The 56,313-nt window shown below is 69.3% G+C and carries 57 protein-coding genes (2 of these 57 running past the window's edge); 19 read left to right on the plus strand and 38 right to left on the minus strand.

Features of this window, described 5'->3' with window-relative positions:
• A protein-coding gene (locus DEU38_RS16645; protein WP_114722516.1) for a DoxX family protein crosses the window boundary here: on the minus strand, positions 1–186 show its 5' end (the start). 726 nt of this gene lie to the left of the window's left edge; the window shows 186 of its 912 coding nt (coding positions 1–186); its start codon is at positions 184–186; the stop codon falls past the left edge of the window.
• A 111-nt stretch (positions 187–297) separates the two neighbouring features.
• On the opposite strand from DEU38_RS16645, the gene DEU38_RS16650 reads away from it, so the two are divergent.
• Positions 298–1,443 carry a sorbosone dehydrogenase family protein gene (locus tag DEU38_RS16650; protein WP_114722517.1) on the plus strand — a complete coding sequence of 382 codons (1,146 nt, stop codon included), beginning with the start codon at positions 298–300 and terminating at the stop codon, positions 1,441–1,443.
• 3 nt (positions 1,444–1,446) lie between these two features.
• On the opposite strand, the gene DEU38_RS16655 is transcribed toward DEU38_RS16650, so the two are convergent.
• From DEU38_RS16655 to DEU38_RS16675, 5 genes are all read right to left on the minus strand, one after another.
• Positions 1,447–2,679, minus strand: a complete 1,233-nt coding sequence (locus tag DEU38_RS16655; protein WP_114722518.1) for a cation:proton antiporter — start codon at positions 2,677–2,679, stop codon at positions 1,447–1,449.
• A 22-nt stretch (positions 2,680–2,701) separates the two neighbouring features.
• The gene (gatB, locus tag DEU38_RS16660; protein ID WP_114722604.1) at positions 2,702–4,213 is read right to left on the minus strand and encodes an Asp-tRNA(Asn)/Glu-tRNA(Gln) amidotransferase subunit GatB; all 1,512 of its coding nucleotides are present in this window, start codon (positions 4,211–4,213) and stop codon (positions 2,702–2,704) included.
• Positions 4,214–4,235: 22 nt separating this feature from the next.
• Positions 4,236–5,267: an ATP-dependent 6-phosphofructokinase gene (locus DEU38_RS16665; protein ID WP_114722519.1), complete on the minus strand. Its 1,032-nt coding sequence runs from the start codon at positions 5,265–5,267 to the stop codon at positions 4,236–4,238.
• Positions 5,268–5,349: 82 nt separating this feature from the next.
• Positions 5,350–6,012 (minus strand): response regulator transcription factor, encoded by a 663-nt coding sequence (locus DEU38_RS16670; RefSeq protein ID WP_114722520.1) that lies wholly within the window; start codon positions 6,010–6,012, stop codon positions 5,350–5,352.
• A 9-nt stretch (positions 6,013–6,021) separates the two neighbouring features.
• The gene (locus tag DEU38_RS16675; protein WP_114722605.1) at positions 6,022–7,185 is read right to left on the minus strand and encodes a sensor histidine kinase; all 1,164 of its coding nucleotides are present in this window, start codon (positions 7,183–7,185) and stop codon (positions 6,022–6,024) included.
• Positions 7,186–7,427: 242 nt separating this feature from the next.
• Between DEU38_RS16675 and DEU38_RS16680 the strand changes: the two genes are divergently transcribed.
• From DEU38_RS16680 to DEU38_RS16690, 3 genes are read left to right on the plus strand one after another with little or no spacing between them, the layout of a single operon-like run.
• Positions 7,428–8,081, plus strand: a complete 654-nt coding sequence (locus tag DEU38_RS16680; protein WP_114722521.1) for a hypothetical protein — start codon at positions 7,428–7,430, stop codon at positions 8,079–8,081.
• The gene (locus tag DEU38_RS16685) at positions 8,078–9,439 is read left to right on the plus strand and encodes an alpha/beta-hydrolase family protein (RefSeq protein ID WP_114722522.1); all 1,362 of its coding nucleotides are present in this window, start codon (positions 8,078–8,080) and stop codon (positions 9,437–9,439) included. Before DEU38_RS16680 ends, DEU38_RS16685 begins: the two co-directional genes overlap by 4 nt.
• 44 nt (positions 9,440–9,483) lie before the next feature.
• On the plus strand, positions 9,484–10,011 hold the full coding sequence (locus DEU38_RS16690; protein WP_114722523.1) for a mycothiol transferase: 528 nt from the start codon (positions 9,484–9,486) through the stop codon (positions 10,009–10,011).
• Here the strand turns inward: DEU38_RS16690 and DEU38_RS16695 are convergent.
• The 3 genes from DEU38_RS16695 to gatC form a co-directional block, all read right to left on the minus strand.
• A complete protein-coding gene (locus DEU38_RS16695) occupies positions 9,938–11,452 on the minus strand; it encodes an NAD(P)/FAD-dependent oxidoreductase (RefSeq protein WP_114722524.1) in 1,515 nt (504 codons plus the stop codon). The genes DEU38_RS16690 and DEU38_RS16695 overlap by 74 nt on opposite strands.
• Before the next feature lie 128 nt (positions 11,453–11,580).
• Positions 11,581–13,065: an Asp-tRNA(Asn)/Glu-tRNA(Gln) amidotransferase subunit GatA gene (gene gatA / locus DEU38_RS16700; protein ID WP_114722525.1), complete on the minus strand. Its 1,485-nt coding sequence runs from the start codon at positions 13,063–13,065 to the stop codon at positions 11,581–11,583.
• Positions 13,062–13,361, minus strand: a complete 300-nt coding sequence (gene gatC, locus DEU38_RS16705) for an Asp-tRNA(Asn)/Glu-tRNA(Gln) amidotransferase subunit GatC (RefSeq protein WP_031938977.1) — start codon at positions 13,359–13,361, stop codon at positions 13,062–13,064. Before gatC ends, gatA begins: the two co-directional genes overlap by 4 nt.
• A 186-nt stretch (positions 13,362–13,547) precedes the next feature.
• Here gatC and DEU38_RS16710 point away from each other — a divergent pair, with 186 nt between their 5' ends.
• A complete protein-coding gene (locus DEU38_RS16710; RefSeq protein ID WP_114722526.1) occupies positions 13,548–14,198 on the plus strand; it encodes an ACT domain-containing protein in 651 nt (216 codons plus the stop codon).
• A 2-nt stretch (positions 14,199–14,200) separates the two neighbouring features.
• On the opposite strand, the gene DEU38_RS16715 is transcribed toward DEU38_RS16710, so the two are convergent.
• From DEU38_RS16715 to DEU38_RS16745, 7 genes are all read right to left on the minus strand, one after another.
• Positions 14,201–14,689 (minus strand): GNAT family N-acetyltransferase, encoded by a 489-nt coding sequence (locus tag DEU38_RS16715; protein ID WP_114722527.1) that lies wholly within the window; start codon positions 14,687–14,689, stop codon positions 14,201–14,203.
• Between the two features lie 340 nt (positions 14,690–15,029).
• Positions 15,030–17,108 carry an NAD-dependent DNA ligase LigA gene (ligA, locus tag DEU38_RS16720; RefSeq protein WP_114722528.1) on the minus strand — a complete coding sequence of 693 codons (2,079 nt, stop codon included), beginning with the start codon at positions 17,106–17,108 and terminating at the stop codon, positions 15,030–15,032.
• Positions 17,109–17,242: 134 nt separating this feature from the next.
• A complete protein-coding gene (locus DEU38_RS16725; RefSeq protein WP_114722529.1) occupies positions 17,243–18,274 on the minus strand; it encodes a methionine synthase in 1,032 nt (343 codons plus the stop codon).
• The gene (gene mnmA / locus DEU38_RS16730; protein WP_114722530.1) at positions 18,271–19,359 is read right to left on the minus strand and encodes a tRNA 2-thiouridine(34) synthase MnmA; all 1,089 of its coding nucleotides are present in this window, start codon (positions 19,357–19,359) and stop codon (positions 18,271–18,273) included. The genes DEU38_RS16725 and mnmA overlap by 4 nt, the downstream gene beginning before the upstream one ends.
• Positions 19,360–20,586: a cysteine desulfurase family protein gene (locus tag DEU38_RS16735; RefSeq protein ID WP_114722531.1), complete on the minus strand. Its 1,227-nt coding sequence runs from the start codon at positions 20,584–20,586 to the stop codon at positions 19,360–19,362.
• Positions 20,587–20,639: 53 nt separating this feature from the next.
• The gene (locus DEU38_RS16740) at positions 20,640–21,488 is read right to left on the minus strand and encodes a 1-acyl-sn-glycerol-3-phosphate acyltransferase (protein ID WP_114722532.1); all 849 of its coding nucleotides are present in this window, start codon (positions 21,486–21,488) and stop codon (positions 20,640–20,642) included.
• Positions 21,485–22,315 (minus strand): GNAT family N-acetyltransferase, encoded by an 831-nt coding sequence (locus tag DEU38_RS16745; RefSeq protein WP_114722533.1) that lies wholly within the window; start codon positions 22,313–22,315, stop codon positions 21,485–21,487. The genes DEU38_RS16740 and DEU38_RS16745 overlap by 4 nt, the downstream gene beginning before the upstream one ends.
• 225 nt (positions 22,316–22,540) lie before the next feature.
• Here DEU38_RS16745 and DEU38_RS16750 point away from each other — a divergent pair, with 225 nt between their 5' ends.
• Positions 22,541–23,503 (plus strand): hypothetical protein, encoded by a 963-nt coding sequence (locus tag DEU38_RS16750; RefSeq protein WP_114722534.1) that lies wholly within the window; start codon positions 22,541–22,543, stop codon positions 23,501–23,503.
• 123 nt (positions 23,504–23,626) lie between these two features.
• On the opposite strand, the gene DEU38_RS16755 is transcribed toward DEU38_RS16750, so the two are convergent.
• Both DEU38_RS16755 and DEU38_RS16760 read right to left on the minus strand, forming a co-directional pair.
• A complete protein-coding gene (locus tag DEU38_RS16755; protein ID WP_114722535.1) occupies positions 23,627–24,583 on the minus strand; it encodes an electron transfer flavoprotein subunit alpha/FixB family protein in 957 nt (318 codons plus the stop codon).
• 45 nt (positions 24,584–24,628) lie between these two features.
• The gene (locus DEU38_RS16760) at positions 24,629–25,429 is read right to left on the minus strand and encodes an electron transfer flavoprotein subunit beta/FixA family protein (RefSeq protein WP_114722536.1); all 801 of its coding nucleotides are present in this window, start codon (positions 25,427–25,429) and stop codon (positions 24,629–24,631) included.
• Positions 25,430–25,669: 240 nt separating this feature from the next.
• Between DEU38_RS16760 and DEU38_RS16765 the strand changes: the two genes are divergently transcribed.
• From DEU38_RS16765 to DEU38_RS16775, 3 genes are read left to right on the plus strand one after another with little or no spacing between them, the layout of a single operon-like run.
• A complete protein-coding gene (locus tag DEU38_RS16765) occupies positions 25,670–26,485 on the plus strand; it encodes a class I SAM-dependent methyltransferase (RefSeq protein ID WP_114722606.1) in 816 nt (271 codons plus the stop codon).
• Positions 26,482–28,068, plus strand: a complete 1,587-nt coding sequence (locus DEU38_RS16770) for a glycoside hydrolase family 57 protein (protein ID WP_181818820.1) — start codon at positions 26,482–26,484, stop codon at positions 28,066–28,068. The genes DEU38_RS16765 and DEU38_RS16770 overlap by 4 nt, the downstream gene beginning before the upstream one ends.
• Positions 28,068–29,312 (plus strand): glycosyltransferase family 4 protein, encoded by a 1,245-nt coding sequence (locus tag DEU38_RS16775; RefSeq protein WP_114722537.1) that lies wholly within the window; start codon positions 28,068–28,070, stop codon positions 29,310–29,312. The genes DEU38_RS16770 and DEU38_RS16775 overlap by 1 nt, the downstream gene beginning before the upstream one ends.
• Before the next feature lie 29 nt (positions 29,313–29,341).
• Here the strand turns inward: DEU38_RS16775 and DEU38_RS16780 are convergent, their stop codons facing one another.
• The 3 genes from DEU38_RS16780 to ald all read right to left on the minus strand — a co-directional run bounded on the left by DEU38_RS16780 (position 29,342) and on the right by ald (position 31,770).
• Positions 29,342–30,121: an acyltransferase gene (locus DEU38_RS16780; protein WP_114722538.1), complete on the minus strand. Its 780-nt coding sequence runs from the start codon at positions 30,119–30,121 to the stop codon at positions 29,342–29,344.
• 53 nt (positions 30,122–30,174) lie between these two features.
• Positions 30,175–30,522 carry a hypothetical protein gene (locus DEU38_RS16785; RefSeq protein WP_254622589.1) on the minus strand — a complete coding sequence of 116 codons (348 nt, stop codon included), beginning with the start codon at positions 30,520–30,522 and terminating at the stop codon, positions 30,175–30,177.
• Between the two features lie 123 nt (positions 30,523–30,645).
• Positions 30,646–31,770, minus strand: coding sequence for an alanine dehydrogenase (ald, locus tag DEU38_RS16790; protein ID WP_114722539.1), 1,125 nt, complete (start codon positions 31,768–31,770; stop codon positions 30,646–30,648).
• A 193-nt stretch (positions 31,771–31,963) separates the two neighbouring features.
• Here ald and DEU38_RS16795 point away from each other — a divergent pair, with 193 nt between their 5' ends.
• Positions 31,964–33,271, plus strand: coding sequence for a PQQ-binding-like beta-propeller repeat protein (locus DEU38_RS16795; RefSeq protein ID WP_114722540.1), 1,308 nt, complete (start codon positions 31,964–31,966; stop codon positions 33,269–33,271).
• A 3-nt stretch (positions 33,272–33,274) separates the two neighbouring features.
• On the opposite strand, the gene DEU38_RS16800 is transcribed toward DEU38_RS16795, so the two are convergent.
• From DEU38_RS16800 to ctaD, 8 genes are all read right to left on the minus strand, one after another.
• Positions 33,275–34,432, minus strand: coding sequence for a THUMP-like domain-containing protein (locus DEU38_RS16800; protein WP_114722541.1), 1,158 nt, complete (start codon positions 34,430–34,432; stop codon positions 33,275–33,277).
• A gap of 17 nt (positions 34,433–34,449) precedes the next feature.
• Positions 34,450–35,433: a class I SAM-dependent methyltransferase gene (locus DEU38_RS16805; protein ID WP_114722542.1), complete on the minus strand. Its 984-nt coding sequence runs from the start codon at positions 35,431–35,433 to the stop codon at positions 34,450–34,452.
• Between the two features lie 129 nt (positions 35,434–35,562).
• Positions 35,563–36,342 (minus strand): enoyl-CoA hydratase/isomerase family protein, encoded by a 780-nt coding sequence (locus DEU38_RS16810; protein ID WP_114722543.1) that lies wholly within the window; start codon positions 36,340–36,342, stop codon positions 35,563–35,565.
• Between the two features lie 10 nt (positions 36,343–36,352).
• Complete coding sequence (locus DEU38_RS16815; protein WP_114722544.1) at positions 36,353–37,216, minus strand: NUDIX domain-containing protein; 864 nt, start codon at positions 37,214–37,216, stop codon at positions 36,353–36,355.
• 55 nt (positions 37,217–37,271) lie between these two features.
• Positions 37,272–38,102: an ABC transporter ATP-binding protein gene (locus tag DEU38_RS16820; protein ID WP_114722545.1), complete on the minus strand. Its 831-nt coding sequence runs from the start codon at positions 38,100–38,102 to the stop codon at positions 37,272–37,274.
• A gap of 60 nt (positions 38,103–38,162) precedes the next feature.
• Positions 38,163–38,912, minus strand: coding sequence for a peptidyl-tRNA hydrolase (locus tag DEU38_RS16825; protein ID WP_114722546.1), 750 nt, complete (start codon positions 38,910–38,912; stop codon positions 38,163–38,165).
• Entirely contained in the window at positions 38,909–40,132 is a 1,224-nt protein-coding gene (gene serB, locus DEU38_RS16830; protein WP_114722547.1) for a phosphoserine phosphatase SerB, read from the minus strand. Before serB ends, DEU38_RS16825 begins: the two co-directional genes overlap by 4 nt.
• A gap of 154 nt (positions 40,133–40,286) precedes the next feature.
• A complete protein-coding gene (gene ctaD, locus DEU38_RS16835) occupies positions 40,287–42,023 on the minus strand; it encodes a cytochrome c oxidase subunit I (protein WP_114722548.1) in 1,737 nt (578 codons plus the stop codon).
• A gap of 391 nt (positions 42,024–42,414) precedes the next feature.
• Between ctaD and DEU38_RS16840 the strand changes: the two genes are divergently transcribed.
• The 3 genes from DEU38_RS16840 to DEU38_RS16850 all read left to right on the plus strand — a co-directional run bounded on the left by DEU38_RS16840 (position 42,415) and on the right by DEU38_RS16850 (position 44,923).
• Positions 42,415–43,380, plus strand: coding sequence for an ABC transporter substrate-binding protein (locus tag DEU38_RS16840; RefSeq protein WP_397484727.1), 966 nt, complete (start codon positions 42,415–42,417; stop codon positions 43,378–43,380).
• A gap of 99 nt (positions 43,381–43,479) precedes the next feature.
• A complete protein-coding gene (locus DEU38_RS16845; RefSeq protein ID WP_181818824.1) occupies positions 43,480–44,439 on the plus strand; it encodes an ABC transporter substrate-binding protein in 960 nt (319 codons plus the stop codon).
• Positions 44,440–44,446: 7 nt separating this feature from the next.
• Complete coding sequence (locus DEU38_RS16850) at positions 44,447–44,923, plus strand: NUDIX domain-containing protein (protein WP_114722551.1); 477 nt, start codon at positions 44,447–44,449, stop codon at positions 44,921–44,923.
• A 15-nt stretch (positions 44,924–44,938) separates the two neighbouring features.
• Here DEU38_RS16850 and DEU38_RS16855 read toward each other — a convergent pair whose 3' ends face one another.
• Positions 44,939–45,325, minus strand: a complete 387-nt coding sequence (locus tag DEU38_RS16855; RefSeq protein WP_114722552.1) for a VOC family protein — start codon at positions 45,323–45,325, stop codon at positions 44,939–44,941.
• Between the two features lie 144 nt (positions 45,326–45,469).
• On the opposite strand from DEU38_RS16855, the gene DEU38_RS16860 reads away from it, so the two are divergent.
• A complete protein-coding gene (locus DEU38_RS16860; protein WP_114722553.1) occupies positions 45,470–45,958 on the plus strand; it encodes an RDD family protein in 489 nt (162 codons plus the stop codon).
• A gap of 78 nt (positions 45,959–46,036) precedes the next feature.
• Here the strand turns inward: DEU38_RS16860 and nrdF are convergent, their stop codons facing one another.
• The 4 genes from nrdF to DEU38_RS16880 are packed head-to-tail and all read right to left on the minus strand — an operon-like array spanning position 46,037 to position 49,932.
• Positions 46,037–47,011: a class 1b ribonucleoside-diphosphate reductase subunit beta gene (gene nrdF, locus DEU38_RS16865; protein WP_114722554.1), complete on the minus strand. Its 975-nt coding sequence runs from the start codon at positions 47,009–47,011 to the stop codon at positions 46,037–46,039.
• A gap of 34 nt (positions 47,012–47,045) precedes the next feature.
• On the minus strand, positions 47,046–49,232 hold the full coding sequence (gene nrdE / locus DEU38_RS16870; protein ID WP_114722555.1) for a class 1b ribonucleoside-diphosphate reductase subunit alpha: 2,187 nt from the start codon (positions 49,230–49,232) through the stop codon (positions 47,046–47,048).
• On the minus strand, positions 49,190–49,648 hold the full coding sequence (gene nrdI, locus DEU38_RS16875) for a class Ib ribonucleoside-diphosphate reductase assembly flavoprotein NrdI (RefSeq protein ID WP_114722556.1): 459 nt from the start codon (positions 49,646–49,648) through the stop codon (positions 49,190–49,192). Before nrdI ends, nrdE begins: the two co-directional genes overlap by 43 nt.
• Positions 49,649–49,698: 50 nt before the next feature.
• The gene (locus DEU38_RS16880) at positions 49,699–49,932 is read right to left on the minus strand and encodes a redoxin NrdH (protein ID WP_114722557.1); all 234 of its coding nucleotides are present in this window, start codon (positions 49,930–49,932) and stop codon (positions 49,699–49,701) included.
• Positions 49,933–50,435: 503 nt separating this feature from the next.
• Here DEU38_RS16880 and DEU38_RS16885 point away from each other — a divergent pair.
• Positions 50,436–50,864 (plus strand): siderophore-interacting protein, encoded by a 429-nt coding sequence (locus DEU38_RS16885; RefSeq protein WP_258557964.1) that lies wholly within the window; start codon positions 50,436–50,438, stop codon positions 50,862–50,864.
• Between the two features lie 73 nt (positions 50,865–50,937).
• Here DEU38_RS16885 and DEU38_RS16890 read toward each other — a convergent pair whose 3' ends face one another.
• Complete coding sequence (locus tag DEU38_RS16890; protein WP_114722558.1) at positions 50,938–51,510, minus strand: NADPH-dependent FMN reductase; 573 nt, start codon at positions 51,508–51,510, stop codon at positions 50,938–50,940.
• A 102-nt stretch (positions 51,511–51,612) separates the two neighbouring features.
• On the opposite strand from DEU38_RS16890, the gene DEU38_RS16895 reads away from it, so the two are divergent.
• Together DEU38_RS16895 and DEU38_RS16900 are read left to right on the plus strand one after the other, a co-directional pair.
• Entirely contained in the window at positions 51,613–52,227 is a 615-nt protein-coding gene (locus DEU38_RS16895; RefSeq protein ID WP_114722559.1) for a TetR/AcrR family transcriptional regulator, read from the plus strand.
• Between the two features lie 9 nt (positions 52,228–52,236).
• The gene (locus tag DEU38_RS16900; protein ID WP_114722609.1) at positions 52,237–53,058 is read left to right on the plus strand and encodes an META domain-containing protein; all 822 of its coding nucleotides are present in this window, start codon (positions 52,237–52,239) and stop codon (positions 53,056–53,058) included.
• 15 nt (positions 53,059–53,073) lie between these two features.
• Here DEU38_RS16900 and DEU38_RS16905 read toward each other — a convergent pair whose 3' ends face one another.
• Positions 53,074–53,637: a nucleosidase gene (locus DEU38_RS16905; protein WP_114722560.1), complete on the minus strand. Its 564-nt coding sequence runs from the start codon at positions 53,635–53,637 to the stop codon at positions 53,074–53,076.
• 108 nt (positions 53,638–53,745) lie between these two features.
• Here DEU38_RS16905 and nadE point away from each other — a divergent pair, with 108 nt between their 5' ends.
• Positions 53,746–54,591 carry an ammonia-dependent NAD(+) synthetase gene (nadE, locus tag DEU38_RS16910; RefSeq protein ID WP_114722561.1) on the plus strand — a complete coding sequence of 282 codons (846 nt, stop codon included), beginning with the start codon at positions 53,746–53,748 and terminating at the stop codon, positions 54,589–54,591.
• Positions 54,592–54,616: 25 nt separating this feature from the next.
• On the plus strand, positions 54,617–55,384 hold the full coding sequence (locus tag DEU38_RS16915; protein WP_114722562.1) for an SDR family oxidoreductase: 768 nt from the start codon (positions 54,617–54,619) through the stop codon (positions 55,382–55,384).
• A gap of 9 nt (positions 55,385–55,393) precedes the next feature.
• On the opposite strand, the gene DEU38_RS16920 is transcribed toward DEU38_RS16915, so the two are convergent.
• A complete protein-coding gene (locus DEU38_RS16920) occupies positions 55,394–55,663 on the minus strand; it encodes a MoaD/ThiS family protein (protein WP_258557957.1) in 270 nt (89 codons plus the stop codon).
• Positions 55,656–56,313: the 3' portion of a GTP 3',8-cyclase MoaA gene (gene moaA / locus DEU38_RS16925; RefSeq protein ID WP_114722563.1), read on the minus strand. The gene runs 416 nt beyond the window's last position; only the last 658 of its 1,074 coding nucleotides appear in the window; the start codon falls outside the window, past its right edge; its stop codon occupies positions 55,656–55,658. The genes DEU38_RS16920 and moaA overlap by 8 nt, the downstream gene beginning before the upstream one ends.

The raw sequence follows: 56,313 nt of genomic DNA on the forward strand, positions 1-56,313 counted from the left end.
AATCTGCTCCGTCGGCAGACTCGAGGCGCCCCTGTCGTCGAAGTCGAGGTCGTCGTCGGTGTGCGCCAACGGTCGGCTCCCCCGGTCGACGGACTGCGCGGCGAACCTCTCGGTCGGCTGATCGAACGGGCTCGGCGCGGACCCCGCGCCGGTGGACTCGGTGTGATCTTTCGACTTGTCAGTCACGCATGGCAGCCTAGGACGGTTCGTGGAGCTTGACCGGGTAGCGAGGCCCGGCGCGCCGGTCACACCGCGCCGCGTGGCGCACCCCGCCCGGCCTTCCGTAACGTCTGCACCATGACGAAGGGTGTACCGGGCCGGAAGGTGCGAGGGGCGGCCACGGCAGCCATCTGTTCGATCGCTGTGGTGGCGGCCGCCGGATGCGCGCGGTTCGACGACTCCACATCGTCGCCGTTCACCCCCGAGCCGACGTTCGGTTCCGGTGCGGAGGTGCAGCCTCGCGAACCGTCCGCACCCTCGTCGGTGCTGCCCGAGCCGTCGACGCCGAACGACCCCTGCTTCGACCGCGACCCCAATGTCATTGCCACGTGCCTGGATGCGACCGGCGGGCTGGTGATGCTGCCCGACGGCGGCTCCGCATTGGTGGCGGAGCGTCGCACCGGGCGCATCGTGCGGGTGGCGCCGGGTGAGAAGCCGACCGAGTTCGCCAGGATCCCCGTCGATTCCGGATCCGACGGCGGCCTGCTCGACATCGCGCTGTCCCCCACGTACACCGAGGACAACCTCCTCTACGCCTACATCACGACGGGCAGTGACAACCGGGTGGTCCGCATCGCGCCCGGGGACACGCCCAAGGACGTCCTCACCGGAATTCCGCGCGGCGACGTCGGAAACACCGGCGCACTGACGTTCTCGACGCCCGGCGAATTGATGGTCCTGACGGGCGACACCGGCAATCCCGCGGCTGCGGCCGATCCCGCGTCGCTCGCCGGGAAGCTGCTCGGTGTGACCGCGCTGTCCTCGACCCCGAATCCGCCACGGCCCGCCGTCGTACTGTCCGGGCTGGGTCGGGCGGGCGACGTGTGCGCGGATCCCGGTGGTGGCGTGTGGGTCACGGACCGTACGGCACTCGAGGATCGGATCCAGCGCGTCCGACCGGACGGAACCGTCGGGGCGCCCGCGTGGACGTGGCCGGACAAGCCCGGGGTCGCCGGATGCGCCGCCGCACGGGGCGCGGTCGCGGTCGCCCTGACCGACGCGCAGGCGATGGCGGTCCTGGCTACCGAGCACGACACCGGTGCCGTCACCTCGGCGCCGGCCCTGCTGGCGCAGAAGCTCTACGGCCGTCTCGGTGGGACGGTGATCAGCGGTGCCGGCGAGATCTGGGCGGCCACGGTGAACAAGTCCGGCGGGGAGCCCGGTCCCACCGACGATCGTGTCGTGAAGCTTCCGCTGCCGAGCGGTGGCGGCGGGACCGACTGACGCTCAGGCGCTCGCGGGTCTGGCCGTCTGCGGGTCTCGCCGATCTCCGTGCTCGCCCCGGTCGCCGTGTGCCAGCGCGCTCGCGAGCATCGGCAGCACCAGCACCGTGATGGCTCCGGCCGCGACGAGGATCGACGCCGTCGCATTGGACATCTCACCCGCCGACACCGCGACGCCGGTGACCGCGACGATGAGCGGAAGACCCGTGGTCGAGTACAGCGCGATCTGGAGTTGCTCGCGGGTGTCGAAATTCGCGCCGGCCGGTCCCCGGTCGTAGCGCGACGCGACGAACACCGGGAGACCGCGGGCCACCAGCAGCAGGCCGAGGAAGGCGAGCAGGACCACCGGCTCGCCCGCCACCGCGGACACGTCGATCGCCATCCCGGACGTGACGAAGAAGATCGGGATCAGGAGCCCGAACGCCAGGCCCTCGAGTTTCGCCTCGAGCTGCTCGTTGCCGTCGGGCACCGCGCGTCGCAGGATGAATCCGGCCGCGAAGGCGCCGAGGATGACGTCGAGGTCGAACACCGCCGCGACGGCGATCAGCGCCACCAGCAGGAGCATCACCAGGCGAACCGTCGTCTGGGCCGTGGTGTCCGCGCCGCGGCGGATCACCGCGAGCAGGTCCGAGCCCTCGCGCAGGATCCTGGTCGGCAGCATCGCGACGACGACCGCCACCACCGCGAACGCCGCGAGCACGACGAGGGACATGATCGCGCCGCGGGCGCCGAGCAGCACGGCCATCGCGATCACCGGGCCGATCTCGCCGACAGCGCCGTGGTTGAGCACCGCCTTGCCGATCGGCGTCTCGACGAGCCCGCGATCCTTGAGGATCGGCAGCAGCGTGCCGAGTGCCGTCGACGTCAGCGCGATCGCCACGGCGATCTCCGAGTGCACCAGACCCGCCGCCCCCAACGCGGCGACGATCCCGAACGCGACGGCCAGGCACACCAGCCACGTGACGAGGGCGCGCCGACCGCCGCGGCCGGTCAGCTCCTCACGGTCCACCTCGTATCCGGCGAGGAGGAACAGCATGCCCAGTCCGAGTTCCCGCAGCATCTCGATCTCGCTGCCGGCGTCGGCAAGTTCGAGCACGTAGGGACCGATCACGATCCCGGCCACGAGCAGCAGCACGACCTCGGGCACGAGCTTGCGGGGCAGTGATCCGGCGACCAACGGCGCGACCACGGCCGCGACGGCGATCCAGAACAGTGAGGTGGCGACGGCGGCGTCCATGCGCCGCTACATTACTGCCCGATCAGCTGCACGCCGCGATGACGAGCTCCTTGACACGCGCCGGGTCGGCCTGCCCGCGAGTTGCCTTCATCACGTCGCCGACAATCTTGCCGGCCGCCGCGACCTTGCCGCTGCGGATCTTGTCGGCGATGTCGGGGTTCGCGGCCAGGGCCTCGTCGACCGCGGCCTGCAGCTTGCTGTCGTCACGCACGACCACGAGCTCCGGGTGCGCGGCGAGGATCTGTGCGGGATCGCCCTCACCGTCGAGCACGTAGTCGACGACCTTGCGGGCGAGCTTGTTGGTGAGCTTGCCCTCGGCGACGAACCCGATGACCTCGGCGACCTGCGCGGGCGTGATGGGCAGCGCGGTGAGCTCGACGCTCCGGGTGTTCGCCTGCTGGCTCAGGTAGGCGACCCACCACGAGCGGGCCTCGGACGCGGGCGCGCCGGACTCGGTCGTCGCGATCACCAGGTCGAGTGCGCCGGCGTTGACGAGGTCGCGCATCTCCTCGTCCGAGACACCCCACTCCTGCTGGATGCGCGCGCGGCGCAGCCACGGCAGCTCGGGCAGCGTGCCGCGGAGTTCCTCGACCCAATCGGCGTCAGGCGCGACGGGCTCGAGGTCGGGCTCGGGGAAGTAGCGGTAGTCCTCGGCGGTCTCCTTGCGGCGACCGGCGGACGTGGTGCCGTCGGCCTCCTGGAAGTGCCGGGTCTCCTGGATGATCTCGCCACCGGAGACGAGGACGGCGGCCTGACGGCGCATCTCGTAGCGGACGGCGACCTCGACGCTCTTGAGCGAGTTGACGTTCTTGGTCTCGGTGCGGGTGCCGAACACCTCGGCGCCGATCGGCATCAGCGAGACGTTCGCGTCGCAGCGCAGCGAGCCCTGGTCCATGCGGACGTCGGAGACGTCGAGGGCCTTGAGCAGATCACGCAGGGCGGCGACGTACGCGCGGGCCACCTCGGGCGCGCGCTCACCTGCACCGGTGATGGGCTTGGTCACGATCTCCACGAGCGGGACGCCGGCGCGGTTGTAGTCCAGCAGCGAGTGGCTCGCACCGTGGATTCGGCCGGTGGCGCCACCGACGTGCAGCGACTTACCAGTGTCCTCCTCCATGTGCGCGCGCTCGATGTCGACACGCCACGTGCTGCCGTCGTCGAGCACCACGTCGAGGTAGCCCTCGGTCGCGATGGGCTCGTCGTACTGCGAGATCTGGTAGTTCTTCGGCTGGTCCGGGTAGAAGTAGTTCTTCCGCGCGAACCGGCCCCACGGGGTGATCGAGCAGTTCAGCGCCAGGCCGATACGGATCGCGGACTCGACGGCGGCCTGATTGACCACCGGCAACGCTCCGGGCATGCCGAGGCACACGGGGCACACCTGGGTGTTGGGCTCGGCACCGAACTCGGTGGGGCACGGGCAGAACATCTTGGTCTTGGTGTGCAGCTCGACGTGCACTTCCATGCCCAATACGGGCTCGAACTTCGCGAGGACGGCGTCATAGTCGAGAAGGTCAGCGGACACGGCGGCAGTCATGGCCATGAGTTTATGCGCCCCGTCACCCGAAGAACGCGGCCGCCTCCCGGTAGCGCTCGACGGGCACGGTCTTGAGCTGTTTGGTCGCCTCCGACAGCGGCACCAACTCGATGTTCGTGCCGTGCAGCGCCACCATCTGACCGAACTGGTTGCTGTGCGCGGCGTCGGTCGCGTGGACGCCGAATCGGGTCGCGAGGACCCGGTCGTACGGGGTCGGCGTCCCGCCGCGCTGCACGTGCCCGAGCACCGTCGTGCGCACCTCCTTGCCGATGCGGTGTTCGATCTCGACGGCCAACTGCTGCGCGACACCGGTGAAGATCTTGTGTCCGAACTCGTCGATGCCGCCCTCGCGGAGCGTCATCGACGCCGGGTCGGGCGAGGCCCCCTCCGCGACCACGCAGATGAAGTGCGAGTCGCCGCGCTGGAAGCGCTTCTTGACCAGCGCGCACACCTCGTCGACGTCGAACGGCTCCTCGGGCACCAGCGTCAGATGCGCGCCCGACGCCATGCCGGACTGCAACGCGATCCAGCCCGCGTGCCGGCCCATCACCTCGACGAGCATCACCCGCTGGTGTGATTCGGCGGTGGTGTGCAGCCGGTCGATCGCGTCGGTGGCGATGGTCAAGGCGGTGTCGAAGCCGAACGTGACGTCGGTGCAGTCGATGTCGTTGTCGATCGTCTTGGGCACCCCGACGACGGGGACACCGCTGTCGGCGAGCCAGCTCGCGGCGGTGAGCGTGCCCTCGCCGCCGATCGGGATCAGCACGTCGATGCCGTTGTCGTCGAGGGTCTGTTTGATCCGGTCGAGGCCGTCGTGCAGTTTCTGCGGGTTCACCCGCGCGGTGCCGAGGATGGTGCCGCCGCGCGCGAGGATCCGGTCAATGCGGTCCTCGTTGCGCATCTGCATCTTGCGGTCCTCGAGCAGACCCCGCCAGCCGTCCTGGAACCCGACGACGGTACTGCCGTAGCGCGCGTCCGCAGTGCGCACGACAGCGCGGATGACGGCGTTCAATCCGGGGCAGTCGCCGCCCCCGGTCAGGATTCCGATGCGCATCACGGCCCCTCTCGGCCATCGCGGAGCAGAGCGGTCCCTTCTCATCTTGCCGCGCCCGCGCCGATCAGGCACGCCGAGTCGATCAACCGGGCGTGACCAGTCCCGTTTCGTAGGCGAGGACGACGGCCTGCGCACGATCCCGCAGCGACAGCTTCGCCAGCACCTTCCCGACGTGCGTCTTGACGGTCTGCTCCGCAACGAACAGGCGTTCGGCGATCTCGGTGTTCGACAGCCCGGCCGCGATGAGTTCGAGGACCTCACGCTCGCGCGGCGTGAGCGACTCCAACCGAGTGTTCCGCGGGCGCGGCGCCGAACGCCGACGGGTGACGTCCGCGATGAGACGACGCGTGACGCTCGGCGCGAGCAGCGCCTCACCGGCCGCGACCACCCGCACCGCCCGGATCAGCTCCTCGGCCGGCGCATCCTTGAGCATGAACCCGCTCGCCCCCAGCCCGAGGGCCTCATAGACGTACTCGTCGATGTCGAACGTTGTGAGCATCAACACCCGAACCGGATGTTCCGTTGTGGCGGAAAGGATTTCACGTGCCGCGTCGAGACCGTTCATCTCCGGCATCCGCACGTCCATCAGCACCACATCGGGGCGCAGGCGCTTGACCTCGCTGACGGCGACCCGCCCGTCCGGCGCGTCACCGATGACACTGATGTCCGGCTGTGCACCGAGCAGCGCGCCGAAACCCTGCCTCACCATCGCCTGGTCGTCCGCAATGAATACCGTGATCGCCACCGTGACAGACTAGGCGGCCGGCCCGGCCGGGGTGCCGGCCACAACCGGGACACTCCCCGGAATATGGGCCCGGACCTCGAATCCCCCGCCGTCGAGTGCGCGGGTGTCGAGTGTGCCGCCGACGGCGCGGGCACGATCCCGCATGCCGGCGATCCCGCTGCCACCCGACGACTCGGGACGCGGTTCGGCTCCCACCGCGGGACCGTTCGTCACGACGAGCGACGTAACGGCGGGCGAGAAGTCGACGACGACCTCCACGTGCGCGCCCGGACAGTGCCGGCTGGCATTGGCCAGCGACTCCTGCAGGATCCGGTACACCGTCAGCCCCGTCGTCTCGGAGATCGCAGACGGCTCCCCGGAGATGCTGCGCGACAGCGACATACCGGCACGGACGCTGCCGTCGAGCAGTTCCTCGATCTGCGCGACGCCGGGCTGCGGGGCCCGCTCGGTGGTGTCCCCGTCGCTGCGCAGCACGCCGAGCAGGCCTCGGATCTCGTTGAGCGCCTCCCGCGCGGTGGCACCGATGGATTCGAACTCCGCCCTCGCCTCGTCGGACACCGAGTCCAGCCGATACGGCGCGCTCTGCGCCTGCACCACGACCATCGACATGTGGTGGGCGACGACGTCGTGCAGGTCACGGGCGATCCGCGCCTTCTCCTCGAGGATCGCGCGGCGGGCTCGTTCGAGTTCGCTGGTCTGCTCCTGGGCGGCGAGCTGGCGCCGCGAGATCACCAGCCAGCGGATCAGCAGCCCGAACAGCACGAGGACCGTGAGACCCACCGCCCAGCCGCGCCCGTCCTGGCCCGGCGTGTCGGCGAGGAAGAGCAGCGTCGTCGCGCCCCACGCGACCGCGACCACCGGGATCGGCGACCGCAGGCTCACCGCCAGCAGCAGCGCCATCAGCACCATCACGTGGACCACCTGCCACGGGAAGTCGTAGTCGTCGGCGCGCTGGTACACCACCGGGATCACCAGCGCGCCCGCCGCCGAGATGGCCCATCCCAGCGCCGGATTAGCCCGGATCAGCAGGAGCGGCAGCGCGGCGAGCCCTCCGATCAGCGGCTGCACGCCGGCGGGCACATGGTGCGTCACGTGGAGCGTGGGCCACGCGATCGCGTACAGCACCGCGGTCACGAACAGCACCACCAGGTCCAATCGCTGCCCCGTGCTCATCCGCTTCAGGCGCGGGGCCGCGGCCGAGACCGCGCCCTGTGCCGCACGGTCGAGTGCACGATTTCGTTTCCTCACACCCGGAAACACTAGGAACCGGGACTCGAAATGTCCTCATACCCAGGGGTGAGATGCGACTGGCTCCGGGGTATCAGGCGCCGGTCGCGATCACTCCCGCGACGTGCCACGGTTCGGCACCGCGGGGTGATGTCGCAGGGTAGCGCCCATTTCTAGCGTCGTTTGTCATGCGAACTACGAGATGGATCGGATCCGTCCTCGCCGTGACGATCGGCGGGATGACGCTCACCGGGACGGTGTCGGCCCCCACCGCCGACGCGCACTCCCCGGCACGGGAGAACCGAGCGGCCGCGGCCGCCGTGACGTTGCTGACCGCCGACGACCACGCCCTCGCCGCGTCCGCGATTCCCGACGACTTCGCCGCCGTCATGGGATATCGGCCGACGGTGATCGACGGCACGGTCGTCAATCCGCTCGGCGCGTGCTCGTCGCCGATACCGCTGCCTGCCGAGTTCGACACGGCCTGCAAGGCACACGATCTGGGGTACGACCTGCTGCGTTACGCACACCGCGGCGGCGGCGACCTCGGGGCCTGGGCGCGCACCGAACTGGATGCGCAACTCGACCGACGGATGCACGCGGCGTGCGACGCCCGGGCTGCAGACCGGACGTCCTGCTTCGCGATGGCGAACACCGCGACGGCCGCCGTGGGGATGAACTCGATGCGTCAGGGGTTCGGCGCACCGGTCGACGAACCGTGGATCCGGTACGGCCTGGGTGGCCTGCTCGGCGCCCTCGGAGCGCTGCTCGTGACCCTGACTCTGCGGAGGATCAGGCCGATGCTCGGCCTTGTCGCTCCCAGCCCGGCGGTGGCGGCATGAGCGCGATCCCCGGCGCGCATGCCGGGAGCGCCCGATTCGCGGTCACCGTTGCGTTGCCGCGGGTGGGCACGTCGGTGGCCATCGCCACCGGAGCCGTCGCCTCGCTGGCGCCGTCGCTACTCCCCCGAACCCCTGTCGCGCAGGGCGTGTTCACCGGAATTCTGGTGGCGCTGTGCTGGGGCGTGGCCGCACTGCTCCGACGGCTGCGACCGGCCGGCGGCAGCCACACGCACGACGCCGCCCGGGCCGGCGCAGCCGTGCTGGCAGGCCTGATCCTCGCGTGGTCGGTGGCGTCGGCAGACCACTGGCAGAACGCGCTCCGCTCGGCGATGAGCCTGCCCGCGATCGGTCCGGGACACTGGGCGCAGGTCGCGTTCTGGGCGGTCGCGGTGTGTCTCGTACTGTTCGGTCTCACCCGGGGATGCGTCACGCTCGCGCGACGCCTGGGATGGGTGCGCTGCGTCGGCCTGCTGGTGGCGATCGTCCCCCTCGCGAGCCTGATCGCGGTACCGCGGGCGGCTTCGGCTGCAGCGCAGCATTTTCGGACCACCAGCTCGGTCATCGACACCAGTCTCGTTGCAAACGAACAAAACTCGATCGTTCCATGGAAGACGCTCGGCGCGGAGGGCCGGCGGTTCGTGGCCGGCGTATCCGATCCGCGGGCCGTCCGCACGTATGTCGGGCTCGACTCGGCGCCCGACGTCGCCGCCCGGGCCGCGCTCGCGGTGGACGAGCTCGACCGCACGGGCGCGTTCTCCCGATCGCACGTCGTGGTCGCCGTCCCGACGGGTTCGGGATGGATCGACGGCGAGGCCGCCCGCGGTATCGAGCGCAGGTTCGCCGGCGACGTCGCGACCGTCGGCATGCAGTACTCGTACGCGCCCAGCTGGGCGACGTTCCTGTTCGGCCGGGCCGACGCGGAGGAATCTGCGCGGACACTGTTCGCGGCGGTGTCGGCACGGATCGCCGAACTGCCCGCCGATGCCCGGCCCGCGCTGCACGTGTACGGCCAGAGTCTCGGGTCGGTGGGCGGCAGCGCGATCTTCGACGACGCCGACGACCAGCGGGCGCGCGCGTGCAGCGTTCTGTGGGCCGGACCCCCGGCCGGGGCGGTGCGCACCGACGGTGCGACGGTGCTCGCGAACAGTTCCGATCCGGTGGTGTGGTGGTCACCGTCGCTGCTGACCCGGGCACCCGACCTCGGCGACGTCCGCGTCGACGCACCTGTGCCGCAATGGATTCCCGGTATCAGCTTCCTGCAGACCGGCGTGGACATGCTGTTCGCGCTCGACGCTCCCACCGGGCACGGGCACCGGTACGGCGCCGATCAGGGACTACAGATGCCGGACTGCGCCTGATCCGAAGACGCCCACGACCGGCGGTGTGCGCTTACCGTGGACACATGACCCCACAGAAGGAGACGGACGCGGCCCGCGAGATCCTGCGGGACAACTTCGAGCGCATCCGGGAACTCGCGGTCGAGGTGTGCGCCGGCCTGACACCCGAGATGTCCGACTACCGGCCGGGGCCGAACGCCAACTCGATCGCGTGGCTGATCTGGCACCTGACCCGGGTCCAGGACGATCACGTGAGCGACATCGCCGACGTGGAGCAGGCCTGGACGTCCCGGGGTTGGCGGGAGCGGTTCGCCCTGCCGTTCCCGGCCGGCGACGTCGGCTACGGGCACAGCAGCGCCGACGTCGGCATCGTGCACGCGGACGCCCGATTGCTCGCCGACTATCACGGCGACGTGCACCTGGCGACGCTCGAGTACATCGACGAACTCACCGCCGACGAGCTGGACCGGATCGTCGATCGCCGCTGGGATCCGCCCGTGACCGTCTCGGTGCGCCTCGTCAGTGTGATCGGCGACTGCCTGCAGCATCTGGGGCAGGCCGCGTACGTGCGGGGGTTGTTCGAGGCGCGGTGATCCGGAAGTCGCGGCGGTCGGGGCGTCGGGTCCGGCGCCGGTAGGCCGTGACCGTGCCCGGCCAGTTGGTGGTGATCTTGCCCGACGCGGTGCGATACCAGCTGCTGCACAGGCTCCACACCGAGTCGGCCAGCTTGCGTTGGATGCGGTCGTCGAATCGGCGCTCGACACCGGCGTCCACCTCGACCGCACACCCCGGCTGCTCGACGAGCCACTCGACGAGTCCGGCGATGTGCCGGGCCTGGGACTCGAGCATGTACACGATCGATCCCGAGCCGAGGTTCGTGTTGGGACCGTACATCAGGAACAGGTTGGGGAACCCGGCCGTCGTGACGCCGAGATACGCGTGGGCGCCGTCGGACCAGGCGTCGTCCAGACTCCGTCCGGCGCGTCCGCGAATCTTCATAGGCGCGAGGAATTCCGTTGCGGCGAAACCGGTCCCGTAGATGATCACGTCGGCCGGGTGCAGGGTTCCGTCGACCGTCCGCACACCGTCGGGTTCGATGCGGTCGATGGCGCCGACGACGACGTCGACGCTGCCGCGCGTCAGTGCCGGGTAGTACTCGTCCGACAACAGCATCCGCTTGCAGCCGGGCTCGTAGTCCGGCGTCAGTGCCGCCCGTAGCGCCGGATCGGTGACCTGCTTGCGCAGGTGCCTGCGCGCCAGTGCGCCCGCGATGCCGCCGCGCCACCTGGTGTCGAGCAGGCCGACGGTGAGCAACTCGAATATCCCCCAGGTGACGAGGCGTTCGCCCCGCAACGTCGCCGGCACCGACCGGAAGATCCGGTGATGCCGGTCCCCGTACACACGATCGGGTTTCGGGAGGATCCACGGCGCCGATCGCTGGAACAGCGTCAGCCGGCCCACGTCGGCGGCGATCGCCGGCACGAACTGGACCGCGCTGGCACCGGTGCCGATCACCGCGACGCGTCGGCCCGCCAGATCGACGTCGTGGTTCCACTCGGCCGAGTGGAAGGCGGGCCCGGCGAACGTCTCGCGTCCCGGAATGTCGGGCAGCGCCGGGCGCGACAACTGGCCGACCGCGGTGACGAGGACGTCGGACTCGACGATCTCACCATCGGCGGTCCGCACCGACCACCGGTTGACGTGCTCGTCGAACTCGGCCTCGATGACCGTGACCCCGAACCGGATCAGCGGCCGCAACTGATGCCGCTCGGCGATGTCGCGCAGGTACGCCAGGATGTCGGGCTGCTCCGAGAACCGCCGCGACCATTCGGGATTGGGCTCCGACGAGATCGAATACAGCGGCGACGGCACGTCGCACGCCGCGCCGGGATACGTGTTGACGCGCCACACACCGCCGACGTCGTCGCCCTTCTCCAGGATCGTGATGTCCGTGAGCCCGGCACGACGCAACTCGAGCGCCATTGCGATTCCGCCGAATCCGGCGCCGATGATCGTGATCGACGGCTTTCCCACTTCGATCCTCCTGGCATCCCGCACACATCCTGCTGCCCCGGAGCCTAGTCCCCCACGACAGCGAACAGCCCGGATCCGAATGTCCGGATCCGGGCTGTTGCCGAACGCGTTCGGTGACGCGCCGGGCGTCAGCTCACGGGCGACGCGATCGGCCCGCGGGCGGCCTCGTAGGCCGCGCCGACGCGGTACAGGCGCTCGTCGGCCAGAGCCGGGGCCATGATCTGCAGACCGACGGGCAGGCCGTCATCCGCGGACACACCCGACGGAACCGACATCGCGCAGTGGCCCGCCAGGTTGGTCGGCAGGGTGCACAGGTCGGACAGGTACATCGCGAGCGGGTCGTCGACCTTCTCGCCCAGCTTCCACGGCGTGAACGGGCTGGTCGGCGAGACCAGCACGTCGACCTTCTCGTACGCGGCGTCGAAGTCACGCGCGATCAGCGTGCGGACCTTGAGCGCCGAACCGTAGTAGGCGTCGTAGTAGCCCGACGACAGCGCGTAGGTGCCGATCATGATGCGGCGCTTGACTTCCTTGCCGAAGCCGGCAGCGCGGGTCGCGGCCATGACCTGCTCGGCGCTCATGTCGCCGTCGTCGACCCGCAGGCCGTACCGCATGGCGTCGAAGCGCGCGAGGTTGGACGACACCTCGCTGGGCAGCACCAGGTAGTACGAGGCCAGCGCGTACTCGAAGTTGGGGCACGAGACCTCGACGACCTCGGCACCGAGGGCCGTCAACTGCTCGACCGCGGCGTCGAACGACGAGATGACGCCCGGCTGGTAGCTGTCGGAGTGCAGTTCCTTGACGACGCCGACGCGCACGCCCTTCAGGTCGCCGGTCGCGCCCTGGCGGGCCGCCTCGACGACGGGGCGGACGGGCTCGTTCAGCGACGTGGAGTCACGCGGGTCGTACCCGGCGATCACCTCGTGCAGCAGCGCGGTGTCGAGGACGGTGCGGCCGCACGGGCCACCCTGGTCGAGCGACGACGCGCAGGCGACGAGACCGAAGCGCGAGACGGTGCCGTACGTGGGCTTGGTGCCGACGGTCGCGGTGACCGCGGCGGGCTGCCGGATGGAGCCGCCGGTGTCGGTGCCGATCGCGAGCGGGGCCTGGTACGACGCGAGCGCCGCGGCCGAGCCGCCGCCCGAGCCACCCGGGATCCGCGTGGTGTCCCACGGGTTGCGGGTGGGCCCGTACGCGGAGTTCTCGGTGGACGAGCCCATCGCGAACTCGTCCATGTTGGTCTTGCCCAGGATCGGGATCCCGGCCTCGCGCAGCTTGGTGGTGAGCGTCGCGTCGTACGGCGACACCCAGCCCTCGAGAATCTTCGACGCGCACGTGGTCGGCATGTCGGTGGTGGTGAAGACGTCCTTGAGCGCGATCGGCACGCCCGCGAGCGCCGACGACGGCGCCTCACCGGCAGCGAGATCGGAGTCGACCTCCTTGGCCGCGACCAGCGCCTGCTCGCCCGCAATGTGCAGGAACGCGTGCAGTTCGCCGTCCACCTGACCGATCCGGTCGAGGTGTGCCTGCGTGGCCTCCACCGACGAGATCTCGCGCGAGTGGATCTTCGACGCCAGCTCCGAGGCGTCGAGACGAGTCAGATCGGTGCTCATTCGCCCTCTCCCAGGATCTGCGGAACGGCGAACCGATCCTGTTCGACGGCCGGCGCACCCGACAGCGCCTGCTCGGGCGTCAGCCCCGGCACGATGACGTCCGGCCGCGTCACGTTCGCGATCGGATTGGGGTTCGCGGTGGGCGGGACATCATCTGCCGCGACCTCGGACACCGCCTTCACGTGGCTGAGAATCGAATCCAGCTGACCGGCGAACTCGTCGAGTTCTGCGTCGGTCAGGGCAAGCCGGGACAGCCGGGCGAGGTGGGCGACCTCGTCACGGGAGATGGCAGGCACCTTCGGTGACCCCTTTCAGGTCGAAGTGAACGTTCCCGACCAGCCTAGAGCGTGGCCGGATCGGTCGTGCAGCCCGTCACCCCAGCGGACGCGAGCCCGGGGTGAAAGGATAGGGAACGGCGGGGGTGCGCACTGTGTCCCGTCTTCGGCGTCGGACCCGGCACCGAACGAACGGAAAGGCAGCACGTGTCCTACCTGCTCCGCGTCCAACTCCCCGACCGACCCGGCAGCCTCGGCGCACTCGCCGTCGCACTCGGCTCGGTGGGAGCGGACATCCTCTCACTCGACGTCGTCGAGCGAGGATCCGGATTCGCCGTCGACGACCTGGTGGTCGACGTCGAGGCCGGGTCACTGCCGGACACTCTGATCACCGCGGCGGAGAAGCTCCCCGACGTCCGGGTCGACTCCATCCGCCCCTACTCCGGCATCCTCGACACCCACCGCGAGCTGGAGTTGATCGACCACGTCGCCACCGCGCACTCCGACCGCCTGCAGGTCCTCGTCGACGGGGCGCCGCGGGTGCTGCGGGTCGGCTGGTCCACCGTCATGGACATCGGCCCGCACGGCTCGTTCCGTGTCGTCGGTAGCCCGGGCGCACCCGAAACGCACGCCGGCGACGCGCCCTGGATGCCACTGAAGAAGGCCACGGTCCTCGACGGCAACGACGACTGGGTGCCGCAGGTGTGGCGCGACATGGACACCACCCTCGCGGCCGCCCCGCTCGGCAGCACCGGCCGGGCACTGCTACTCGGGCGCCCCGGCGGACCGGAGTTCCGCCCGTCGGAGGTGGCGCGACTGGGCTACCTCGCCGGCATCGTCGCCACCGTCCTGGGCTGACGTCAGACGAGTTCGCGCACCAGCGCGGTCAGCTCCATGCCGGGGATCGGCTCCCAGTTGCGCTCGGGCGCGGGAACGAAACCGTTGCGGTCGTAGATGCGTCGCGCGTCGACCATGTCGGGCTGCGTGGAGATGACGACCGCGCGGTCGCCGCGGTCGTACGCGACGTCGAGCACGTGGCGCACCAGCGCGGAGCCGACGCCCTTTCCGCGCGCCGACGCCGCGACCGCGAGCATGCGGAACTCGAGTTCACCCTTCTCGGCGACGTCCGCGAACGGCGACTCCGGCTCGGCGATGGTCACCGAGCCGACGATCTCGCCGTCGACCAGTGCCACCACGACGTCGGCCTGGTCGGCACGGGTCGCGGTGTCGCGCAGTCGCTCCGCGTACATGTCGCTGTCCGATACGAAACCACCGTCGATGTAGACGTCGGCAGTGAGCTCGCCGACAGTGTCGTAGTCGGCAGGTGTGACGGGCCGGATATCGATCATGGCGTCACTATGTCAGCCACTGGCCGCCGTCAGAAAACCGATTCAGATGCCCCGAGCGGCGCAAATGAGACACGCGCCACATTTGGGACGGTCTGCGATCGAGGCCGCCACTGCCCCGGCCGACGCCGCAACTCCGGGCGCACGCCCGCCCCCGAACTATTCCGACCAGCATCGATGGCGCGAAGTTCACCATGCGCACACTCGGCGGTCCGTCGCGAATTTCCGGCCGTCGGAATTCCACCGAAAACGACACCACGTCGTAGCGTGGCGTTCATCACGTAGACAAGCGCGGCGCGACAGTGTGAATGTTCCTGTCGCGCTGCGCTTCTGCCACGAAACGTCAGATGCCGTCCGGTCCGTTTTCGAGCAGACGGCGGAATCCTGCCTCGTCGAGGATCGGCACACCGAGTTCCTCTGCCTTGGCCGCCTTGGAACCGGGGGCGTCGCCGATCACGACGAACGCCGTCTTCTTCGACACCGAACCGGCCGCCTTGCCGCCGCGGATCAGGATCGCTTCCTTCGCCTCGTCCCGGGAGAACCCCTCGAGCGAACCGGTGACGACGATCGACAGGCCCTCGAGGCTGCGCACGATCGACTCGTCACGCTCGTCCTCCATCGACACCCCCGCCGCGCGCCATTTCTCGACGATGTCCCGGTGCCAGTCGACGGCGAACCATTCGACGACGGCCGCCGCGATGGTGCCGCCCACCCCGTCCACCGCCGCCAGTTCGTCGACACCGGCGTTCTCGATGCGCTCCAGGCTGCCGAACTCGCCCGCCAGCGCCCGCGCCGCCGTCGGGCCGACGTGCCGGATGGACAGCGCGACCAGCACGCGCCACAGCGGTTGCTGCTTGGCCGAGCCGAGGTTGTCGAGCAGGCGCCGGCCGTTCGCCGACAGCTTCCCCGCCTTGGTGCGGAACAGCGACGCCTGCATCAGGTCGTCCTCGGTGAGCGAGAACAGGTCGCCCTCGTCGCGGATGACGCCGGCCTGCAGCAGCGCCGTGGCCGCCTCGTACCCGAGGACCTCGATGTCGAACGCGCCTCGGCCCGCGACGTGGAACACGCGCTCGCGCAACTGCGCCGGGCACGACCGCTGGTTGGGGCAGCGGATGTCCGCATCGCCCTCCTTGGCCGGGGCGAGCGTCGTGCCGCACTCGGGGCACTCGGTGGGCATGACGAACTCGGTCTCGGTGCCGTCGCGCACGTCGACGACCGGGCCGAGCACCTCGGGGATCACCTCTCCGGCCTTGCGGATCACGACGGTGTCGCCGATCAGCACGCCCTTGCGCTTGACCTCGGAGCCGTTGTGCAGCGTCGCCAGCGCGACCGTCGAACCGGCCACCAGGACCGGCTCCATGTACGCGAACGGGGTGACCCGGCCGGTGCGGCCGACACTGACCCGGATGTCGAGGAGTTTGGTGGTGGCCTCCTCCGGCGGGTACTTGTACGCGACCGCCCAGCGGGGCGCGCGCGACGTGGAACCGAGGCGGCGGTGCAGGGCCATCTCGTCGACCTTGACGACCAGACCGTCGATCTCGTGCTCGACGTCGTGGCGGTGCTCGTCCCAGTACTGCACCTTCTCGACCACCGCGTCGATGCCGACCACGCGCGACGTGTGCGACGACACCGGCAGCCCCCACGCCGCGAGTGCGGTGTAGGCGTCGTACTGGCCGACCGGGTCGAAGCCCTCGGTGCGGCCGAGCCCGTGACAGATCATGCCGAGCCGCCGCCGTGCGGTGACGGCCGGATTCTTCTGCCGCAGCGAGCCGGCCGCCGAGTTGCGCGGATTCGCGAAGGGCGCCTTGCCTTCCTGGACCAGGGACGCGTTGAGGGCCGCGAAGTCCTCGAGCCGGAAGAACACCTCTCCGCGCACCTCGAGCAGCGCGGGAATCGGGTATCCGTCACTGGGCGTGAGAGTTTCGGGGATGTCGGCGATGGTGCGCGCATTGAGCGTGACGTCCTCGCCGGTGCGACCGTCACCGCGGGTGGCCGCGCGGACCAGCTTGCCGTTCTCGTACACCAGATTGAGCGCGACGCCGTCGATCTTCACCTCGCACAGGTAGTGCAGATCAGGACCGGTCTCGACTTCTACACGCCCGGCCCAGGTGCGTAGTTCGTCGTAGTCGAAGACGTTGTCGAGGCTGAGCATCCGCTCGAGATGGTCGACGGCCTTGAACTCGGTCGCGAACCCGCCGCCGACGAGCTGCGTGGGCGAGTCCGCCGTCCGCAGGTCCGGGTGGCGTTCCTCGAGCGCGTTCAGCTGTCCGAACAGTGCGTCGAACTCGCCGTCGGAGACGACCGGCGAGTCGAGCACGTAGTAGCGGAACTGGTGGTTGCGGACCACCTCGGCCAACTCCTGCCAGCGTTCGCGATCCTCGGCACTCGCAGGCTCCACCGCGGCGTCGGACGGGCTGGTCATGGCGGTAGCGGCTTCGTTCTGGTCCACCTGGGAAGGTTATCGCAGCCAGCTGACAGGTTTCGCCTCGCGACAGTGCTCCTCGAACGGGAACTCCGGTCACGCCGACAGCGCGAAAACGTGCCGCGAACTCCCGTTCAGGCCATGGCGGACGGGTCGGCACCGTCGGCGAAGGCACGGGTCAGCTCGTTCGCCGACCGCAGGGCCGTGCGGGCCCAGTCCGCGTCCGCGCCCGCCAGACCGCACGCCGGGGTCACCGTCACGCGCGACGACAGCAACTCACGCGCGAAGCCCAGGCGATCGAGCAGACGGGTCGCCGGCTCGGCCAGGTCCCGCCAGCCCGGTGTGCGTTCGGGCGCGGTGGTGGGCACCAGGCCCAGCGCCAGGTCGATTCCCGCGTCGAGCAGTTCGCCGATGCCGTCGAGGTCCGCGGTGCGCAGCGTGGTCACGTCGAGGCCCACCATCGACGCACCACTGCGATGCAGCAGACCGAGGGGGGCGTCGGCGGCGCAGCAGTGCACCAGCACGGGCGCGCCGACCCGCTCGATCGCCGACTGCAGCAGTGCCAGCGCCTCCGGTTCGGGCAGCGCACGCGGGGTCTGCAGGATCGACACCCCGGACAGCGAACCCGCGAGGACCGCGGGCAGTCCGGGCTCGTCGAACTGGACCACGACCGGTGAACCGAGGCGCCGCGCCGTGTCCGCGACATGGGCCGCGACACCCTCCGCGAGCGATTCGGTGAGATCGCGCAGCGCACCCCGATCGGTGAGCACCCGGTGCCCGGCGTGCAGTTCCAGTTGCGATGCGAGCGTCAGCGGGCCGACGGCCTGCACCTTCACCGGCTGGTCGGTGCCCCGGCGTCCCGCCAGCTCCCACGCCTCCTCGAGGGCATCGAGGTCGCGGGCCAGCAGATCGCGGGCGGTGCGGGTGGCCGCGCCGACCCGTTGCGTGAGGCGGTAGCCGGTCGTGGAGGTGTCGAGCGGCATGTCGATCAGCAGCGCCGCGGCCCGGCCGATCATGTCGGCCCCGATGCCGCGGGCCGGAAGTTCCACCAGGTGCGGCAGGGCGGGCAGTTCGCCGACGACGATCTCGGCGGCCGCCCGCGGATCGGTCCCGGGCCAGGAGCCGACGCCCGTCGCGACGCCGACGGGAACGCGGGCGCCCGTCACGGACGGTCCGCGGAGGTTCCCGAGATGGTGCCGCTGCCGATGACCACGTCCCCGTCCTCGTCCGGGTGGTACAGGACCACGGCCTGCCCCTTCGCGACACCGGTGAGCGGTTCCGACAACTGCACCGAGATCCCGCCGTCGACTTCCTCGGCCACCGCGCGGGCGGTGCCACCGTGGGCACGCACCTGAACGACGCACTCGATCGGACCCTCGGGCGCCTGCCCGGACGTCCAGATCGCGCGCTCGGCGGAGATGGTCCACACCTTGAGCCGCTCGGCCGAACCGACCCGGACCGTACCGGTTTCGGGCTCGATCGACGTCACGTAGCGGGGCTGACCGTCCGCGGCCGGGCCCTGCACACCGAGCCCCTTGCGCTGACCGATGGTGAACCCGTGGACGCCGTCGTGCTCGGCGAGGACCTCACCGGAGTCGGCGTCGACGACCGCGCCGGGACGGATCCCGATCTTGGCGCCGAGGAACGCGCGGGTGTCACCGGACGGGATGAAGCAGATGTCGTGGCTGTCGGGCTTGTTCGCCACGGCGAGGCCGCGCTCGGCGGCCTCCTCGCGGATCTGCTCCTTGGGGGTGTCGCCGACCGGGAACATGGCCCGCGACAACTGCTCCGAGGTGAGCACCGCGAGCACGTAGGACTGGTCCTTGTCGGCGTCGACGGCGCGGCGCAGGACGCCGTCCTCGAGCCGCGCGTAGTGACCGGTCGCGACGGCGTCGAAGCCCAGCGCGATCGCGCGGTCCGCGAGCGCCGCGAACTTGATCTTCTCGTTGCATCGCAGGCACGGGTTGGGGGTCTCCCCCGCCGCGTACGCCTCCACGAAGTCGTCGATCACGTCTTCCTTGAAGCGCTCCGCGAAATCCCAGACGTAGAAAGGGATTCCGAGCACATCCGCCGCACGCTTGGCGTCGCCCGCGTCCTCCTTGGAGCAGCAGCCACGCGACCCGGTCCGCAGTGTGCCCGGCGCCGTCGACAGTGCGAGGTGAACACCGACCACGTCGTGGCCGGCCGCCACCGCACGGGCCGCCGCGACCGCGGAGTCCACGCCGCCGCTCATCGCCGCCAGAACTCGCATCTACCGATTCCCTCCGTGTGTTCCCCGAGCGCCGGCACTCGCCAGTCCGGCGGCGCGGGCACGCTCGATCACCTGCGGCAGCGCCGACAACAACGCCTCGACGTCCCGCTCGGTCGACGTGTGCCCCAACGAGAATCGCAGTGATCCACGCGCGAGGACGGGGTCGACGCCCATCGCGGTCAGCACGTGACTCGCGCTCGCGACGCCGGCCGTGCACGCCGAACCCGTGGAGCACTCGACGCCGGCGACGTCGAGCAGCATCAGCAGCGAGTCGCCCTCACAGCCGGGAAAAGTGAAGTGCGCGTTACCCGGAAGCCGCCCGGCACCGGTGGCGCCGTTGAGGATCGCATCGGGGACCGCGCGCCGGACGCCGTCGATCAGGCTGTCCCGCAGGGCCGCCAGCTCGGCGCCGCGCACGTCCATGTCGGCGGTCGTGATCTGCAGCGCGGACGCCAGTCCGACGATCGACGCGGTGTCCTGGGTTCCGGAGCGCAGGTCGCGTTCGTGCCCGCCGCCGTGCAGCAGCGGCACACACGACACCTGCCGGCCCAGCAGCAGGGCGCCGACGCCCTGGGGGCCGCCGAACTTGTGCCCGGCGATGCTCAGCGCCGACAGGCCGCTCGCTGCGAAGTCGACCGGCAGATGCGCCGCGGCCTGCACCGCGTCGCTGTGGATCGGGACGCCGAACTCTGCGGCGACGGCCGCGATCTGCGCGATCGGGTTGATCGTGCCGATCTCGTTGTTGGCCCACATGACGGTGACGAGGGCCGTCTCGTCGGCGTGCACCGACAGGTCGGCCCGCACGACGTCGGGGTCGACGGCACCGTCCGCGTCCACGGGCAGCCACGTCACGTGGGCTCCCTCGTGGGCCACGAGCCACTCGACGGCGTCCAACACGGCGTGGTGCTCGACGGCACTGGCGAGGATGCGGGTGCGTTTGGGGTCGGCGTCGCGGCGGGCCCAGTAGATGCCCTTGACGGCGAGGTTGTCGCTCTCGGTACCACCGGAGGTGAAGATCACCTCGGACGGCCGGGCCCCGAGGCAGGCGGCGATGGACTCGCGGGACTCCTCGATCCGGCGCCGGGCCGACCGACCCGATCCGTGCAGTGACGAGGCGTTACCCACCGTGGCGAAGACCTCGGTCATCGCCTCGATCGTTGCCGGATACATGGGTGTGGTCGCGGCGTGGTCGAGGTAGACCGCTGAGCTGGTGGCAGACGAGATCATGACTCGACAAGGATAGCCGTTCACCCGGACCCGTCACGCCGCGGAGACCCCCGTCACGCAGCACGTGCGCGACGACGACCTTCCAGACGCGCAAGGATGCGGTCCGCGCCCACCGCAGCGCCGCGGCGGACCTCGCATTCACACCGCTCGGCCAGCTCCCGACGGTCGCGGCCCGGGGCCTGCAGCGCCCCCAGCGTCACCCGGGCCCGCAGGCCGCGACTCCTGAGCACCCGGCGCATCGAGGCTCCGATCGAGTCGTCGCCCACGAAGCACGGCCCGGTCGTGTGCGCCCCCGCCGCGTCGACATACTCCACCAGCACCGGCTGGACGGGCCGCTGCGCGTCGACCGCGGCCTGGAACAACGCCGGCCGGAACCGACCGAACGCCCGACCACACCACGTGGTCCCCTCCGGAAAGACGATCACCGTGTCCCCCGCGAGCAGCCGATCCCGCGCGGTGGCGACCGTGTCCGGCAGGCCGCGCAGGTTGCCCCGCTCGATGGGGATCACCCCGGCCCGCCGGGCCACGCCACCGAGCAGCGGCCAGGTCAGCAGGTCGGCGCGGGCGACGAACCGACCCGGCAGCACCGCCGCGAGCACCAGGACGTCGAGCCACGAGACGTGCCCGGCCACCACGAGCGTCCCGCCGGGCACTCGGGCCGGCGACGCGGACACGTCGATCCGGATACCGATGCCGCGCAGTGCTGTTCGCGCGAACATTCGATGGCATGCCACCCGCGGCTGCCGCGGGAGCAGTCGCACGATCGGCAGCAGCACCGACGCCGACGCCACCGCCACCAGCGCGATCCAGCGGCCGCACGCGACCGCGACCGGGACCCGCTCGGGGCGCCGCGGCAGGCAGCCGTCGCCGCACGGGCTCGTCGGTAGCCACGAATGACTCATGCCGCGGCCTCGATCACCGCCGACGCGCGCCGCAACCGCTCGAGGTAGCGGGTGTCGGCGTCGTGCAGGCTCTGCAGGGCCACGAAGTCGGCGACACCGAAGTCCGGGTCGTGCGCGGGTTCGCCGCAGATCTTCGCGCCCAGCCGCAGGTAGCCACGCAGCAGCGGCGGCACCGACGGCCGCAGCGGCGCGGCGATGTCGTCGAGGGGACGGCCGTCCACCCGGACCGGACGCAGCGGTCGCGCCCACGTCGACGGATCGGCGGCGTGGCGGCTCAGCAGGAAATCGCGCACGCCGCGCACGTTCGCACCGGCAACCGCGTCGGGGCGGTCCTGCATCGGCACCGACACACAGCCCATGACGGTGTCGTGGCCGGTGAGCTGCAGGTAGTGCAGGATCCCCGCCCACATCAGTGCCAGGACCGAGCCCGAGCGGTGGTCGACGTCCACACAGGCCCGTCCCATCTCGACGACCCGCCGTCTCGCGGGGTCGAGCGCCGACAGGTCGAACTCGGTCGCGGTGTAGTAGCCCCCGGCCGCGACCGCGGCGTCGGGCGGCAGCATCCGATAGCAGCCGACGAAGTCACCGGAGACGTTGTCGCGGACGAGGAGATGGTCACAGAAGTCGTCGAACCGATCGGCGTCGATCCGCTCGGCAGACGGGGGGAGGACGAAGCCGGGTTCGGCGGCGAACACGCGGTAGCGCAGGCGCTGCGCCGCCTCACGATGCTCGCGGTCGGAGGAGACGAGGAGGGAGTAGCGGGATCTGGTGGTCCCTGAAGTCACGGGCGCGGTGTAGACGGTCTCGACGAGTGGCGAAGTTGTCATGCCAGAGGTCTATCGAGCCCGTCCGGCGACGAGGCATCAGCCGCATGTCGACGGGATGCCGGTTCGGTGAACGTCACTGCCGCGCGCGAATTGACGCCCCGCGCGCACGATTGCACGCGCGGGAGACGAATCCGCGCGCGCGGCGGCTGTGGACAACGTCGGAGTTGTCCACAGCAGCGCGAACAGGCGTCGCGCATCGCATCTGCGACGTCGAAGATCGAGGCCATGACCGAGCCTGCACCTCGAACACTGAGACGACGCGATGCGCTCTCCCGAGGCTTCACCGACGCCGAGATCCGCACGCTCTGCCGAAACGGAGGTCTGCGCAGGCTCCGTCCGGGCACATACCTGAGCGCAGTAGCCGATGCCTCGATGGACCCCGCGCAGCGACACCGCGAACTGATCCGGGCGACGCTACCGGGACTGAATCCCGACGCCGTCGTCAGCCACCAGTCCGCCGCGGTGCTGCACGGCCTGTCATTGTGGGACATCCCACTCGACCGCGTACACGTCACGCGGAACCGGACGGGAGGTGGACGGCGCACCCGGCACCTGCACTCGCACAGCGCACCACTCCTCGACGGGGACGTGATCGTGCGCGACGGCATCCAGCTGACGTCCGTCGTACGCACCGTTGCAGACCTGTGCCGAACGGAATCGTTCGAAGCTGCGGTCGTCGTGGGCGATTCGGCGCTGCGCTCGGCGGCCGAGAGCCCCGGCGCGGTGGCCGCAGCGCTCCGGTACGCAACTGGTCGGCCCGGTTATCCGGCCGCGCTGCGGGCCCTCGGGTTTCTCGACGGACGTAGCGAGAGTGTCGGCGAATCCCGCAGCCGCGTGGCCCTCGCTGCGCTGAGGCTACCGACGGCGGATCTGCAGGCGTCCCTCCTCGACCCCGACGGTCTGCTGATCGGACGCGTCGACTTCCTGTTCGCCGCCGCAGGCGTGGTGGGCGAGTTCGATGGGAAGGTGAAGTACGGCAAGTACCTTCGCCCAGGCCAGGATGCCGGCGATGCCGTGTTCGCAGAAAAGCAACGTGAGGACAGGATCCGCGACGCCGGCTGGGAGGTCGCGCGGTGGACGTGGCGAGACCTCGACCGTCCGGACGTGATCGGAGCGAGAGTTCGTCGATCGATGCAGCGGCGCGACGACCGGCCCCGCCCCCTGGGCGCGGTGCTGCGCGCGAATTGACTCCCCGCGCGCACGATTGCGCGCGCGGGAGACGAATCCGCGCGCAGCGGGAAGTGGACGGGCACAACACAAAACCCCCGCCACCGGAACCGGTGACGGGGGCGTGCGAGCCTGGGACCGGGATCAGCCCTTGTGAGCCTTGACAGCCTCGGTGAGCTGCGGTGCGACGTTGAACAGGTCGCCGACGACGCCGAAGTCCGCGATCTCGAAGATCGGGGCCTCTTCGTCCTTGTTGACCGCGACGATGGTCTTCGAGGTCTGCATGCCGGCGCGGTGCTGGATGGCACCGGAGATGCCGAGCGCGATGTACAGCTGCGGCGAGACCGTCTTACCGGTCTGACCGACCTGGAACTGGCCCGGGTAGTAGCCGGAGTCGACGGCGGCGCGCGATGCACCGACGGCGGCACCGAGCGAATCGGCGAGCTCCTCGACGACCGAGAACTTGTCGGCGCTGCCGACGCCACGGCCACCGGAGACGACGACCGACGCCTCGGTGAGCTCCGGACGATCGCCACCGACGATCGGGGCACGCGAGACGACCTTGACGGCGCTCTCGTCCTGAGCCGGAACCTCGACGACGACCTGCTCGCCGGCAGCAGCCTGCGGCTGGGCCTCGACGGCACCCGGGCGGACCGAGATGACCGGAACCTCGCCGTTGGCCTTGGCCTCGACGGTGAACGCGCCACCGAAGATCGAGTGGACGGCGCTGCCGTCGGCCTTGACCTCGACGACGTCGGACAGCAGGCCGGAGCCGATGCGAGCTGCCAGGCGACCGGCAACTTCCTTGCCCTCGGTGCTGGCGGCGGTGACGACGGCGGCCGGGCCGGCGGTCTCGACCAGGCCGGCGAGGACGTCGACCTTGGGGGTCACGAGGTAGCCGTCGATGTCGTCGGACTCGGCGACGTAGATCTTCGCGGCACCGGCGGCAGCCAGCGCGTCGGCCAGCTTCGCGGCCGTACCCGCCGGGCCGGTGACGACGGCAGCCGGCTCACCGAGAGCGCGGGCGGCCGTGATGAGCTCGGTGCTGACCTTCTTGAGTGCACCCTCGGCGTGCTCGACGAGCACGAGTACTTCTGCCATTGCTTACTTCTCCCTGTCTTCTCTGCTGGTCTCGAGGGGGCGCGATCAGATGATCTTCTGGCCCACGAGGTACGCGGCGATCTTGGAGCCGCCGTCGCCCTCGTCGGCGACGCGCTCACCAGCGGTACGCGGGGGCTTGGGGGTGGATGCGGTGACGGTGGTGCCGGCGTTGGCGACGCCCACGGTCTCCGGATCGACGCCGAGGTCGGCCAGGGTGAGGACCTGAACTTCCTTCTTCTTCGCGGCCATGATGCCCTTGAAGGACGGGAAGCGGGGCTCGTTGATCTTCTCGGTGACCGAGACGATGGCCGGCAGACCGGCCTCGAGACCGAAGACGCCCTCGTCGGTCTCGCGCTCGCCGGTGACCTTGCCGTCGGCGAGGGTCAGCTTGCGCAGCTGCGTGAGCTGCGGCAGACCCAGGTACTCGGCGATGATGGCCGGGACGGCGCCGATGCGGCCGTCGGTGGCCTCGTTGCCGGCGATGACGAGATCGGCGGCCTCGCCGTTCTCGAAGCCGATCTGGCCGAGGGCCGCGGCGAGGGTCCAGCCGGTCTGGACGGCGTCGGAGCCGTGCAGGGCGGGATCGTTGACGTGGACGGCCTTGTCGGCGCCCATCGACAGAGCCTTGCGGATCGCGTCGGTGGCGCGGTCCGGTCCGGCGCACAGCACGGTGACCTCGCCGCCCTGGGCCTCCTTGATGAGGAGAGCCTCTTCGACTGCGCGCTCGTTGATCTCGTCGAGCACGGCGTCGGCGGCCTCGCGGTCAAGCGTGAAGTCGCCGTCGGAGAGCTTGCGCTCGGACCACGTGTCGGGGACCTGCTTGATCAAAACGACGATGTTCGTCATGGGTCTTCGTCGACCTCCTGTGTCTATCTACCTGATGATCGCGAGCGGCTCCGCGAGATGCCGAGCTCTCGTAAGTAATTTCGTTGCACGTTGGCTGTGCGACAGATTACCCCACGTTAAGTTACCCACGGGTAACTTAGGCGAAATCCGGTCTCACCATAACCGCCTACCGGGCGTTTCATGCGTGTGATGTGGACCACCCCGACCGCCGTCGACACCGCGGGCACTAACCTCGCTGGGGTGAGCGAATCCACAGTTGGTTCCACCGCCGAGTCCCTCGACACCACGACGCCGTCCCCCGACGACGCCGCGACGCTGCCGTTGACCGGCGAGCGGACCGTGCCCGGAATCCCCGAGGAGAACTACTGGTTCCGGCGCCACGAGGTGGTCTACCGCGACCTGCTCCCCCGCTGCACCGGCCGCACCGTCCTGGAGGCCGGATCCGGAGAAGGCTACGGCGCCAACATGATTGCCGACGTCGCCGCCAAGGTCACCGGGCTCGACTACGACATCTCCGCCGTCGAACACGTCCGTGCCCGGTACCCCCGGGTGGAGATGCTGCACGGCAACCTCGCGGAACTTCCGCTCGCGGACGGTTCCGTCGACACGGTCGTGAACTTTCAGGTGATCGAGCACCTGTGGGACCAGGCGCAGTTCCTGCGCGAGTGCCACCGTGTCCTGACGCCGGGCGGCGAGCTGCTCGTCAGCACGCCCAACCGGATCACGTTCTCCCCCGGCCGGGACACCCCCCTCAACCCGTTCCACACGCGTGAACTCAACGCCGCCGAGCTCACCGAACTGCTCGTCGAGGCCGGCTTCCGGGTGGCGGTCATGACCGGCGTCCACCACGCCGCGCGTCTGCGCGCGCTCGACACCAAGCACGGCGGCTCGTTCATCGACGCCCAGATCGACCGCGCCCTGGCCGGCGAGCCGTGGCCCGAGGACCTCACCCGGGACGTCGAGGGCATCGACGTCGACGACTTCGAACTCCGCGAAGCCGACATCGACGACAGCCTCGACCTCGTCGCCATCGCGATCAAGGATCCTGTGGCATGACCGGCACTCAGGGGGGTCGGGCCGCCGAGGCCCGAGAGCCGGGCATGTTCTGCCTGGTCCTGCACTCGCATCTGCCGTGGCTCGCGAACCACGGCCGGTGGCCGGTGGGCGAGGAGTGGCTGTACCAGTCGTGGGCGGCGACGTACCTGCCGGTGACGGCCGTGTTGCGCCGGCTCGCCACGGAGGGCCGCTCACGGCTGCTGACGCTCGGCATCACGCCGGTGCTCGCTGCCCAACTGGACGACCCGCACTGCCTCGACGGCATGCACCACTGGCTCGGCAACTGGCAGATCCGCGCGCACGAGGCGGCGGGGATGCCGTCGGCGTCACACAAGGAACTCGGTGCGCGCGAGCACCGCGCGTCCGCCACGGCGCTCGCGGACTTCGAAACCCGTTGGCGCCACGGCGGATCCGCGGTGATCCGCGAACTGATCGACGCCGAGGCGATCGAACTGCTCGGCGGCCCGCTGGCCCATCCGTTCCAGCCGTTGCTCGATCCCCGCCTGCGCGCGTTCTCGCTCGCGGAGGGCCTCGCGGACGCGAAGGCCCGCTGGGACCACACACCGTCCGGCATCTGGGCGCCCGAGTGCGGCTACACGCCGGGCATGGAAATCGGTTACGCAGCCGCGGGCGTGTCGCACTTCATGGTCGACGGCCCCGCGCTGCGCGGCGACACGTCGGAGGGTCGGCCGGTGTGGGACTCCGACGTCGTCGCGTTCGGCCGCGACCTCGAGGTCAGCTACCGCGTGTGGTCCCCCAAGACCGGGTACCCGGGCCACGCCGCCTACCGCGACTTCCACACGTACGACCACGACACCGGGCTCAAGCCCGCGCGCGTCACCGGGCGCAGTGTGCCGTCCGAGCAGAAGGCCCCGTACGACCCGGACCTGGCCGCCGCGGCGATCGACAAGCACGTCGAGGACTTCGTCGAGACGGTCCGACGACGACTCCGCAGCGAGTCCGAGCGCATCGGCAGGGACGCACTGGTCGTCGCCGCGTTCGACACCGAACTCTTCGGGCACTGGTGGTTCGAGGGCCCGCAGTGGCTCGAGAAGGTGCTGCGCGCGCTGCCCGAGGCCGGGATCGACGTCGGCACCCTCGCCGATGCACGCGCCCGTGGCTACGTCGGCGCACCCGTGGAACTGCAGGACTCGTCGTGGGGTTCGGGCAAGGACTGGCGGGTGTGGGCCGGCGACCAGGTTTCCGACCTGGTCCAGCTCAACGCGGAGGTCGTGCAGACCGCACTCGACACCATCGACAAGTCGCGCGATGCGAATCCGGGCAGACCGGAACTTCGCAATCGGGTCCACGACCAGATGTTGCGTGAGACGCTGATGGCGGTCTCGAGCGACTGGGCGTTCATGGTCAGCAAGGACTCGGCAGCCGGGTACGCGCGGGATCGGGCCCACAAGCACGCCCACGCGCTGCGGGAAATCGCCGACGCGGTCGCGTCCGGCCGGGACGACGTCGCACGCCGTCTCGCGGACGGATGGAACGCCGCCGACGGCCTGTTCCCCGCCCTCGACGCGCGGCGCCTGCCCGGTCCGCTGACTGATACAGCCGCATTCGCTGGGAGCGTGTGATGAAGATTCTGATCGTGTCGTGGGAGTACCCGCCGGTCGTGGTCGGCGGGTTGGGACGGCACGTCCATCACCTCGCGACCGAACTGGCCGCCGCCGGCCACGAGGTGGTGGTGCTGTCGCGGCGGCCGTCGGGCACCGATCCGACGACGCACCCGACCGTCACGGAGATCTCCGAGGGCGTTCTGGTGGTCGCGGTCGCCGAGGATCCGCCGCACTTCATCTTCGGTGAGGACATGCTGGCGTGGACGCTCGCGATGGGCCACGCGATGGTCCGCGCCGGGGTCGCGCTGTCGAAGGGCGGCATCGGTGAGGGCTGGCAGCCCGACGTCGTCCACGCCCACGACTGGCTGGTGGCGCATCCGGCGATCGCCCTCGCCGAGTTCTACGACGTCCCGCTGGTCTCGACGCTGCACGCGTCGGAGGCAGGCCGGCACAGCGGCTGGATCTCGGGGCGGATCAACCGTCAGGTCCACTCGGTGGAGTGGTGGCTGGCGAACGAGTCGGACTCGATCATCACGTGCTCGGCGTCCATGGAGGACGAGGTCACTCAGCTGTACGGACCCGAACTGCCGCCGATCACGGTGATCCGCAACGGCATCGATGTCACCACGTGGAGCTACCGCCCGCGCGCACCGCGGTCGGGGCCGGCGACGCTGCTGTACGTCGGACGGCTCGAGTACGAGAAGGGCGTGCAGGACGCGATCGCCGCACTCCCCCGAATCCGGCGCAGCCACCCGGGCACGACGCTGGCCGTCGCGGGCGAGGGGACCCAGTTCGAGTGGCTGCAGCAGCAGGCCCGCACGCACCGAGTGGCACGTTCGGTGACGTTCCTCGGCAACCTCGACCACGAGGAGCTGTTGAGCTGGCTGCACGGCGCCGACGCGATCGTGCTCCCCAGCCGGTACGAGCCGTTCGGGATCATCGCCCTCGAGGCGGCCGCCGCGGGCACACCGCTGATCACCTCGACCGCGGGCGGGCTCGGCGAGGCCGTCGTGGACGGCGTGACCGGACTGTCGTTCGAGCCGGGGGACGTGGACGGACTGACCTCCGCGGCCCGCGAGGTGCTCGACGATCCCGCCGCCGCTCAGACGCGGGCGCGGGCGGCTCGCGAGCGGCTGACCGCCGACTTCGACTGGCGCAAGGTCGCCGAGGAGACGGTCCAGGTGTACTCGGCGGCCAAGCGCCGCGTGCGGCATCCTTTGGCACGCCCCGAGATTCCCGAGCGCCCGCTACCCGGTCGGTAGCGGGCCGCCCGGCCCACGCCCGAGCCCACTCACTGTGAGGCGCCGGCGCCGTTCCCGTTGACGGCGGCGGCGCCGTTCATGGTCTTCTTGCGGGCGATGTCCTCGAGCGCGGCGATGTACTTCGCCCGCTCCGCGGCGCCGGCCTCCCAGTCGACGCGACGGTTCTTGACCGCCTTGGCGGGCGAGCCGACGGCGATGCTGAAGTCGGGGATCTCGCCCTTGACGACGGCGTGCGCGCCCAGCACGCAGCCGCGGCCGACGCGCGTGTTCCGCAGGACCGTGACCTTCGCGGCGATCCACGTGTCCGGTCCGATGCGCACCGGTCCCTTGACGATGCCCTGATCCTTGATCGGGACGTTCACGTCGTCCATCCGGTGGTCGAAGTCGCAGATGTAGCACCAGTCCGCGACGAGGGTCGACGCACCGATCTCGATGTCGAGGTACGTGTTGACGACGTTGTCCTTGCCGAAGACGACCTTGTCGCCGATCCGCAGGGATCCCTCGTGGCAGCGCAGGGCGTTGCCGTCACCGATGTGCACCCACTTGCCGATCTCCAGGCGGGAGAGTCCCGGCGTCGAGTGGATCTCCACGTTCTTGCCGAGGAACACCATGCCGCGCGTGATGATGTGCGGGTTGGCGAGTTTGAACTTCGCCAGACGGTAGTAGCGAACCAGGTACCACGGTGTGTACGCCTTGTTCGCGATGACCCACTTCAGCGAGGCCGGCGTCAGGAAACGTGCCTGCTCACTGTCCCGACGTCGGGATCCACGCCACCTCGAGCGCAACGGTGCGCCCCACATGCTCGTCATGACACGTAAGCCTACGGACCGCCACTGTGCGCCCCGTCACGTGCCCCGTCCGGTCAGAGGGCGGCGTGCCTGCTCACGCTGTGGCCGCCCCACGAGTGACCACTCCAGCGCGGCTTGACCCACACCTGACGCCGCCGGGTGCGCCGACGACGCGACGCCCGGACCCAGTCGTCGTCGTGCGCGACCGCATACGCCACCAGCGCCCCACCGAGTGCGGTGACGAGCATCGCGACCACCGACGCCATCACCAACCCGATCGCGCCGGCGATGCCGGCGACGAGCATCGAGGTGACGACACGGCCCGCGGACGGCGATCCGAGGAGGTGGTTGTCGATATCGGAGACCCCAGGACCGGGGTCGACTGTGACCGCTTCGGATTCTGTCCGCGTTCCCGGCTGCATGGATCTATTAGACACAATTCCTCGCCGCGTGTCGCAGCGGATTTCGATAAACGATCGGCAACGATAGTTTCCCCGACGAATTACATCCATGGCGTTCACTCCAACAGGACAATTCAGTCGGGATCAGCCACACAGTGCGGTCTCGACCGAGACGTACGGCAACGCGTGCGCCAGCGCCACCGGCGCGTGCGTCACCTGACCCGACCAGGCATTCAATCCCATCGCCAGCGCAGGGTCGGCGCGCATCGCCCCACGCCAACCCTTTTCCGCGATCACCGAGACAAACGGCAACGTAACGTTTACCAACGCACGGGTGGACGTATGGGGAACAATGCTCGGCATATTGGGAACCGCATAAATAATAGAATTGTGAACCATATAGGTGGGTTGGTCGTGAGTCGTGGGACGCGAATCCTCGAAGCACCCGCCCTGATCGATCGCGATGTCCACCAGCACACTGCCCGGCAGCATCCGGGACACCTGCTCGGACGAGACCAACCGCGGCGCGCGGGCACCGTGCACCAGCACGGCGCCGATCACCAGATCCGCGTCGACCAGCGTCCGCTCGAGTTCCGTCCGGGTCGACACGACGGTCGAGATACGGGCCCCGAAGCGGGCGTGCAGCGCGCGTAGGCGCTCGACGTCGCGGTCGAACACGGTCACCCGTGCGCCCATCCCCACCGCGACCGCCGTGGCGTGGGTCCCGGCGCTCCCGGCGCCGATGACCACGACACCGGCGGGTGGAACGCCGGGCACCCCGCCGAGCAGGATGCCGCGTCCGCAGCCGCCCGCGGTGGATTGCAGCGCGTGCGCCCCGACCTGCGTGGCGAGGCGGCCGGCAACCTCGCTCATCGGCGCCAGCAGCGGGAGCGAGCCGTCGGCGCGTTCGACCGTCTCGTACGCGATCGCGGTGACGCCACTCGACAGCAACGCCTCGGTGCACTCGAGCGACGCCGCGAGATGCAGGTAGGTGAACAGCACCTGCCCCCGTCGCATCAGTTCGAACTCCGGCGCGAGCGGCTCCTTGACCTTCACGACCAGGTCGGCCTCGGCCCAGACGTCCTCGGCGTGATCGACGATCCGGGCCCCCGCGGCGACGAACTCACCGTCGGACATCGACGAACCGTCGCCCGCCCCACGCTCGACGACGACTTCGTGTCCCTGCGCACGCAGTTCGGTGACCGAGAGCGGGGTCAACGCGACCCGCAGCTCACCGCTCTTGATCTCCTTCGGCACACCAATTCTCATGATGCCTCCTCCGCGCGGACCTGCCGGGTCACGGAACTGCCGGGTCCCGACGCGCTGCGGATCGGGCGGGATCGAAGCGCGGATCGGGGACCTTCATCGAGGGTCCCACGAAATGCGCCGGGGCGGTTCGGCGACCGCACATCGCAGCCGGGATAATCTCTGGTCCGAGCAGATCCCTACCCAAGGAGATGTAATGCGGCGTGCCCTACGGTCGTCGGCGGCGGCGCTGACGGCGATCTCGGCCCTCCTCCTCGCAGGATGCGGCGGGGATTCCGGCACCGCGGACGTCTTCGGTGCGGGCGGATGGCCGGGAATGCACGCCGATGCGCGGAGCAGCAACACGAGCCCGGTGACGGGATCCCGGTCGCTCGACTTCCAGTGGTCCCGCCCGATCGGCGGCCCCACCCCCACGAACGCCTCGGTGGCGGCGAACGGACAGGTCTTCCTCACCGCACGCACCGACGAGGGCTGCAACCTCCTCTCGTTCCAGATCGACACCGGCCGCAAGCGCTGGTGCACCCGGATCGGCCCGGGCGCCGCGACCTCGACTCCCGTGGTGGACGCCGCCACCAACATCTACATCGGCGACGAGGGCGCGATGAGCTCGTTCAACGAGCGCGGCCAGTTGCGCTGGCGTACACCTGTGTCCGGCACTCCGCGGTCCGCCCAGTTCACCAGCGACGGCAACCTGCTGTTCATCACGCAGCTCGGCCAGATCAACGTCCTCGATCCGCAGACCGGCTTCAAGGTGGCGCCGTCGTACGACCTGATCCCGCCGGCGTCGTACACGCAGGGTGTGAATGTCGAGCCCGTTCCGAACGACCAGGGCCTCGACGGGTGCCTCGCCGGCGGGCAACAGTGCCCGGTCGCGAACACGCCGGCGATCGATCTGGACAACGGTCGCTTCGTGTTCACATTCTGGCGCCCCTTCGCCCCACAGGCCAACCTGGTCGCGATGCGCTACACCGGAGGTGACGATCCGAGGATCGTCGAGGACTGGTCGACCGGCACGCTGCCGGGCGGCCCCGCCGGCGGCCCGAACCTGTCCGCGGACGGAAAGACCGTGTACACCAACGACAATGCCGGGCACCTGTGGGCCGTCGACGCCGAGACCGGTGAACCGCGGTGGAGCTACGACGTCGGCTACCCGACCCTGGGCACCCCGTCCACGTCCGCCGGCGGACTGATCATTCCCGCCGGCGCGGAGAAGGGTCGGCTGCTGGCGCTGCGCGATCGCGGCGACCACGCCGAACTGGTGTGGGAGCGAGCCGATCTGCTGCAGCTCGGCGTGCCCGCGCAGACCGCCGGCACCACCGGATACACCGTCGTCCGGGACGGCGACGCCGGACTCGCACTGCTGACATTCGACACCGAGACCGGCGAAACGCTCGACCAGGACCCCCTGCCCGGGGCCACCGGGTTCACCGTCGGTACCTCGATCGGACCGGACGGCGAGGTGCTCACCCCGACCCTGATCGGGGAACTGTTCGTCCTGAAGTAGGCGTCAGTCCCGCGCGGCACACACGAAAGCGACGGGCGTCCGGCCGATCCTGGTGAGTACCACCGACATCGGCGTGGTGCCGCGCAGTTTCAGGCGCGGCCGCAGCACCGCCGGATCGATGTCGAGACCACGGACCAGGATCTCCGCCGACCCGCAGTCGCGCGCGGCCAGTTCCTGCCGCAGCGCCTTCTCGGTGTACTTGAGCCGCGCCAGTACCCGGAAACCGCGCACGCCGTCGGGCACGCTGTCGCCGGTGAGGTAGGCGATCCGCGGGTCCAGCTGCCACAACCCGTGCCGGGCCGCGTAGTGGCGCACCAGGCCGGACCGCACGACGGCTCCGTCCGGGTCGATGATCCACTCCCCCGGTTCGCGCTCCGGGATGTCGTCGGGCTCGGCGTCGGTGATCTCCCAGGCCGTCCCGTCCGAACGCAGCACGCTCGCCCGGCGCCGCACGCCTGGGCCTGCCAGCCCCGGCGACCACAGGCACGCCTCGCGCACCCCGCCGTCGAGCGAGACCACCTCCACCTCGCCGTCCCAGTCGAGCCGGTCGAAGTCGAGGCCCGGGGCGCACTTCACCGCGAGATCACGCCCGGCGTAGACGTCGAGCAGGTCCGGCAGCGGCGGCATCAGGGCCGCCGGGTCGTGTGTGCGCCTACCGCCGGAACGTCGTGCGGGGTCGGCGATCACGACGGTGTCGCGGGTACAGGGTCGTAGCGCGTCGGCGCGCACGAGCGTCGCGCCGGGAACGTTGTGGGCCGCCATCGCCAACCGGACGGGGTCGAGATCGCTGCCGATCACGGTGTCCGCCAGCGGAACCAGCGCCGAAAGCTCGGCACCGATCGAGCAGGTGACGTCGTGGACGCGGCGGCCCGCGAGCCGGACGCCGCGGTGCCGCGCCACCACGATCGGCGTCGCCTGCTGCAACGCGTCGTCGGTGAACAGCCAGGACTCGGCACCGTCCAGCTTGGCCTGCGCCTTGCGCCGCAGCAGCACCGTCTCGATCAGCAGTGCCGCGCGGTCACCGAAACGCGCACGCGCCCGGCCGATGTCGGCCAGTCGCGTACGCGTCGACAGCTCCGATTCCGCCGTCTCCGCCAGCGTCGCGATGCCGTCCGCGCTGCACAGGTATCCGACGTCGTCGGTCGTGAAGTCGTATCCCAAAGCTCGTTCGGCTCAGTTCAGTCGGTGGCGCCCGGCTTCACGCCGGTGATCATCACGTTGTAGAAGAAATTGCGCGGAACCACGTGCTGGAGCACCTTGTCGTCCAGCCAGCTCAGCGACTTGAAACCACCGAACGCGAACCTGGCCCAGCCCCAGCCCAGCTTCTCCGGCGGCACGGCGGCCTCGAAGGTGCGGACCGGCCAGCCGAGCAGCGCGGCGGCGAACTCCTCCGTCTTGGCCTTCACCTCGACGGCGCCGGCCGACTTCGCGATGTTCTCGAGGTCGGTGGGATCGAACGTGTGCAGGTCGACGACGGCCTCGAGCGCGGCGGCACGGGACGACTCGTCGAGCTCGGCCTGCGGACGACGCCAGTCGGACAGGAACGGCAGCTTGGTGACGTTCGTGGTCGCAGCCCACGTCGCGCGCCCGAGCCAGCGGGCGTAGAAGTTGCCGATGGTGCTGGGCTCGCCGGCGAAGACGAACCGGCCGCCCGGCTTGAGCACGCGCAGCACCTCGCGCAGCGACTGCTCGACGTCCGGGATGTGGTGCAGGACCGCATGGCCGACGACGAGGTCGAAGGTGTCGTCCTCGTACGGGATGGTCTCCGCATCGGCGACGCGGCCGTCGACGGGCAGCCCGAGGTGCTCCGCGTTGCGCATCGCGACCTTGACCATGCCCGGGGACAGGTCGGTGACCGAACCGGTCTTCGCGACGCCACCCTGCATGAGGTTGAGCAGGAAGAAGCCCGTTCCGCAGCCCAGTTCCAGCGCCCGCTCGTACGGCAGCGGCTGATCGCCCGCGACGGCGTCGAACCGGCCCCGCGCGTACTCGATGCAACGCTCGTCGTACGAGATGGACCACTTGTCGTCGTAGGTCTCCGCTTCCCAATCGTGGTACAGGACCTGGGCGAGCTTCGTGTCCTTCAACGCAGCCTCGACCTCTTCGGCGGTTGCGTGCGGGTTCGGCGCGGGATCGATCCCGTCGTTCGGGCTAGCAGTCATGCAGCGAATCCTACCCAATGGTAAGGAATGAACAAGTTCTAGTTTTGGGCCCCGGGGGGCCCGATTTGCGCACTTGCCGCGGTTCCGGACGACCGGAAACGCCGACAAGTGCGCAAATCGCGGTGAGCTCTACTTGCCGGTGAACTTCGCCTTGCCGGGGCCGTTCTCGACGAACGACTCCATGCCGATGGTGCGGTCCGCGGTCGCGAACAGCGACGCGAACAGGTGCTGCTCGATCTTCAGGCCGGTCGCCAGGTCGGTGTCGAGGCCCTGATCGATCGCGGCCTTCGCGGCGGCGATCGCGCGGCTCGCGGCGCCGGTGAACTGCGACGCCCACTTGCGGGCGGCGTTGTACACCTCGTCGGGAGCGACCATCTCGTCGATCAGGCCGATCTGCAGGGCCTCCTCGGCGCCGACGAAGCGGCCCGTGAACACCATGTCCTTGGCCTTCGCCGGGCCCACCAGGCGGGCGAGGCGCTGCGTGCCGCCACCGCCGGGAATGACGCCCAGCAGGATCTCCGGGACACCGAGCTTGACGTTGTCGCCGGCGATGCGACGATCCGCACCCAGCGCGACCTCGAGGCCGCCGCCCAGCGCGTAGCCGGTGATGGCGGCGACGGTCGGCTTCGGGATGTCGGCGATCGCACCGAGCGCCGACTGCAGGTCGGCGATGATCTCGCTCATCTGCACGAAGTCGAGCTCCGCCATCTCCTTGATGTCGGCGCCCGCGGCGAACACCTTCTCGCCGCCGTAGACGACGACAGCCTTGACCTCCGGATCGACGGTGGCCTGCCGGGCCGCGGCCCGAATCTCTTCCTGCACCTGACGGTTCAGCGCGTTCATCGGGGGGCGCGCCAGACGGATCGTGCCGATACCTTCGGAAACCTCGAGGGTCACAAACTCAGCCATGTGACTGAGGCTACTGGTCGGCGCCCCAGGGCAACGCCCCGGTGTCGTAGTACCCCTCGTCGCCGGGGAAGGCCACCCGCGGCTTGCCGTCCACGAAGCTCAGCTCGGGCAGGATCGGCGAGATCTCCGGCTCCGCAGAAAGAATCGCGTCGACGCCGTCGAACCGGCCGAGCGCGTCGAGCTGACTCCACGTGGGCGGCAACAGGACACTGCGACGCTCACGCCAGTCGTCGACGGCCGCAGCCGGAGTCCGCCACGAGACCTCCGCGGCCTCCGACGTGTCACCGTCCGCCAACTGCCCCTCCGGGAGCACCGCGACGAAGAAGCGCGTGTCGTACCGGCGCCCCTCCTGGACGGGGGTGATCCAGTTGGCCCACGGGCGCAGCAGATCCGTTCGCAGGACCAGGTTCTCGCGCGCGAGGAAGTCCGCGAACGACAGCTCCCGCGACTCGAGCTGGCGACGCGCCTGCGCGTACCCGGTGGTGTCGGCGACGACGGTGTCGACGGTGGGGCCGGCCAGCAGCACGCCGCACTCCTCGAACGTCTCACGAACCGCCGCGCACACGAGGGCCTTGGCACGGGCATCGTCGACGCCGAACCTCTCGGCCCACCACGACAGCGGCGGACCGGCCCAGCGGACGTCGGCGTCCCCGTCGGACGGATCCACGCCGCCGCCGGGAAACACCGTCATACCGCCCGCGAATGCCATCCCCGCCACACGCCGCAGCAGGAAGACCTCGACGCCCGCGTCGCCGTCGCGCACGAGCATCACGGTGGACGCGTCCTTCGGCGCCGGGACGGTGGTGGCCGGTGCGGTGGTATCCGGTGCGACGGCGCCGACGGAAGCGGCGCCCGACTCTCGAGAAGTTCCCATATCCGGAACCTACGCCCCGAGTGACGAACGCCTCACCACCGGTCCGGTCCGCGTGTCAGGCCCGGTGCAGGCCGGGATGCCGCGTGCGGCGGGCGAAGAATCGGCCGTCGACGCGGTCGAGGGTGATCGCCTGGCTGAAAGCCTCGCTCAGGTTCTCGGCCGTGATGACGTCGTCGAGCAGGCCCTGCGAGACCACGCGGCCCTCCGAGAGCAGCATCGCGTGCGTGAAGCCCGGCGGGATCTCCTCGACGTGATGGGTGATGAGCACCGTCGCCGGCGAATCCGGGTCCGCGGCCAGGTCACCGAGGCGCGCGACGAGTTCCTCACGGCCACCGAGGTCGAGGCCCGCGGCAGGCTCGTCGAGGAGCAGCAGTTCGGGGTCGGTCATGAGCGCACGAGCGATCAGCACGCGCTTGCGTTCACCCTCGGACAGCGTCCCGTAGGTGCGGGTCGCGAGATGCTCGGCGCCGAGACTCTCGAGCATCTCGACGGCCCGCTCGGTGTCCATGTCCTCGTAGCGTTCCCGCCAGCGTCCGAGCACCGAGTAACCGGCCGACACCACCAGGTCGCTCACGATCTCGTCGGCCGGAACCCGATGCGCGAGCGCCGACGACGACAGCCCGATCCGTGGCCGCAGCTCGGTGATGTCGACCTTGCCGAACGTCTCGCCGAACAGTCGGGCCACGCCGGCGGTCGGGTGGACCTCGGCGGCGGCCATTCGCAGCAGCGACGTCTTGCCGGCGCCGTTGGGGCCGAGCACGACCCACTTCTCGTCCAACTCCACTTGCCAGGAGACCGGGCCGACGAGGGTCGCTCCGCCACGGCGAATCAGGACGTCTTCGAAATCGATGAGGAGATCAGGATCTGGTTCCGACACAGCGACCATCTTCCCGTACTCGGTTGCGGCCGCATCGACTGGACCCGGACCTGCGTGTCGCCCTGGGGATCAGGGAATCGGGGCGATCACCGTCATCGAACCGGGCGCCACCTCGGTGAACCCCGCATCCCGCACCGCCACAGCGGCACCCCTGCCGACTTCGTCACACAGCGCGGCCCACGACCGCGGGTCGGCGTCCCGGACGGCACAGCGGAATCCGTCTGCCGCCCACTGCCGCACGCGGTCGACGGGCATGGCACCCGCCAGGATCATCGACGCGTGCCCCACCTGGGCGGCGGCCTTGCCGACCGTCATCTCGAGGGACGCGTCGATCCACAGCGTCGGCAGTGCCGGGTCGACCGGTCCCGGCTCGTCGTGGTCCAGGTCGGTGCCGCCGATCTGCAGCTTCTTGATCCGCGGATCGAGGTCGCCCACCCGCCCCGGGACGAGCGCGCGGGCCTGCGCGCCGTCCACGTCGACGGTGACGCCGTCGACGTCGCACGCCGCGAGCCACTGGGCTCCGCGGGCGCGGCGGGCCACCTTGCGGATGCGGGAGTCGGTCCACTCCCGGAGCGCGTGCTGCCACGGCCCCGGCTCGCCGCCGGCGTCCGGCCCGACACGCTCGTCGAGACACAACGCGACGGTCGCGGAGGCGGCCGCGGCGAGCAGCGCGCTCCGCGCGGGCGGTTCGATCTTCGGGATGTGCAGCACGATCGGCATCGCCAGCACCTGAGCCGGATCGGCCGGATCCGGTCGATTACCGTATCCGGCGGCCAGCACGGCGTGGCGTGCCGCGAAACCGTCCCCGGTCAGGGTCATGCGATCGGCACGCGCCGCACGACACCGTCCACCGCGTCGGCGGCCTCGACCTCGTCGCGGGTCACGCCGAGCACGAACAGCACCGCATCGAGGAACGGATGCGACAGCGCGGTGTCCGCGACCTCGCGCAGCGCCGGCTTGGCGTTGAACGCCACACCCAGACCGGCAGCGGTCAGCATGTCGATGTCGTTGGCGCCGTCGCCGACCGCGACGGTCTGCTCCATCGGCACCCCGACCTCGGCGGCGAACTTGCGCAGCGCGACCGCCTTCGCGGCGCGGTCGACGATGTCGCCGACCACGCGCCCGGTGAGCTTGCCGTCGACGATCTCGAGGGTGTTGGCCTGGACGAAGTCGAGCTCGAGCTCGTGCGCGAGGCCCTCGATCACCTGACGGAAACCACCCGACACGACACCGCAGTGGTAGCCGAGGCGCCGCAGCGTCCGGATCGTGGTCCGCGCACCGGGCGTGAGCTGCAGATCGGCGGCGACGTCGTCGATGACCGACGCGTCGAGTCCGGCGAGGGTCGCGACGCGCTGGTGCAGGGACTCGGTGAAGTCGATCTCGCCGCGCATTGCCGACTCGGTGACCGCGCGGACCTCGTCCTCGACACCGGCCCGCGCCGCGAGCATCTCGATGACCTCACCCTGCACGAGCGTCGAGTCGACATCGAACACGATGAGCCGCTTGGCGCGCCGGGCGAGCCCGCCGCGCTCGACGGCGACGTCGACGTTCTCACCGGCCGCGACCTCGGCCAGGCCGGCACGCAGCTGCGCGTCCGCCTCGGCGCCGGTGCCCGACGCGGTGACCATCAGCTCGAGGCCGGTGACCGGATAGTCGGCGACACCGCGGATGGAGTCGATATTGGCGCCCTGCCGTGCCAGCTCACGCGACAACGAACGGAACGCCCGCGCGCTGACCGGGCTGCCGAGCACGACGACCGCGTGGGTCGACACCTGACGGCTCGCCGCGTCGGCGCCGATCTCGACGTCGACGTTCATGCCGACCGTGTCCATCGCCTCCTCGAGCTCCTCCTGGAGGGCTTCCGGGTCGGCGGGACACAGGACCAGCACGCCGAGCGTGAGGCGACCGCGGATCACCACCTGCTCGACATCGAGCAGGCTCACATCGTGGCGGGACAGTGCCCCGAAGAGCACCGACGTGACGCCGGGCCTGTCCGGACCTGTAACCGTCATCAGAACAGTGGCGTCTGACGCACCCACCGAGAACTCCGTTCGTTTGGGCTCGAACTACGTACAAAGAAATCCGGCCCCCATTCTGCCAAGTCGAGGTGGCGGCACGGGAAAGGCCCCGCCAGCTCCCTCGACATCGGGGATCGGGCGGGGCCTTCCGGTAGAGCAGGGACCTTCCGGTCCGCTAGGACTTGCTGTCTTCCAGGACCGCGGTGGCGTGCTTGCCGCCGTGTCCGATACCGACATGAGCCTCGTCGCGCAGGCGCTCGACCATGTGCGGGTAGTGCAGCTCGAACGCCGGACGCTCCGAACGGATCCGGGGCAGCTCGGTGAAGTTGTGGCGCGGCGGCGGGCAGGTGGTGGCCCACTCGAGCGAGTTGCCGTAGCCCCACGGGTCGTCGACCTTGACGACCTCGCCGTACCGGTAGCTCTTGAAGACGTTCCATAGGAACGGCAGCGTCGAGGCACCGAGGATGAACGAGCCGATCGTGGAGATCGTGTTCAGCGTGGTGAAGCCGTCGCTGGGCAGGTAGTCCGCGTAGCGACGCGGCATGCCCTCGGCACCGAGCCAGTGCTGGACCAGGAAGGTGGAGTGGAAGCCGACGAACGTGGTCCAGAAGTGCCACTTCGCGAGGCGCTCGTCCATCATGCGGCCGGTCATCTTCGGGAACCAGAAGTAGATACCCGCGTAGGTGGCGAACACGATGGTGCCGAAGAGCACGTAGTGGAAGTGCGCGATCACGAAGTACGTGTCGGTGACGTGGAAGTCGATCGGCGGGCTTGCGAGCAGGACGCCCGACAGGCCACCGAAGAGGAAGGTCACGAGGAAGCCGACCGAGAACAGCATCGGCGACTCGAACGTCAACTGTCCCTTCCACATCGTTCCGATCCAGTTGAAGAACTTCACACCGGTCGGGACGGCGATGAGGAACGTCATGAAGGAGAAGAACGGCAGCAGGACGGCGCCCGTCGCGTACATGTGGTGCGCCCACACGGCGATCGACAGGGCCGCGATGGCCATCGTGGCGTACACCAGACCGCTGTAACCGAAGATCGGCTTACGCGAGAAGACCGGGAAGATCTCCGAGACGATGCCGAAGAACGGCAGCGCGATGATGTACACCTCGGGGTGACCGAAGAACCAGAACAGGTGCTGCCACAGCAGGACGCCACCGGTTGCCGGGTCGAAGATGTGGCCACCGAGGTGACGGTCGACGAACAGGCCCATGAACGCGGCGGTGAGCAGCGGGAACGCCAGCAGGATGAGGATGGCGGTGATGAGGATGTTCCACGTGAAGATCGGCATCCGGAACATGGTCATGCCCGGTGCGCGCAGGCACACGATGGTGGTGATGAAGTTGACGCCACCGAGGATGGTGCCCAGACCGGCAACCGCGAGGCCCAGGATCCACAGGTCCGCACCGATGCCGGGCGAGTGCAGCTCGCTCGTCAGCGGGGTGTAGGCGGTCCAGCCGAAGTCGGCCGCGCCACCCGGGGTGATGAAGCCGGCGGTGGTGATGATGGCGCCGAACAGGTACAGCCAGTAGCTGAACGAGTTCAGACGCGGGAACGCCACGTCGGGCGCGCCGATCTGCAGCGGAACGATGTAGTTGGCGAAGCCGAACACGACCGGGGTCGCGTACAGCAGCAGCATGATCGTGCCGTGCATCGTGAACAGCTGGTTGAACTGCTCGTTGGACAGGAACTGCAGGCCCGGAACAGCGAGTTCGGTTCGCATCAGCAGGGCCATGAGGCCACCGATGAGGAAGAAGGCGAACGACGTCACCAGGTACATGATCCCGAGCACCTTGGGGTCGGTGGTCGTGATCATCTTGTAAATGAACGAGCCCTTGGGTCCCTGCCGTGGCGGGTAAGGCCTCGCTGCTATCTCTGGGACTGGCTGGGGCGCTACGGCAGTCACTAATCCTCCTGAATGTGCCCTTGATCGCTCCGCAGGCTCCGCTCTGAGCGCCGATCCCGGGCTGGCGAGATAGGCGTTCGCTGGCTTGCGCTCATCGAATCGTAGACGGTGCCTTCGGGGCCCGCGGATCGGGTCCTACTCCCTGTCGTACTCGGGCCGTAGTTCCCTCGGCCCACAGAGCCGCGAGCAGGACTTTAGTCCCCCACCGGACCATCCGCCGGATGCGTCACGGCGTGTCGGTGCGGGTCGACCGACGCCCGAGCGTCACACCACAGAAGTCGACCACCGGGAACCCCACCTCCCCGATTGTTAAGGTTTTGCTTACCTAACCCCCTTCCTCTTGGAGTCTCGACCCGTGCACACACAGACCCGACGCCGCACCCTCACGTCCCTGGCCGCAGTCGGCGTGGCCGTCAGCCTCGCCCTCACCGGTTGCTCGTCCAGCGGGAGCACCGCCGATACAACGGCGTCCGCGACCGACGAGTTCCCGCGGACCGTCCAGCACTTCCGCGGCGCGACCGACATCGACGCCCAGCCGCAGCGGATCGTCACGCTCGACAACAGCTACGCGGACGCCGTCCTGCTGCTCGAGTCCCCTCTCGTCGGCTACGTCGACTACCGCGGACAGGGCCTGCCCGACTACCTCGGCGACGCACGCGACAAGTACGCCGCCGACGCCACCTCGGTCGGCAAGGTGTCCAACGCGAGCCTCGAGAAGGTCGCGCAGCTGCAGCCGGACCTGATCCTCTCCGCCGAGGTCCGCGACGGAAAGAACTACGAGGCGCTCTCCACCCTCGCCCCGACGGTGTTCTCCCAGTCGACCGGCCCCACGTGGAAGGACAACATCCGCCTCGTCGCGAAGGCTCTCGGCAAGGAGGATCTGGCCGAGCAGAAGATCGGCGAATACGAGGCCCGGGCGAAGGCGATCGGCGACGAGATCAACGCCAAGGCGGACAACCCCGACGTCTCCGTCGTGCGCTTTGCCGGCGAGCCGACCGCCCGCCTCTACCGGACGACGTCGTTCAGCGGCATCGTCCTCGCCGACGCCGGACTGGCCCGGCCGGACAGCCAGGGTCCGGACCCGGCCGACGCCGGCAGCATCATGAATTCGATCAGCCCCGAGCGGATCAACGAGGCCGACGCCGACGTCATCTTCGTCGCGACGTACGAGGATCCCGAGGGCAAGTCGATGAAGGCGGCGGAGGCCTTCCTGCAGAACCCGCTGTGGGGGACGCTGAAGGGCCGCATCGTGGAGGTCGACGACGCGATGTGGATGACGCCGGTCAGCATCCAGGGCGCGCACAAGATCCTCGACGACCTCGCGCAGGCATTCGGGGTGGATCCGCACAACGGCTAACCTGAGTCGGCCGCACCCGCCGAGCTCGTCGAACAGGAAGTCGTCGCATTGTCCAGTTCCCAGCCCGTCCGCACCGTCCGTCGAACCGCCGTGGCCGCGATGGCGGCCGCGACGCTGGTGGGACTCGCCGGCTGCAGCAACACGCCGGACGACGACGCGAGCACGATCGTGCGGACCACGACGAAGATCGCCGGCGCGGGTGTCGTGGGCATCGAACGCGACACCCACGCCGCGTGTGCGCCGGCCACCCCGGCCGACCCCGGGGCCCCGGATCCGCAGCGCATCGTCGTACTCGACAGCGCCGCAATGGATTCGGTGTGCGCACTGGGACTGTGGCAGCGCGTCGTGGGTGCCGCGACGTCCGACGCCGGAACCCCGCAGCCGTCGTACCTCGGTGCCGGGGTCTCGGCGCTGCCGAGCGTCGGACCGGCCGGCTCCCCCGACGTCGGCCTGATCGCGGCGGCCGCCCCCGACCTGATCCTGGGCTCCGAACCGGCCGATCCGGCACTCGCCGACCGCCTTCGGGCGGTGGCACCCACCGTGTTCGTCGGCGCCGACCCGGTGCAGTGGAAGGACCGCTTCCTCGCATCGGGGAAGGCGCTGGGTCGCGGCATCTCCGCGCAGCAGGCTCTCGACGCCTACACCGCGGATGCCGCCCGAGTCGGGGCCGAGATCAACGCCCGGCAGACGCAGGCGTCGGTGGTCCGGTTCGGTTCGGATTCCTTGGCGATCGAGGGGCCGGGCAGCTTCTCGGGTCAGGTCCTGGCCGACACCGGCGTACAGCGACCGGCGTATCAGCGACTCGACGTGGCGTCCAAGGACATCGACGATCTCGGCGACGCGGAGGGCGATCTGATCTATGTCAGCTTCGACGGATCGGGCGGGCTCGAACACGGAACGTCGGTCATGGAGTCCGACGACTGGCACGAACTCGGTGCCGTGACCGACAAGCGTGTCTTCGCCGTCGACGACGCGATCTGGAACGACGGCAACGGCCTCGTCGCGGCACGGGCGGTCGTCACCGACCTGCAGCGCAGCCTCAACGAGTACGTCAGCTAGGCCGACGATGCCGGTCCCCGAATTCGTTGCGGCCCTACGTGAACACGTCGGTCACACCCCGCTGTTCCTGTCGGGCGTCAGCGCCGTCGTGATCGACGACGACGGTCGCCTCCTGCTCACCCAGCGGGCCGACAACGGCCGGTGGGCCGTCGTCTCCGGCATCCTCGAACCCGGCGAGAAACCCGGCGCCGCCGTACTGCGGGAGATCCGCGAGGAAACCGGGGTGGACGCGGAACTGGTGCGTGTCACCAGCGTCGACACCGCCGGCCCCGTCACGTATCCCAACGGCGACATCGCCAGCTATCTCGACGTGTGCGTCCTCGTGCGCGCCGTGTCGGGTGAGGCGCGCGTCGCGGACGAGGAGAACCTCGACGTGCGTTGGTTCTCGCCCGACGGCCTCCCCGCCGACCTGACCGAGTCGTCACGGATGCGGATCGAGAAGGCGCTCGGCGACGACCCGCGGGCCTGGTTCGTCCGCGAGTGAGTGCGTCACTCCCCCTCAGCCTTTCGCGGTCTCCCACAACCCCATGACGTTGCCCTCGGTGTCCCGGAAGTAGGCGGCGAAGCCCATCTCGCCGACGGGCTGCTTCGCCGAGACCGTCGCGCCACCGAGCGACTCGATCTTCGCGAGCGCGGCATCGATGTCGGGGACGTCGATCGTGATCACCGGCCCCTTGGGATCCTGGTCCGCGCGCCGGAACATGCCGCCACCGATGTACCCGGGTTCGTTCGGCATCCCCGAATCCTCGACCGGCCCGGTGGACACGCCGGTGTACTCGAGCTCGGGCATCTCGGTGACGTTCCAGCCGAATGCCACCTTGTAGAAACTTCGTGCCCGGTCACCGTCGTCGAACGGTACCTCGAAATGCACTACTCGACCACTCATTGCCGTCTCCTCGATCGTCGTCGGGCATCGTCGGCTCGGTCCTACAACCTCGACACTAGGCGCGGCTCACCTCCGCGACAACGGTCCGAACGAAACCTGGCCCTCGCCATTGCCTTTCGCGGCAGCTTCCGTCACTCTTCTGCGGTGACCACATCAGGGTTCGACGCAACCAGGCCCCCGGGAACGACACCGGTGCCGACGGAACTTCCGGACAAGCACGGCGAGTCGGACGACCCGCGGTATCCGTCGCCGCGCCAACTGCGTCAGGCGATCGCCTTCGTCATCGACCTCGTCCTGCACATCGCAGTCGGCGTCGTCGGAATGATCGTGTGCCTCGATATTCCGGCAGTGTCGGATTGGGCACCGCTCGCGCTCCCGATCGGATGGATCCTCGCGTCACTCCTGCAGCGCGTCGTGGCCCAGCGGATCTTCCACACGACCGTCGGCAAGGCACTGACCGGCGTGTGTGTCATCCGCCCGTCCGACGGGCAGTGGCCGACCACCGGCTGCCTGCTGAAGTGGTGGCTGATCGGGGCGTTCGACGTGGTCGGCACCTTCACGGACAGCACGTGGTTGGGCGACTACGACGACTCGCCGGCCGTCGTCCGCCGCAGGGACGTCACCCTTCCCTGAAAACACCGACGGCCGAATGTCACACCGGTTCAGTCCAACTGAACCGGTGTGACATTCGGCCGAAGTGGTGCGGGTGGGCTAGAAGTCCCAGTCCTCGTCCTCGGTGTTGACAGCCTTGCCGATGACGTAGCTCGAACCGGAGCCCGAGAAGAAGTCGTGGTTCTCGTCCGCGTTGGGCGAGAGCGCCGACAGGATCGCCGGGTTGACGTCCGTCTCGTCCTTCGGGAACAGGCCCTCGTAACCGAGGTTCATCAGCGCCTTGTTGGCGTTGTAGCGCAGGAACTTCTTGACGTCCTCGGTGAGCCCGACCTCGTCGTACAGGTCCTGCGTGTACTCGACCTCATTGTCGTACAGCTCGAACAGCAGCTCGAACGTGTAGTTCTTGAGATCGTCCTTCTCGGCCTGGGTCAGCTGCTCGAGTCCGCGCTGGTACTTGTAGCCGATGTAGTAGCCGTGCACGGCCTCGTCACGGATGATGAGGCGGATCATGTCGGCCGTGTTGGTGAGCTTGGCCCGCGAGGACCAGTACATCGGCAGGTAGAAGCCCGAGTAGAACAGGAAGCTCTCGAGCAGCGTCGAGGCGACCTTGCGCTTGAGCGGGTCGTCACCGCGGTAGTAGTCGAGGACGATCTGCGCCTTGCGCTGCAGGTTCGGGTTCTCCTCCGACCAGCGGAACGCGTCGTCGATCTCGCGCGTGGTGCACAGGGTCGAGAAGATCTGCGAGTAGCTCTTCGCGTGCACCGACTCCATGAACGCGATGTTGGTGAGCACGGCCTCCTCGTGCGGGGTGACCGCATCGGGGATCAGGCTCACGGCACCGACGGTGCCCTGGATGGTGTCGAGCAGCGTCAGGCCGGTGAACACGCGCATCGTGAGCTGCTGCTCGTTCGGCGTGAGAGTGGCCCACGACTGGATGTCGTTGGACACCGGCACCTTCTCCGGCAGCCAGAAGTTGCCGGTGAGGCGATCCCACACCTCGGCGTCCTTGTCGTCGGGCACGCGATTCCAGTTGATCGCCGACACGCGACTGACCAGCTTGATCTTCTCGCTCACGATTCCCTCACTTCGTTCAAGCTCTTCACTACGGTCACAGCATGCACGAGACGCAACCCTCGACCTCGGTGCCCTCGAGTGCCATCTGACGCAGGCGGATGTAGTACAGCGTCTTGATGCCCTTGCGCCACGCGTAGATCTGCGCGCGGTTGACGTCACGCGTGGACGCGGTGTCCTTGAAGAACAGCGTCAGCGACAGGCCCTGGTCGACGTGCTGCGTGGCCGCAGCGTAGGTGTCGATGATCTTCTCGTACCCGATCTCGTACGCGTCCTGGTAGTACTCCAGGTTGTCGTTCGTCAGGTACGGCGCCGGGTAGTAGACGCGACCGATCTTGCCTTCCTTGCGGATCTCGATCTTCGCGGCCACCGGGTGGATCGAGCTGGTGGAGTTGTTGATGTACGAGATCGAGCCGGTCGGCGGGACGGCCTGCAGGTTCTGGTTGTAGATGCCGTACTTCTGCACCGACGCCTTGAGCTCACGCCAGTCGTCCTGCGTCGGGATGTGCACGCCGGCGTCCGCGAACAGCGCACGCACCCGCTCGGTGGCGGGCTCCCACACCTGGTCGGTGTACTTGTCGAAGTACTCACCCGACGCGTACTTGGACTGCGGGAAGCCCTTGAAGTGGGTGCCGCGTTCCTTCGCGATCTCGTTCGACGCACGGACCGCGTGGAACACGACCGTGTAGAAGTAGATGTTCGTGAAGTCGACGCCCTCTTCGGAGCCGTAGTGGATCCGTTCGCGAGCGAGGTAGCCGTGCAGGTTCATCTGCCCCAGGCCGATCGCGTGAGAGTCGTTGTTGCCCTGCTCGATCGACGGCACCGAGTAGATGTGGGTCTGATCCGAGACGGCGGTCAGCGCGCGGATCGACGTCTCGATCGTCTTCGCGAAGTCCGGCGAGTCCATCGTCTTGGCGATGTTCAGCGAGCCGAGGTTGCACGAAATGTCCTTGCCGACATGGCTGTAGGACAGGTCGTCGTTGAACGTCGACGGCGTCGAGACCTGCAGGATCTCCGAGCACAGGTTGGAGTGCGTGATCTTGCCCTCGATCGGGTTCGCCCGGTTCACCGTGTCCTCGAACATGATGTACGGGTAGCCCGACTCGAACTGCAGCTCGGCGAGGGTCTGGAAGAACTCACGCGCCTTGATCTTCGACTTGCGGATCCGCTTGTCGTCGACCATCTCGTGGTACTTCTCGCTGACGTTGATGTCCGCGAACGGCACACCGTAGATGCGCTCGACGTCGTACGGCGAGAACAGGTACATGTCCTCGTTCTTCTTCGCGAGCTCGAACGTGATGTCCGGGATCACGACGCCCAGCGACAGCGTCTTGATGCGGATCTTCTCGTCCGCGTTCTCACGCTTGGTGTCGAGGAACCGGTAGATGTCCGGATGGTGGGCGTGCAGGTACACCGCGCCGGCGCCCTGACGCGCACCGAGCTGGTTGGCGTACGAGAACGAGTCCTCGAGCAGCTTCATGATCGGGATGACGCCGGAGCTCTGGTTCTCGATCTTCTTGATCGGGGCGCCGTGCTCTCGAACGTTACTGAGCAGCAACGCAACTCCGCCGCCGCGCTTGGACAGCTGCAGGGCCGAGTTGATCGAACGACCGATCGACTCCATGTTGTCCTCGATGCGCAGCAGGAAGCACGACACGGGCTCGCCGCGCTGCTTCTTGCCGGAGTTGAGGAACGTCGGGGTGGCCGGCTGGAAGCGACCGGCGATGATCTCGTCGACCAGCTCGGTCGCGAGCGTCTCGTCGCCCGCGGCGAGCGTGAGCGCAACCATGCAGACGCGGTCCTCGAAACGCTCGAGGTAGCGCTTACCGTCGAACGTCTTGAGGGTGTAAGAGGTGTAGTACTTGAAGGCACCGAGGAACGTCGGGAAGCGGAACTTCTTCGCGTACGCACGGTCGATCAACGACTTCACGAACTCGCGGGAGTACTGGTCGAGCACCTCGGGCTCGTAGTAGTTCTCCTTGACCAGGTAGTCCAGCTTCTCGTCCAGGTTGTGGAAGAAGACCGTGTTCTGGTTGACGTGCTGGAGGAAGTACTGGTTGGCCGCCTCGCGGTCCTTGTCGAACTGGATCTCACCGTTCGGTCCGTACAGGTTCAGCATCGCGTTGAGCGCGTGGTAGTCCAGCTCCCCCGCCGACGCGTCGGGTCGTGCCGCAGCGCGCTCTACACTCCCAGCCGGGGCTGAATCTGTGATGGTCGGTGCCACTGTTCACTCTCCATGAATTGTTCGAGGCCCTCGCGCACGGCGATGACATCCTCTGGTGTTCCCATTAGTTCGAAGCGGTACAGGTACGGCACCTGACACTTCTGAGAGATCACGTTCCCGGCGAAGCAGTACGACTCGCCGAAGTTCGTGTTGCCGGCAGCAATCACCCCGCGGATGAGCGAGCGATTGTGCTTGTTGTTCAAGAATCGGATGACCTGCTTGGGCACGTAACTCGTGTCGCGCCCCATCGCCGTCGTGCCGCCCCCATAGGTGGGGAGGATCAGGACGTAGGGCTCGTCGACTCCGAACGCGCCTTCACGGTCATGGAGCGGGATGCGCGCGGCGGGGACACCGAGCCGCTGGACGAATCGGTGTGTGTTCTCCGACACGCTGGAGAAGTACACCAGCGATGCCATCGGTGTTCACCCTCTTACTCGAGCTGAGATTCGACCGGCCCCGCGACGCTTCAAGCAGCGTTTGCGGTGAGGGTCTTGATGCGATCGGGACGGAAGCCCGACCAGTGGTCGTCACCGGCCACCACGACGGGGGCCTGGAGGTATCCGAGGGCCATCACGTAGTCGCGCGCCTCGGGGTTCTCGGAGATGTCGACGATGTCGTATTCGAGACCGGCCTTGTCGAGGGCGCGGTAGGTGGCATTGCACTGAACGCAGGCGGGCTTGGTGTAGACGGTGATGCTCATGATGGTCCCTCTTTCCACGGCCTGACGAGCTACGGATGCGTGCTCTGCATGCCGAGGAAAAGAGCCTGTTTTCCGACCCGGGATCCGTTTCGTTCCCGTTGTGCCCCTCGGCTGTGTAGACACTACACCTAGTGGCCGACAGAAACGCACAACCCGAGATCTTGTGAGTGACACGGTTGATATTCGCAGGTTGACCCCCTCCCGGCGGCGCGCCGAGACCCACTTTCGGCGTGTCGCAGATCACGTTTGCGCCGGTGATTTCGGTCACCTCCGAACCGTCTCGGACGCGCCCCGGACGCGACACGCCGCGGACACGCCGAAGACGCGCCGGCGGTGCCGTCACAAGCACCCTCGACGTGTGTTCACGGACACACTCACAACCCCTCGCTGCCCCACTCGCGCAAACGTCGGGAGCGCCGGTGCGGATGCCGGCCCCAGGTTTGGGGCGGAGGGGTCCGGACGTCGCGCCGACCACCCCGAGCGACGCACCCCGCGGCGCGTAACTGGCCGGTAACTGGCAGGCGGCTTCCACCGTCGCCGTCACGACGGCCGCGGACGCGCAACGCCTCGACACCGCCGGCGACGTCACGTTCACGTGGCTGCACGGCACCGGCAACGGCGTCGGGCCCAGCGCCCTCGCCGCCGCCGCGAGGTCGTGGACCCCACCCGACGGCCCCGGCTACGTGTGGTTCGCCGGTGAGGCAGGCCTCTCGCGCGAGGTGCGCCGGTGGGTGCGGCACGACCTGGGCTGGCCGTCCGACCGGTACGACGTCATCGGCTACTGGCGCGCCGACAAGGAGGCCTGGACCGCGCGGTACGAGCAGGCGCGCGAGCAGATCGAGGCGGCTCAGCTGGCGGCACTGACCGCGGGCGGCGACTTCGACTCGGTCCGCGACGCCGTCGACGCGGCGATGGAGCAGGCCGGGCTGTGAGCACTTCCTGAAACGCCGAATGTCACATACGTTCAGTCGAACTGAACGTATGTGACATTCGGCGAAAAGGACGTCAGGCGTTCGCGAGGGCCTCGGACGCCTCGGACGCCTCGACCAGCGCGGCGACGACGCCGGCGACCTGCTGCGCAACCTCGGCGTTCTCACGCGGGTGCTGGTCGCCGAACTTCTGGATGGTGCCGCCGATGGAGAGTTCGACGTCGAGCACGTTGCCGCCGGCGATGCCGAGAGCCTTGCGGGTGTCGTCGTGCGCCCACTTGGCGGCGTTGGGGCTCGGGGACGCGCTGATCACGGCGACCGGCTTGTCCTTGACGGCGCCGGTGCCGTACGGACGCGACAGCCAGTCGATGCCGTTCTTCAGGACGGCGGGGATGGTCCCGTTGTACTCCGGGGTGACCAGGAGCAGGGCGTCCGACTCGGCCGCAGCCGCGCGCAGCTCATCGGCGCCGGGGATCATGGCACCGGGGACGTCGACGTCCTCGTTGTAGAAGGGGAGGTCGCCGAGACCCTCGTAGATGGTGAGCTCGACACCCTCGGGTGCGACAGCTGCCGCGGTCTCCGCGACCTGACGGTTGACGGAGCCGGCACGGAGGCTGCCGACGAGGACGAGAACGCGGGACTGAGACATGGGAAGTTCCTTCGGTGATCCGGTCGATAACGCCGTGGACATGTATAGCAGCACAAACGGACCGCGGTCCACTTGCATTCCCGCCTGGGCTACGATGCTCACGTGAACAGCCCGCTGCTTCCGCTGGTGGACGCCGAGATCCCCGAGCGATGTGATGCCGCCCGCAATCGGAAACTGCTCCTCGACGCTGCCGCTCGACTGGTCGCCGAGCGAGGCGTCGACGCCGTGACGATGGAGGCCGTCGCCGCCACGGCCGGAGTCGGCAAGGGCACCGTCTTCCGCCGCTTCGGCAGCCGCTCGGGCCTGATGAACGCGCTGCTCGACCACACCGAGCGCGAACTGCAGCACGCCTTCATGTTCGGGCCCGCACCGCTCGGGCCGGGCGCCGACCCCGTCGTCCGCCTCGTCGCGTTCGGGCGTGCACGCCTCGACATGGTCGCCGTCCAGGGAGACATCCTGCGGGCCGCCGAGGACTCCCCCGAGTTCCGGTTCGCCGGTCCGGCCCGGGCCGTGAGCCTGCGACACATCGTGACGCTCCTCACCGTCGCGGGCGTCGACGGGGACACCGAACTTCTCGGCACAGCCCTGCTGGCACCGCTCGAGGCGAGCCTCGTGCTGCACCAGATCCGCACCCTCGGAATGTCGGAGAGACGGATCGCCGACGCCTGGGAAGACCTGGCCCGCAGGATCACCCGTTCGGCGCCGCCCGCCGACTAGGGTGTGGTCATGCGCACGTCGTTGGTCGTCCTCGCCCTCCTGTCTGCAGCCACGCTGACCGCGTGTGGCAGCAGCACCGACGGTGCGGATGCCGGGACGACGTCCGCGAGCACGTCGGCGTCGGCCGCTGCTGCGCCCGAGGACGCGCTGTGGGGGCACACATACCTCTCGGTCGCCGTCACCGGTACCGCCATCCCCGGCGGCGGCCCGCTCGAGGTCGCCTTCCCCGAGAAGGGGAACATCGCGATGAGCGCGGGCTGCAACCGCGGCGTGAGCAGCGTCGACCTGTCCGGCGGAGTCGTGAAGACCGGTCCGATCGCGACCACCATGATGGCCTGCCCGGGCGACCTCGCGGGCGCCGACAAGTGGATGACCGACCTGTTCGCCACCCAACCGTCGTGGACGCTGACCGGCGACATCCTTACGCTCTCGTCTCCCGGAACCACCGTCACGCTCGCCGACAAGAAGACCGCGAATCCGGATCGCCCGCTCGTCGGAACGACGTGGGTGGTCGACTCGCTGATCGGCCCGAACGCGATCTCGACGTCGGCGGCCCTCGAGACGTCGGCACCGACGTTGACGATCGGCGACAACGGGCAGGCCACCGGATCCACCGGATGCAATCGTTTCAACGGTCCCGCCCAGGTCGGCGAGGGCACCGTCACGTTCGGTCCGCTGGCCACCACCAGGATGGCGTGCCCGACGGACGTCGCCGAGGTGGAGCAGGCCGTGCGGCACGTCCTCGACGGCGAGGTCACCTACACGATCGACGGCGACACCATGAAGCTGATGCGCGCCGACGGCACCGGCCTGGGACTGCGCGGCCAGTAGGCGACCACGCCGACGTCAAAGCGTCTCGCGCAGCCACTCCCCGAGCACCCGCGCGCTCGCGTCCACCTGCGCCGGCCAGTCCATCGCCGAGTCGTCGGCCTGATCGCTGACATGCTTGACCAGTCGGCAACGCGCACCGACCTGCGCGCACGCGAACGCGACGGCGAACCCCTCCATGTCGACCAGGTCGGCCCGGGCGGCGAGTGCATCGCGGATCTCGGCGTCGGAGATGAACGAATCCCCCGTCGCGAGGACCGAGCCGTCGCCGTCCTCGACCTCGATGACGTCACGCACGGGGTGACCGAGCGAGCGCAGCACCTCGCTGCTGATGTCGTGGTTGAGGACCGCCGACGGCAGGTAGAGGCCGCTGTGATGGGTATGCAGAGCGCCGGCGGTACCGATGTTCACCACGAGCGGCAGCCGATCCGGATCGCATTTCGCCAGTGCGTGCGTGACCGCGACCGCCGCGGCCACCTTGCCGATGCCCGTCACGACGACGTCGAGGCCGTCCGGCACGTGCGCCGCCTCGCCTGCCGTGGCGCTCACCACGAGGATGCCGGTGCTGCCGGTGCTGCTCATCAGGGTCTCCCGTGTTTCTCTGCCGACGCCGGTGGGCGTGCGGAATCACATCCTGCCGTGCCGGTTCGCGTTGCTGCACACCCGACCCGTGCTCGCTACAGTTCTGCCATGGCAATTTCGCGCGCCCGGATCATCGAGGAACTCGGCGTCGAGTCGACGATCGATCCGGCAGCCCAGATCCGCAACCGTGTGCAGTTCATCAAGGACTACCTGCGGTCCACCCCGGCGAAGGGCTTCGTGCTCGGAATCAGCGGCGGCCAGGACAGCACGCTCGCCGGCCGACTGACCCAGTTGGCGGTCGAGGAGCTGCGCGCCGAGGGCCACACCGCCGAGTTCGTCGCGGTCCGCCTGCCGTACGGATCGCAGTTCGACGAGCACGACGCGCAGGTGGCCCTGAAGTTCATCGGACCGGACCGGTCGCTGACCGTGAACGTCAAACCGGGTGCCGACGCGACCATCGCCGAGGCCTCACAGGCCATGCGAGGACTGCTGGGCGACGGCGGGCTGCTGCGAGACTTCGTGCGCGGCAACATCAAGGCGCGCGAGCGCATGATGATCCAGTACGCGGTCGCGGGCGAGCTCGGCTACCTGGTGGTGGGTACGGATCATGCCGCGGAGGCGCTCACCGGGTTCTTCACCAAGTTCGGCGACGGCGGCGTCGACCTCACCCCGCTGACGGGACTCACCAAGCGGCAGGGCGCGGCACTGCTGCGCGAACTCGGCGCCCCCGACTCGACGTGGCGCAAGGTGCCGACCGCGGACCTCGAGGACGACCGGCCCTCACTGCCGGACGAGGTGGCGCTGGGTGTCACCTACCACCAGATCGACGACTTCCTCGAGGGCCGGGACGTCACCGACGAAGTGGCCGAGAAGCTGGAGCGGATGTACCGCAACACCCGCCACAAGCGGACGGTTCCGGTGACTCCGCTCGACACGTGGTGGCGCGAGGACTGACGATCCACGACCGAGGGGGGGATCCATGACCAGATTTCTGGTGGCGGGCGGCACCGGTGTCGCCGGGCGGTCCGTGGTCGCCGAACTGCTGCGCCGCGGCGAGCCGGTGCGGGTGCTCAGCCGCCACGGCGGGGCGCCGAGCAACGGTCTCGAGCACGCCGCCGGGGATCTGGTGAGCGGTGAGGGACTCGCGGCCGCCCTCGACGGCGTGGATGTCGTGATCGACACCACCGACGGCAAGACCCGCAGTACCCGGGCGGTGTTCACGACCGGCGCGACCAACCTGCTCGCCGCCGCGCGGTCGGCGGGCGTCTCCCGCGCGGTGCTGCTCTCGATCGTCAATGTCGACCGCGGGACGTTCGCGTACTACCGGGCCAAGACACAGCAGGAACGGCTGTACAGCGGCTCACCGCTGCCGACGCAGGTGGTGCGCGCGACGCAGTTCCACGAGTTCGTCCCGATGATCTGCGCGCCGGCGTCGAAGGTCGGGCTGATCCCCGCGTTCACCCGCACCCGGTTCCAGCCGATCGACACCGCCGACATCGCCCGCGCGCTGGTCGACGCCGCCGTCGCGGATCGGGTGTCCGACGACCCGACGACGATCGGCGGACCCGAGGTCCTGACGATGCGTGAGATGGCACTCGCGTGGAAGGCGGCCACCGGCGCCCGCGGCCGGGTCACGAACCTTCCCATGCCCGGCAGCATGGGCACCTTCTGGAGGAACGGTTGGAACCTGGTGCCGGACAAGACGTTCGGCACCGTCACCTTCGCCGAATGGCTACGCGGCCGGTGAGCCGCAGAGCTATCCGCCCGCGAACGGCGGCAGCACGTCGACCTGCGCGCCGACCGGTCGCGACAGGTCGCGGGTGAGCTCGGAATCGACCAGGTACGCCGCGACGCCCAGGATCTTCTCCATCCCGGCGCCGTAGCGGTCGACGAGTACCGCCGTCAGGTCCGCGAGATCGGCGTCCATCGGCACCGACAACGTCTCCGTCGTGCAGTCGGCCGCCTCGGCCGCCGCCGCGAAGTACCGCACCTCCACCGTGCGCACCGCCCCGAGTGTGTCAGCCACCGATCGCTCCCATGCTGCGTTGCGGGGGAACGAATCCCGCCGCGTTGATGCCGTGACCGGCCCACTTGTCCCACATCGCCGCGCGCCACAACTGCGCGAGTTCCTCGTCGTCGGCACCGGAGCGCAGCGCGTCCCGCAGGTCCACCTCGCGATCACTGAACAGGCACGACCGGACGGTCCCCTCCGCGGTGAGCCGGGTGCGATCGCAGTCCCCGCAGAACGAGCGGGTCACCGAAGCGATGATCCCGACCGTGGCCGGACCCCCGTTCACGAGCCACTCCTCCGCGGGCGCCGACGGATCCTCGCGGCCCACCTCCCGCAGCTCGAAGCGCTCGCCGAGGACGGCGAGGAGGGTCTGCGCGTCCACCATGTTCTCCCGCGCCCATTCGTGGTCGGCATCGAGGGGCATCTGCTCGATGAACCGCAGCGCGCATCTGGAGTCGAGGCACCACTGCAGCAGATCGGCTGCCCCGTCGAGGGTTTCGGCCATCAACACCGCGTTGATCTTCAGTGGCGCGAGTCCGGCGTCCTGGGCGGCGCGGATCCCCGCGAGCACCGAGCTCAGTCGGTCACGGCGGGTCAGTTCCGCGAAGTGTGCCCGATCGACCGTGTCGAGCGAGACGTTGATCCGCGTGAGCCCGGCGCGGGCG

The organism is Rhodococcus sp. AG1013 (assembly GCF_003350365.1).
Taxonomy (GTDB): Bacteria; Actinomycetota; Actinomycetes; order Mycobacteriales; family Mycobacteriaceae; genus Prescottella.

Bases quoted from the DNA above. Each gene is read 5' to 3' on its own strand.
- DEU38_RS16680 (WP_114722521.1), top strand. From the start codon at position 7,428: ATGCGAACTACGAGATGGATCGGATCCGTCCTCGCCGTGACGATCGGC.
- DEU38_RS16665 (WP_114722519.1), bottom strand. From the start codon at position 5,267: ATGCGCATCGGAATCCTGACCGGGGGCGGCGACTGCCCCGGATTGAAC.
- DEU38_RS16690 (WP_114722523.1), top strand. From the start codon at position 9,484: ATGACCCCACAGAAGGAGACGGACGCGGCCCGCGAGATCCTGCGGGAC.
- DEU38_RS16795 (WP_114722540.1), top strand. From the start codon at position 31,964: ATGCGGCGTGCCCTACGGTCGTCGGCGGCGGCGCTGACGGCGATCTCG.
- DEU38_RS16655 (WP_114722518.1), bottom strand. From the start codon at position 2,679: ATGGACGCCGCCGTCGCCACCTCACTGTTCTGGATCGCCGTCGCGGCC.
- nrdI (WP_114722556.1), bottom strand. From the start codon at position 49,648: ATGGCATCGCTGGTGTACTTCTCCAGCGTGTCGGAGAACACACACCGA.
- DEU38_RS16780 (WP_114722538.1), bottom strand. From the start codon at position 30,121: ATGACGAGCATGTGGGGCGCACCGTTGCGCTCGAGGTGGCGTGGATCC.
- ligA (WP_114722528.1), bottom strand. From the start codon at position 17,108: ATGACCAGCCCGTCCGACGCCGCGGTGGAGCCTGCGAGTGCCGAGGAT.
- gatB (WP_114722604.1), bottom strand. From the start codon at position 4,213: ATGACTGCCGCCGTGTCCGCTGACCTTCTCGACTATGACGCCGTCCTC.
- DEU38_RS16735 (WP_114722531.1), bottom strand. From the start codon at position 20,586: ATGATCTCGTCTGCCACCAGCTCAGCGGTCTACCTCGACCACGCCGCG.
- nadE (WP_114722561.1), top strand. From the start codon at position 53,746: ATGGCAATTTCGCGCGCCCGGATCATCGAGGAACTCGGCGTCGAGTCG.
- ald (WP_114722539.1), bottom strand. From the start codon at position 31,770: ATGAGAATTGGTGTGCCGAAGGAGATCAAGAGCGGTGAGCTGCGGGTC.
- DEU38_RS16715 (WP_114722527.1), bottom strand. From the start codon at position 14,689: ATGATCGATATCCGGCCCGTCACACCTGCCGACTACGACACTGTCGGC.
- DEU38_RS16905 (WP_114722560.1), bottom strand. From the start codon at position 53,637: ATGAGCAGCACCGGCAGCACCGGCATCCTCGTGGTGAGCGCCACGGCA.
- DEU38_RS16845 (WP_181818824.1), top strand. From the start codon at position 43,480: ATGGCGGCCGCGACGCTGGTGGGACTCGCCGGCTGCAGCAACACGCCG.
- DEU38_RS16755 (WP_114722535.1), bottom strand. From the start codon at position 24,583: ATGGCAGAAGTACTCGTGCTCGTCGAGCACGCCGAGGGTGCACTCAAG.
- DEU38_RS16650 (WP_114722517.1), top strand. From the start codon at position 298: ATGACGAAGGGTGTACCGGGCCGGAAGGTGCGAGGGGCGGCCACGGCA.
- DEU38_RS16890 (WP_114722558.1), bottom strand. From the start codon at position 51,510: ATGTCTCAGTCCCGCGTTCTCGTCCTCGTCGGCAGCCTCCGTGCCGGC.
- DEU38_RS16825 (WP_114722546.1), bottom strand. From the start codon at position 38,912: ATGACCCTGACCGGGGACGGTTTCGCGGCACGCCACGCCGTGCTGGCC.
- DEU38_RS16740 (WP_114722532.1), bottom strand. From the start codon at position 21,488: ATGAGTCATTCGTGGCTACCGACGAGCCCGTGCGGCGACGGCTGCCTG.
- DEU38_RS16785 (WP_254622589.1), bottom strand. From the start codon at position 30,522: ATGCAGCCGGGAACGCGGACAGAATCCGAAGCGGTCACAGTCGACCCC.
- DEU38_RS16915 (WP_114722562.1), top strand. From the start codon at position 54,617: ATGACCAGATTTCTGGTGGCGGGCGGCACCGGTGTCGCCGGGCGGTCC.
- DEU38_RS16805 (WP_114722542.1), bottom strand. From the start codon at position 35,433: ATGACTGCTAGCCCGAACGACGGGATCGATCCCGCGCCGAACCCGCAC.
- DEU38_RS16815 (WP_114722544.1), bottom strand. From the start codon at position 37,216: ATGGGAACTTCTCGAGAGTCGGGCGCCGCTTCCGTCGGCGCCGTCGCA.
- DEU38_RS16770 (WP_181818820.1), top strand. From the start codon at position 26,482: ATGACCGGCACTCAGGGGGGTCGGGCCGCCGAGGCCCGAGAGCCGGGC.
- DEU38_RS16775 (WP_114722537.1), top strand. From the start codon at position 28,068: ATGAAGATTCTGATCGTGTCGTGGGAGTACCCGCCGGTCGTGGTCGGC.
- DEU38_RS16900 (WP_114722609.1), top strand. From the start codon at position 52,237: ATGCGCACGTCGTTGGTCGTCCTCGCCCTCCTGTCTGCAGCCACGCTG.
- mnmA (WP_114722530.1), bottom strand. From the start codon at position 19,359: ATGCGAGTTCTGGCGGCGATGAGCGGCGGCGTGGACTCCGCGGTCGCG.
- DEU38_RS16850 (WP_114722551.1), top strand. From the start codon at position 44,447: ATGCCGGTCCCCGAATTCGTTGCGGCCCTACGTGAACACGTCGGTCAC.
- DEU38_RS16810 (WP_114722543.1), bottom strand. From the start codon at position 36,342: ATGGCTGAGTTTGTGACCCTCGAGGTTTCCGAAGGTATCGGCACGATC.
- DEU38_RS16855 (WP_114722552.1), bottom strand. From the start codon at position 45,325: ATGAGTGGTCGAGTAGTGCATTTCGAGGTACCGTTCGACGACGGTGAC.
- DEU38_RS16745 (WP_114722533.1), bottom strand. From the start codon at position 22,315: ATGACAACTTCGCCACTCGTCGAGACCGTCTACACCGCGCCCGTGACT.
- DEU38_RS16880 (WP_114722557.1), bottom strand. From the start codon at position 49,932: ATGAGCATCACCGTCTACACCAAGCCCGCCTGCGTTCAGTGCAATGCC.
- DEU38_RS16820 (WP_114722545.1), bottom strand. From the start codon at position 38,102: ATGGTCGCTGTGTCGGAACCAGATCCTGATCTCCTCATCGATTTCGAA.
- DEU38_RS16675 (WP_114722605.1), bottom strand. From the start codon at position 7,185: ATGAGCACGGGGCAGCGATTGGACCTGGTGGTGCTGTTCGTGACCGCG.
- DEU38_RS16685 (WP_114722522.1), top strand. From the start codon at position 8,078: ATGAGCGCGATCCCCGGCGCGCATGCCGGGAGCGCCCGATTCGCGGTC.
- gatA (WP_114722525.1), bottom strand. From the start codon at position 13,065: ATGAGCACCGATCTGACTCGTCTCGACGCCTCGGAGCTGGCGTCGAAG.
- DEU38_RS16760 (WP_114722536.1), bottom strand. From the start codon at position 25,429: ATGACGAACATCGTCGTTTTGATCAAGCAGGTCCCCGACACGTGGTCC.
- DEU38_RS16750 (WP_114722534.1), top strand. From the start codon at position 22,541: ATGACCGAGCCTGCACCTCGAACACTGAGACGACGCGATGCGCTCTCC.